This is a genomic window from Amycolatopsis melonis (assembly GCF_040064235.1).
GTDB classification, from domain to species: Bacteria; Actinomycetota; Actinomycetes; order Mycobacteriales; family Pseudonocardiaceae; genus Amycolatopsis; species Amycolatopsis melonis.
Genome location: NZ_JBDZYD010000004.1, coordinates 513,773 through 571,443, shown reverse-complemented (window position 1 = coordinate 571,443; position 57,671 = coordinate 513,773). Strand labels below are relative to the sequence as shown.

Genomic DNA, 57,671 nt, shown 5'->3' with positions numbered 1-57,671 from the left:
ATTCGGCGTACAGCTCGTCGTAGGCGGCGACGTGCGCGGGCACCGGCCGGTACACCGCGCGTTCGACCGAGCCCATCGCCGCGGCGGCCACGCGGACGTCCGGGTAGGCCCCGGCGGCGACGGCCGCGTGGATGGCCGAGCCGAGCGCCGGGCCCTGTGCCGAGCCGATCACCGACAGCGGCAGGTTGGTGACGTCGGCGTAGATCTGCATGAGCAGCGAGTTCTTCATCAGCCCGCCGGCGATGATCAGCTCGGTGACCGGGACGCCGGCGGCGTTGAAGGTCTCGATGATCTTCCGCGTGCCGAACGCGGTCGCCTCCAGCAGCGCGCGGTAGATGTCCTGGGGACGCGTGGCGAGGGTCTGCCCGACGATGACGCCGGACAGCTCGTGGTCGACCAGAACCGACCGGTTGCCGCTGTGCCAGTCGAGGGCGACCAGGCCGTGCTCGCCGATCTCCTGCTGGGCGGCCAGCCGGGTCAGGTGCTCGTGCCCCTCGTAGGAACCCGGGACGTTGTGCTCGACGAACCAGCCGAAGATGTCGCCGACCCCGCTCTGGCCCGCCTCGTAGCCCCACAGGCCGGGCACGATCCCGCCTTCGACGACCCCGCACATGCCGGGGACCTCGTGCAGCTCGGCGCCGTTCATCACGTGGCACGTCGAGGTGCCCATGATCGCCACCATCTGCCCGGGCTCGACGGCCTGGGCGGCGGGCGCGGTGACGTGCGCGTCGACGTTGCCGACCGCGACCGCGATGCCTTCGGGCAGCCCGGTCCAGGCCGCGGCCTGCGCCGAGAGCGACCCGGCCCGCGAACCCAACTGGCCCAGCGGGTGCTCCAGCTTGTCGGCGACGAACGACTCGAAGCCGGGCGCCAGCTCGCGCAGGAAGTCGCGGCTGGGGTACTGGCCGTCCTGCAGGATGCCCTTGTAGCCGGCGGTGCAGGCGTTGCGGACGTAGGTCCCGGTGAGCTGCCAGACGATCCAGTCCGCCGCCTCGACCCAGTGCCGCATCGCGGCGTACACCTCGGGTGCCTCTTCGAGCAGCTGGAGTCCCTTGGCGAACTCCCACTCCGAGGAGATCAGGCCGCCGTAGCGCGGCAGCCACTTCTCGCCACGCCGGCGGGCCAGCTCGTTGATGCGGTCGGCCTGCGGCTGCGCCGAGTGGTGCTTCCACAGCTTCACGTACGCGTGCGGGTTGCCTTCGAACTCCGGCAGCTCGCACAGCGGCGTGCCGTCCGCGGTCGTCGGCACCATCGTGCACGCGGTGAAGTCGGTGGCGATGCCGATGACGTCGACCGCGTCGACGCCGGCGTCCCGCAGCGCCGCCGGTACGGCGTTGCGGAGCACTCCGACGTAGTCCGCGGGCACCTGCAGTGCCCAGTCCGGCGGCAGCGCGCGGCCGGTGGCCGGCAGCGTGTCGTCGAGCACCCCGTGCGGATACTCGAAGACGGCGGAACCCAGTTCCGCTCCGTCACGGACCCGCACGACCACCGCGCGGCCCGACAGCGTGCCGTAGTCGACGCCGACGGTGAGTGGTTCTCCCACGGTGTCCTCCCTCCTGAATTGGTGACCGGGGCGCGGCGCGGGCGGCGGTCGCGCGCCGCGCCCCGGGGTTCTAGCGGCCGGTGAGCACCAGGACGGTCACCGAGTTGGCGGGCAGCGTCAGCTTCGACGTCGCGGCCAGCCCGGTGATCTCCCTGGTCTGCGGCACGATGGCGGTCGGCGTGGCGAGGCTGTTGCGTGCCGCCGGGTCGCCGGTGAGCGTGGTGAGCGTGCCGGTGCCGTCCACCGCGGTGACGCCGGTGAGCGCCAGCCGTGCGGTCTGCACCTGCGAAGTCGGGTTGACGAGCTTGACCGTGAACGTCTTCCTTCCGTTCTTGGTGGTCACGTTGACCACCTGGCGCAGCGGGCTGCCCTGGTTGAGGCGGCTGGTCACGATCTGCTTGCCGAGCGTGCTGGAGAACATCTGCTGCACCCAGTACGACGGCGAGCCGTAGCTGCTGCCGGCGTCGAGGCCGATCAGGTTGACCGGCCAGTTGGACTGGTTCTCGTGCACCAGCACCGGCGCGTACATCGAGCCGATGACGATGTCGCTGTTGCGTTCCAGCCCGGTGAGGAACGCGGCCTCGCCGATGGCGGCGGCCAGGGTACCGGTGGGCCTGCCGTCCTGGGCACCGTATTCACCGACGAGGATCTCCGGGCCGGAGCGGTCGGCGGTGTCGTAGCGGGTGGAGTTGTCGGTGAACCACTGCGGCGACTGGTAGTAGTGGTCGTCCGCGGCGTCCGGCCGCATGCCCGGCGTGTTCGACGCCGCCCCGCCCTGCAGGCCGCCGGTCGTCGCGACGACGGTCAGCTGCGGGTACTTCGCCTTGATGGCGTTGTACATGTCCGTGTAGCGCCAGGCGTAGCTGCCCGAGTTGTCGAACCAGTCCTCGTTGCCGACCTCGACGTAGTGCAGGTCGAACGGCGCGGGGTGGCCGTCGGCGATCCGCTTGGCGCCCCACGTCGTCGAGGCGTCGCCGATGGCGTACTCGATCTCGTCGAGGGCTTCCTGGACGTACTGCGGGTAGTCCGCCTGGTCGACGTGCTGGCCGTTGAGGGTGTAGCCGGCGAACAGCGCGAGCAGCGGCTGGGCCCCGATGTCCTCGGCGAGCTTGAGGTAGTCGAGGATGCCGAAGCCGTCGGTGGACCAGTAGCCCCACGCGGTGTTCTGGTGGCCGGGCCGCTGCTCCAGCGGGCCGATGGTGTTCTTCCACGCGAACCGGGTGTCGAGGGTGTTGCCCTCCAGGTAGTTGCCGCCCGGGACGCGGAACAGGCCGAGCTTCATCGCCGCGAGCTTCTGCCCGAGGTCGGCGCGGACGCCGTTGGGCCGGTTCTTGAAGGTCGGCGGGAAGAGCGAGATCTGCTGGAACCAGGCGTCGCCGCTCAGCGCCGTGCGGCCCTTGTTGACCAGCGAGACGACGATCCGGTTGTCCGTGGAGCTCGTGATGGTCGACGGCGTGGTGAAGCTGAACGTCTGCTGCGCCCAGGCGGGCCCGACCGGCTGGACGTCCTTGCTCGCCAGCACGGTGCCGTCCGGCTTCTCCAGGCTGACGCGGATGCCGCCGGTCCAGGTGCCCTTGGCGAAGAAGCTGCCGGTGTACTTGGTGGACGGCTTCGCGGCGACGCCGTAGTAGCCGACGTTGGCCGCGGCGATCCGGCCGGCGGCCGGGACGGTGTCCGCGTGCAGCTTCAGCGAGCGGTCGAGCGCGGTGTTCAGCGGCGTCGCGGTGTCGATCGCGTACGTACCGGTGGCACCCGGCGAGGCGAGCAGCGACCAGTACGGCACCGGGGTGTCGCCCGCGCCGCTGCCGCGCTGGTAGGCCTCCTTGAAGGTCCGGTTGCGGACCAGCTCGGCGTAGAGGCCGCCCTCGACGGAGTGGCTGATGTCTTCGAGGATCGAGCCGTAGGTGGTCGGCCGGGTGTTGGCGCGCACGACGTTGGCGTCGACGGCGAGCTGGTTGGCCCCGGCGAGGGTGCCGATCTGGGCCGCGCTGAGCGGGAAGCGGCGCAGCTCGACCTCGTCGACGGCGCCGGTGAAGCCGGAGCCGACGGTGAACGGCGCCGCCGCGGTGCCCGAGGCCGGGCAGGCGGAGACGTCCAGCGTCGTACCGGTCGGCGTGCCGCAGGTGCTGGTGACCGCGGACGCGTCGCCGTCGGCGTAGACGGTCAGGCGCTGCGAAGCGCGGTCGAGGACCAGGGCGGCGTGGTGCCAGTTGCCGTCGGCGAGGCCGCCGCCGTTGGTGGTCACCTGGATGGTGCCGACGCGGGCGGTGAGCTTGCCGCCGGTCACGCCGAGGGCGTAGCCGTCGCCGTGGCCGGCCAGGGTGCCGGATCCGGTGGTGCGGAACCACGCGGTGAGCGACAGCGAGCCGGTGCCGGTGTCGAACGCGGGCGCGGTGCCCATGTCCACAGTGGACTTGCCGTCGAATTCGACGGCCTTGCCCGCCGCACCCGCGGTCCAGGTGGCGCCCTTCAGCGTGCCGTCCGCGGCGTTCGCCGAAGCGTCACGGGCGATCGTGCCCGCGCCCTCGTCGAAGTGCCACGAACCGCTCGCGGCCAGTGCCGCGACGGCGGAGGCGGTCAGCGGCGTCGGGTACGCGCGGACGTCGTCGACGCCCCCGGCGAACCAGTCGGCGGGGCTGCCCGCCCACTTGCCGCGCCCGATCTCCAGGTGCCCGCTCGCGGTCCACGGCGAGGTGAACGGGACGCTCTGCTGCAGGGTTCCGTTGACGTACAGGGAAAGCGTGCCGGCGGCGCGGTTGTAGACGCCGACGAGGTGCTGCCACTGGTCGGCCTGCGCGGGCAGCGTCGAGACCGCCGAGGACGACGCGGTGTCGCCGTCGCCCGCGCGGCGCGTGAAGGCGAAGCGGCCGTCGGCGGCACGCTGGAGGTAGAAGCCGCTGATCGTCGAGCCGTCGATGCTCACCGCGGTGCGGAAGCCGGTGGCCGCGGACGGCTTGACCCACGCCGAGACCGAGAAGCTCTGCGCGGTGTCGACGACCGGGGCCGGAACGTCGACCGCGGCGTCGGTGCCGTTCAGGGCGACGCCGTGCGGGCCCACGACGCCGTCACCCCAGGCCGCGCCGCCGGTGAGGGTGCCGGTGCGGGTGTCGAGGGAGTCGTCGGCCGTGGTGGTGCCGGTGCCTTCGTCGAGGCGCCAGTGGCCGGCGATGGCCAGGCGGGCGGCGTCGGCACCGGTCAGCGCGCCGGAGTAGGCGCGGACGTCGTCGATCGAGCCGTCGACGAAGTCCACCGGGTTGCCGCCGTACTTGCCGCGGCCGATCACCAGGTGGCCGGTGCCCGCCCACGCCGTGGGCGCGGCGACGGTGGCCTGGCGGGTGCCGTCGACGTACAACGACAGCGTCGACGCCGTCGCGTCGTACACGCCGGTCAGCTGGTACCACTGGCCGGCGACGGGGTCGAAGTTCGCGCCCGCGACGACGCCGTCGGTCGAGGCGTCGCCGCCCAGCCGGGTGAAGGCGAACCGGCGGGAGTCGTCGCGGAACTGCAGGAAGAAGTTGCTGACCTGGGTGCCGTCGACGCTCACGAACGTCTGGTAGCCCGAGGTCCTGTCCAGCTTGACCCAGCTGCTGACGGAGAAGCTCTTGGTGGTGTCCAGCACCGGCGCGCCGGCGTCGGCGAATCCGCCCGCGCCGTCGGTGGTCAGTGCGCCGCCGCGGATGCCGGGGCCCCAGCCCGCACCGCCGTTCAGCGTCGCCGGGTGGCTGCCTGCGGTGTCGGCGGCGGTCGTCCCGCTGCCGTCGTCGAACGCCCAGTGGCCCGCGAGCGCCGGGTCGGCGTCGGCGGCCGAGGCGGCGGTCACGGGCAGGGCGGACAACAACGTCACGGCCGCGAGCACGGCCAGTGGGCGCCGGAATCTGTGGGGCATGGCTCTCCTTCGAGCGTTAGCGCTCACAAAACTGGGGAGCGAAGGCGCCACTTTCACGTGAAAGTGGCGCCTTCGCGCTAGCGGGGTCGGCGGGTTACGAGGCGTTGCAGGACGATGAAGACGAACAGGAGTGCCCCGGTGATGATCGAGGTCCACCAGGAGTTGAGGGTGCCGTCGAAGGTGATCAGCGTCTGGATGATGCCCAGCACCATGATCCCGAGCACGGTGCCCAGCACGTAGCCGGACCCGCCGGTGAGGATGGTGCCGCCGATGACCACCGCGGCGATCGCGGTCAGTTCCAGGCCGACGCCGTTGAGCGGGTCGCCGGAGGACTTGTACAGCACCAGCAGCAGGCCGCCGAGCGCCGAGCAGAAGCCGCTGATCGTGTACACGAGGATCTTCGTGCGGCCGGTCTTGAGGCCCATCAGCATCGCGGACTGGGCGTTGCCGCCGATCGAGTACACCGTGCGGCCGAACCGCGTGAACGCCAGGACGTAGACCGCGGCGGCGACCACGACCAGCGCGATGACCACGCTGATCGAGATGTGCAGCTCGGGCCCGAGCGGGATCTGCGTCTGGGCGAGGGTGGCGATCGTCGGGTTGTCGATCGAGTAGGCCTCGGTGGTGATCGTGTAGCAGAGGCCGCGGGCGAAGAACATCCCGATCAGCGTCGCGATGAACGGCTGGATCTCGAAGAAGTGGATCAGCGCGCCCATCCCGGCGCCCAGCACCGCGCCGACCACCAGCACCACGGCGATCGCCGCGTACGCCGGCCAGCCGTGCTTCTGCATCAGGTCGCCGGAGATCACGGTGGACAGCGCGACCACCGACCCGACCGACAGGTCGATGCCGCCGGTGAGGATCACGAACGTCATGCCGACCGCGACCACGAGCAGGAAGGCGTTGTTGATGAACAGGTCGAGGATGACCTGCCCGGACCCGAAGGCCTCGTACTGGACCGCGCCGAACACGTACGCGGCGATCAGCAGCGCCATCGTCGCGAGGATCGGCACGTGCCGCTGCTGCGGCCGGTAGCCCTTGACGCGGGCGAGGGTGGTCATGCGGTGACCTCGACCTTCTCCGGAGCGGGGGTGGGCGCCGGGGTGACCGGGCGGGCGCCGCGGCGGCGGAACCGGCGGCGGAAGGCAGGCGACAGCAGCAGGCACACCACCAGCACGACGATGGCCTTGAACAGCATGATCGACTCCGGCGGGATGCCCAGCGCGTTGACGGTGGTGGTGAGCGTCTGGATGAGCAGCGCGCCGATCACCGAGCCGCCGAGGGAGAACCGGCCGCCGGTCAGCTGGGTGCCCCCGACGACGACCGCGAGGATCGCGTCGAGCTCGATGAACAGGCCGGCGTGGTTGGCGTCGGCGCTGTGCACGTTCGCGCTGATCATCAGCCCGGCGATGCCCGCGCACAGCGCGCAGAAGACGTAGACGAGCCAGGTCAGCCGCGCCGAGCGGAGCCCGGCCAGCCTGCTGGCCTCGGGGTTGCCGCCCACGGCCTCGACGAGCAGGCCGAGCGCGGAGCGGCGGACCAGCACGGAAGCGAGCACGAACACCGCCAGCGCGATCAGGATGGCGCTGGGCACCGTGAACAGGAACCCGCTGCCGATCCACTCGAACGAGTGGGAGTTGACGGTGATGATCTGCCCGCCGCTGATCAGCTGCGCGATGCCGCGGCCGGCGACCATGAGGATCAGGGTGGCGATGATCGGCTGGATGCCCAGTGCCGCGACGAGCCAGCCGTTCCACACCCCGAGCAGCAGCGAGAGGCCGAGCGCCAGGCCGAACGCGACCAGCGTGGTGCCTGCGCCGTCGGGGTTGTCGCTGATCCACAGGCAGGCGAGCGACCCGCTGATCGCCACGACCGCGCCGACCGACAGGTCGATGCCGCGGGTGGCGATCACCAGCGTCATGCCGATCGCGATGAGGATCAGCGGGGCGCCGTTCTTGAGGATGTCGACGAGGTTGCCGTAGAAGTGCCCGTCGCGCAGCTCGATCTTGAAGAACGACGGGCTGGTGATCAGGTCGCCCAGCAACAGCACCAGCAGGGCCACGACGGGCCAGAAGAGCCGCTGTTTCGTCAAGGCTTTCACGCCTGCACCCCCTCGGCCATCGTGGCCATGATGTCGTCGGCGGTGAGCGCCTGGTTGTCCCGCTGCGCCACCACCTTCCGGTCGCGCAGCACCACGACGCGGTGGCTCAGCCGCAGGACCTCCTCCAGTTCGGCGGAGATGTACACGACGGCCATGCCCTCGCCTGAGAGCTGGGTGACCAGCCGCTGGATCTCCGTCTTGGCGCCGATGTCGATGCCGCGGGTCGGCTCGTCGAGGATCAGCAGCCGCGGCTCGGTGATCAGCCACCGGGCCAGCAGCACCTTCTGCTGGTTGCCGCCGGACAGGTTGCCCACCAGCGCTTCGGGGTTGGCGGGCCGGATGTCGAGTGCCTTGATGTACTTCTCGGCGATCTCGTCCTGGCGGCGGCGCGACAGCGGCCGTGCCCAGCCGCGGGCGGCCTGCAGCGCCAGCACGATGTTCTCGCGCACGGTCAGTTCCTCGACCAGGCCTTCGGCCTTGCGGTTCTCCGACAGGAACGCGATCTTGTGGTCCAGCCCGGCCCGCGGCGTGCGCAGCGAAGTGGTCTCGCCGTCGACCTTCACCGTGCCGCTGTCGGCGTGGTCGGCGCCGAAGAGCAGGCGGGCGAGTTCGGTGCGCCCGGAACCGAGCAGCCCGGCCAGGCCGACGACTTCGCCGGCGTGGATGTCGAGGCTGAACGGCGCGACGCCGCCCTTGCGGCCGAGGTCTTCGGCGCTCAGCAGCACGGGTGCGCCGGCGACCTCGGCACGCGACGGCCCGGAGTCCTCCAGGTCCTCCAGGACCTCGAGCTCCTTGCCGATCATCTTGGTGACCAGCTCGACCGGGGTGATCTCCGCGGTGCGGTACTCCCCGATCAGCTTTCCGTTGCGCAGCACGGTCATCCGGTCGGCGATGGCGAAGACCTGGTCGATGAAGTGGGAGACGAACAGGATCGCCATCCCGGCCTCGCGCAGCGACCGGACGACCTTCAGCAGCTGCTCGACCTCGCCGGCGTCCAAACTGGACGTCGGCTCGTCGAGGACGAGGACCCGCGCGTCGACGTCGAGCGCGCGGGCGATCGCGACCAGCTGCTGCACCGCGATGGAGCAGCTGGTCAGCTCGGCCGAGACGTCCACGTGGACGTCCAGCCGGGCCAGCAGTTCTTCGGCCCGCCGCCGCATCGGGCCCCACTGGATGCGGCCGAAGCGGCGGGGTTCCCGCCCGAGGCAGACGTTCTCCGCCACGGACAGGTTCGGGCACAGGTTGACTTCCTGGTAGACCGTGCTGATGCCGGCCTGCTGGGCCTCGCCGGGCCCGCTGAAGGCGACCTGCTCGCCGTTCAGCTCGATCGTGCCCGCGTCCACCCCGTACACGCCGGTCAGCACCTTGATGAGGGTGGACTTCCCGGCGCCGTTCTCGCCCATCAGGGCGTGGACTTCGCCGGGGAACATCCGGAAGCCGACCCCGTCGAGGGCGAGGACGCCGGGGAACTCCTTGCGGATACCGCTCATCCGCACCATGGGCTGCGGTTCAGGCATTGTGCTGTGCTCCGGGGTGGGTCGCGGGGGTGGGGGGGGGGGGGGGGGGGGGTGTTCGGGGGGGGGGGGGGGCACACCCCCCCCCCCCGGGCGGCCCCGGGGGGTGTGGCTGGCTTAGTTTTGAGCGACGGGTGCCCCCCCCCCACGACCCGCAAGGCGAGGCTCAGTACTGGCGGGACGGCAGGGCGGCCTTGGCCGACGCCTGGTCGAACTCGGTCTCCTGGGTTTCGATGCGGGCGGGCACCTGCTCGCCGGCGGCAACCTTCTTGACCAGGTCCATCAGCTGCGGGCCGAGCAGCGGGTTGCACTCGACGACGTGGTTGATCTTGCCGTCGGCCAGCGCCTGCAGCGCGTCCTTGACCCCGTCGACCGAGACGATCTTGATGTCCTTGCCCGGGACCTTGCCCGCGGCCTCGATCGCCTCGATGGCACCGAGGGCCATGTCGTCGTTGTGCGCGTAGAGCACGTCGATCTTCGGCTGGGAGTGCAGGAAGGCCTCCATGACCTCCTTGCCCTTGGCGCGGGTGAACTCACCGGTCTGCGACGCGACGATCTTGTACTTCGGGTCCGCCGCGATGACGTCGGCGAAGCCCTTCTTGCGGTCGTTGGCCGGCGCCGAGCCCGTGGTGCCCTGCAGCTCGACGATGTTCACCTGGCCGGTGGCGGAGGCGAACTCCTTGGTCAGCCACTCCCCCGCCTTCTTGCCCTCGGCGACGAAGTCCGAGCCGAGGAAGGTCTTGTAGAGCGACTTGTCCGGCGAGTCGATCGCGCGGTCGGTCAGGATGACCGGGATGTTGGCGGTCTTGGCTTCCTTGAGCACGGTGTCCCAGCCGGACTCGACGACCGGCGAGAAGGCGATGACCTTGACCTTCTGCTGGATGTACGAGCGGATCGCGGAGATCTGGTTCTCCTGCTTCTGCTGGGCGTCGGAGAACTTCAGCTCGATCCCGGCGGCCTTGGCCGACTCCTGGATCGACTTGGTGTTCGCCGTCCGCCAGCCACTCTCGGCGCCCACCTGGGCGAACCCGAGCGTGATCGCCCCGCCGGACGAGCCGGACGAACCGCCACTCCCGCAGGCGGTGAGCAGCACGAGTCCGGCCGCCGCGGCCGCCGCGGCGGCCCATCGCTTCTTCAGCACGTTCACTCCTCGATCGACGGTGATCTGTGGGAAAACTCTTGTGGGGAATTCGGGGATCTGTCAAAAAATGCGTGTTAGCGCTAACAAATGCAGGATTGCCGAAGGTCCGCGCTACCGCGGGCCGGTACTCTCCCGCACGATCAGTTCGGGGACGACCAGGGCGCGCGCGTGCCGGTCGCCTCCGTCCATCCGTCCGGCCAGCAGGCCGAACGTGCGCCGCCCGACTTCGATGAAGTCCTGGCGCACCGTGGTCAGCGGCGGCGTGAAGTACGCCGCCTCGGGGACGTCGTCGAAGCCCGCCACGCGCACGTCGCGCGGCACCGAGATGCCGGCCTCGGCGAACGCGCGGAGCAGGCCGAGCGCCATCTGGTCGTTGCCCGCGAAGACGGCGTCCAGGTCGCGTTCCTTGGCGAGGGATCGCCCCGCCTCGTAACCCGACCGCGAGCTCCAGTCGCCGCGGATCACCTTCGGGACGGCGACACCGTGGCGTTCCAGGGTTTCCCGCCACCCGAGCTCGCGCTCGCGGGCCTCCAGCCAGTCCTCGGGCCCGGCGACGTGCCAGACGGTCCGGTGGCCCAGCGCCAGGAGGTGCTCGGTGGCGCGGCGGGCGCCGTCGCGCTGGTCGACGGAGATGACCGGCACCGGCGCGGTGTCCCCGCCGCCGACGGCCACGACCGGGAAGTCCGCGGGCGCGGCCTCCAGTGCGCGGCCCGCGCTGACGTGCGGGGCGATGACGATGATGCCCTCGACCGCCTGGCGGCGCAGGTTCTCCACCGCGTCGGCGATCGACGACCGGCCCGGACGGCTCACGCTGGAGATCGTGATCGCGTACCCGGCTTCCCGTGCGGCGTTCTCGATGCCGTAGAGCGTGCTGGCCGGACCGTACAGATTGGACTCGAGCGCGACGACGCCGAGCGTGCCGGTCCGCCCGGTGACCAGGGCGCGGGCCGCGGAGTTGGGCCGGTAGCCCAGCTCCTCGATCGCGGCGAGCACCCGGGCACGGGTCTCGGGGCGCACCGGGCCGGTCCCGTTGATCACCCGGGACACGGTCATGTGGGACACGCCCGCCACGCCGGCGACGTCGGTCAGGCTCGGCTGCCGCGCACCCGCGGCGGTCACCCGCACGGGTCCGCCGGAGCGGGGTCGTTCGGCCACCGGCGTCCCCTTCCGTCCGCTCCGACATGGTCTGCATCACCGGTTCCGGTGAAGGCGGGAGTCAGTGTTAGCGATAACACCCGCGGGGTCAACCCCGGCTTGCGTAACGGTCTAATCACGTGACCCGGCGGAGTCCGTTCGCCACGTTCGACGCCCCGACCTGCGGGGAGCTTCGTTTGTGATTCACCGGCTGTGTCCGCACCCCGGTGTTCAAGTGCATGTTCGCGCTCGTCAGAGGGCCACCGTGGCGGCCACCGGCAGGTGATCGCTGCCGGTGGCGGGCAGCGTCCACGAGGCGACCGGCCGGACCCCGGAAACGAAGATCTGGTCGATCCGCGCGAGCGGCAGCGAGGCGGGCCAGCTGAAGCCGAACCCGTCCCCGGCGACGTCCTGCGCGGCCTGCAGCCGGGCGGTGATCGGCCCTAGCGCGCGGTCGTCGGCAGTGCCGTTGAAGTCCCCGGCAAGCACGGTCCGCGGCGCGGGACTGGCCCGCAGAGCGTCGGCGAGCAGTCCGATGGAGTCGTCCCGGCCACCGGCGGTGAACCCGGCGTCGAGCCGCACGCGCACGGAAGGCAGGTGCGCGACGAAGACGGCGACGGGTCCCTTCGGAGTGTCCACAGTGGTCTGCATGGCCCGGGTCCACGGCATGATCTCGACGGGCCGGGTGTCCCGCAGCGGGAAGACGCTCCAGACGCCGACGGTGCCCTGGACCTCGTGGTGCGGATACGCGGCGGCCAGCGCGTCCTCGTATTTCGGGACCTCGGACTTCTTGAGTTCCTCCAGCGCGATCACCTGCGCCCCCGACGCGGCCAGCGCGCGAGCGGTGCCCGCGGGGTCGGGATTCTCGTCGTTGACGTTGTGCGAGACGAGCGTGAAGTCCCCGCCGGTTGCCCGCTTGTCGAACAGCCGCCCGCCGAAGTCGGCACCCCAGACGAGGGCGGGCAGCAGCACGGCGACGAGCGCGAGCGCGGAGCGCCGCACCAGCGCCGCGACGAGCAGGAGGACGACCAGCAGGCCGGTCCAGGGCAGGAAGGTTTCCAGCAGGCTCCCGGCGTTCCCGGCCCAGTTCGGCACCAGCGGGTGAGCCAGCATCAGCACAGCGGTGAGCACGGCAAGCACGGCAACAACCCGCCCCCGCACCCAACGCCCCCGCCGCGCCGACCCTCCAGACACGCGAGTCGACCCTCCAGACACACGAGTCGACCCTCCAAGCACGCGAGTCGACCCTCCAGACACGCGAGTCGACCCCCCAGACACGCGAGCCGACCCTCCAAGCACGCCAGCCGACCCTTCCGGCACGCGAGTCGACCCTCCAAACACGCGAGTCGACTCCCCAGACACGCGAGTCGACCCCCCAGACACGCGAGCCGACCCTCCAAGCACGCCAGCCGACCCTTCCGGCACGCGAGTCGACCCTCCAAACACGCGAGTCGACTCCCCAGACACGCGAGTCGACCCCCCAGACACGCGAGTCGACCCTCCAGGCACGCCAGCCGACCCTCCAGGCACGCGACCCCCGGCCCCACTCCGGCGATCCGCGACCCCCGGGACCGCGAGTGGCTCGGTGGCCGCGCTGCCGTCGGCGGGGCCGGGGCCGGTCGTCGCCGTCATCGGGTGGCCGCCGGCAGCTCGCGCTGGATTGCCGCGATCAGCTTCTCGCTGTTCTCCAGGGCCGCCCGCAGGCCCTGGCCCGGTGTCCCGCCCGGGCTCTGGTGCAGGACCACCCCCAGGATCAGCGCGCCGCCGCGGGACTCCGCCGCCCACATCAGGGCGCCGCCCGCTGCCGTCGACGAGCCCGTCTTCAGTCCGATCACGCCGTTGCGGCCCAGCAGCGTGTTCGTGTTCACCACCGCTCCCGGGACGCCGTCGATGCGCAGGCTCGCCTTCGCCACGATCGCGCGGATCACCGGGTTCTTCATCGCTTCGCGGGCCAACCGCAGCTGGTCGACGGCGGTGCTGGTCGTCGAGTCCTCGACGCCGCTCGCGCCGGTGTAGGTCGTGTCCGTCATGCCGAGCGCCGCCGCCTCGCGGTTCATCTTCGCGACGAACGCCTCCTGGCTGCCCGCGTCCCAGCGGGCGAGCAGGCGCGCGACGTTGTTGCCCGACGGCACCAGCATCAGCGCCAGCAGGTCCCGCTCACTGAGACTGCGGCCCGCGCGGACCGGCGCGGTCGACTCGTCCGGCGACGTCGACTCGGCCTCGGCCTGCTCGTCGACGGTGATCTGCGGGCCCGCGTCGTCCGGGCCCAGCGGGTGGTCCTTCAGCACCACGTAGGCGGTCATCACCTTCGTGACGCTGGCGATCGGCACCGGCCGCCGGTCCCCGTGGCTGCCGAGCGACCCGAGCCCCTGGACCTCGGCGCTCGCCTGACCCTGCGCGGGCCACGGCAGCGACAGGTCGACGTCCGGCCGCGCGGCGATCGCCCGGCCGGCGACCTCGGGCGGGAAGACGACCCAGCAGGTGACGGCGAGCCCCACCGCCACCGCGGCGGCGAGCCCGCCGGCGAGCGGGGAAACGCGGGTACGGGCCATGGATCTCCTCCGGGTGACGGGGTGCGCTTCGGCAGCGCACCCCGGTCACTCTGTCCGGAGAAGATCGCCGGCCCGTCGGAGTTGTTCGACAGCTGTGCTCCAGAAATGTCCCGATTCTGTACCAGCGGCTCACGAACGCTGGATGCAGTCGAGGCCCAGGCCCACGCCGGTGAGGACGTACTGGCAGATGTGCGACGCATGGGCCGCGTCGGTCTCGGTGCAGGCCAGCGGCACGCCGAGCAGGTCGACCGAGCAGTAGGCGTAGAACTGCGTCGGGTTGCCCGGGACCGGGTCGGCCGACGCCGGAGCGGCCGTGGCCACCACCGCGGAAACCGTGAGCGCCGTGGCCGCCGCCAGGGAAGCGATTCGGGTCTTCATCGTGCTCTCCTTCCGCACAACCTCCCCGCGTGTCGGGGTTCGTGCTGGAGAAGATTCCCCGTCCTTTCCCGCCATACCTGCACGTCACCGGAAAGTGTCACGTTGACGCCCGTCCCGGAGATGGCCTATAAAGAAATTTCCCGGTGTACGCCGCGCACCTCCGCTGTCCTGGTTTCCGGAGGTTTTCGGTGTCCCTGATCCACCGCGCGGCCCTGTTCGGCGCCGCCGTTCTCACGACCGCGTTCACGGTCACGCCGTCCGCCGACGTCGTCGACGTCTCCACCGCCGACCAGCTGCGCACCGCGCTGGCCAATGCCGTTCCCGGCCGGACGATCCGCCTCGCGCCCGGCACCTACCACGGCTCGTTCGTCACGACGAAAGCCGGCACGGCGACGCAGCCGATCACCCTGTCGGGCCCGTCGACGGCGATCCTGGTCAACGACGGCCCGTCAGGCGACGCACCGGACTGCCCCGAACCGACGCCGGGCTGGGACCCCGGCTACGGCCTGTGGCTGTCACGCGCGCCGTACTGGACGCTCAGCGGGTTCACGGTGCAGGAGTCCAAGAAGGGCATCGTGGCGGACGCCTCGCCCCACACGACGATCGACGGCGTGACGGTCCACCACATCGACGAGGAGGCGGTCCACCTCCGCCGTTCGTCGGCCGACAGCGTGCTGAAGAACTCGTCGATCAGCTACACGGGCCTGGTCCAGCCGGGCTACGGCGAAGGCGTCTACCTCGGTTCGGCGAACTCGAACTGGCCCTGCCACGGAAACACCGGCGGCGTCGACCGCGGCGACCGCATCCAGGTGCTGGCCAACCACATCGGCCCGTTCGTCGCGGCGGAGGCCATCGACGTCAAGGAGGGCACCACGGGCGGCGTGATCCGCGGCAACACGTTCGACGGCCGCGGCATCACAGGCCAGAACTCGGCGGACTCCTGGATCGACGTGAAGGGAACCGGCTACACGATCGAGGGCAACACGGGAACGTTCACCCCACCGGGCACGTTCGCCAACGGCTACGAGACACACAATCCGAGCACGAGCCCAGCGCTGCCGAACGGCTGCGGAAACGTTTGGCGGGACAACCGATCGGACCTGGGCGGGGTGGGCACTTACGCGATCAAGATCAGTTCGGTGTCGAAGTGCTCGGGCAATCCGAATGTGGTCTATTCCTCGAACACGGTCACGAACGCCACCGCGGGGTTGACGAACATCCCGGTGACGCCCTGAGGCGTCAGGCCAGGTCGTCCCAGGTCCACGGTTCGGCGGGGGTCCCGTCCGGCTCCCGGCCGAACCGGAACCGGGTGGCGTGATCGGCCAGTTCGAGGAACTGCTCGAACTTCCCGGCCGCGGGCAGCTGGTCCACCGGGATGACGTCGTCCGGTTCGTCGTCAGGCACGTCGGGAATCTTCGACGGGTCCCATTCCTCGTCGGAAAGGTAGGTGGCCTTCAGCCGCGCCTCGATCGCGTCTGCGTGCTCACCGGCCCCCACTTCGCGGAGGGCTGCGGTCAGTCTCGTCAGCGTGTCCGGATGATCGAGCGACAAGTTCGCCGCGATGCGGTCGGCGAGCACGGCCACCTGCTCTTGGGCGCCCAGCTCATGGAGCTGTTCGAGCAGAAAATCGGCACTCGCGTACCGGCCTACGGTCACGTGCCGCGCCGGATCACGGGCCAGCAGCGCCTCCACCTGGACGAATTCATCCACTTTGGACATCCGGTCGAGGATCATCGCTACACCGTGGGAGCTTCGAAGCGGAATTTCTCCCGCTGCTCGTGCAGCCAGAGTTGCGGTTTGCTCGCTCGCCCCGACCGACCACAGCGTACGCATCAACTCGGCGATGTCGTAGGGATCTTCCACCGCAACGTGGCCCGCTGGGTCGCGCGAGAGAAGGGCGGCAATCTGCTCTTCGGCTCCGACGTCCCGCAACGCCTGCACCGCAACTGCCACCTCGGCCGGATCGGTAATGTCGACGTGCGAGGCAGGTCGACGGCTCAGCACAGCGGCCAGCTCGTCGGCCGCGCCCGCTTCGAGCAGCGTGGGCATGAGTTTGAACTGCTCTGCCCCAGGGCGCCCGGCAGCCACGCGCCGGGCCAGTTCGCGTACTTGGCCGGTCTGCCCCAGCCGCTGCAATCTCAGCAACAAACTTCGAATGCCATAGGCGTTGCCGGCCACTGAAACCAACGCCGACGGCTTCCTGCCGAGCAACGTGCCTTCCTGACTCGCCAGCCCCAACCTGCCCAGCTCTTCCAGCAGCGTGCCGACCTCCCAGGGATTATCCAGCGAGGTCTCCGCGGCGGCACGAGACGCCAGCACTTCAACCTGTCTGTTCGCACCCAATCGGTGCCAGTCTGCCAGGAGGTTGGCCACGCCGGCAGGACTGCCCACTTGGACGGTCACTTCAGGACGACGGTCGAGCAGCACCCTCGCTTGGTCGGCGGCGCCGATGTCGTCGAGAGCCCGGAAGACGTACGCAAGGCCGCCGGGGTCTTCCAGAGGGAACTCCTTCGCGATGCGGGTGGCCAGTTCCAGAACCTGCCGGCGGGCGCCGAGCGAGTCGAGCTGCTGGAGCAAGTGCGGGCCGCCGAACGAATTCTTCACCGAGATCTTCGAGGCAGGATTGCGGGACAGCAGAACCCGCATCTCGTCGTGGGCACGGACGGCGCCGAAGACGTCGAGCAGCGCCCCGAAGCCGACCACGTCGGACAATGGCATCTCGGTCGCCGCGCGCCTAGCCAACGTGGCAACCTGGTCGCGAGCACCCAGGGCCAGGAACTGTGACAGCAGCAAACTGACTCTGCTCACGAGCGACACTGAGACTGTCGAGGCCGGATCACGGGCCAGCAACACGGCAACTTGATCGCCCCTGCCCACTGCAGTGAGTGCTTGCAGGAGGTTGTCGGTGTCCGAAGGGTCTTCGAGGGGGGCGCCGGACGCAGCGCGCGCAGCAAGGACGTCGACCTCGTCATCTGCGCCCAACCTGTGGAGCACCTCCAGCAACTTGGGCACGCCAGTCGGCCAGTCCAAGCCGACTTGAGCAGCGGGGCTCCGCCTCAGCAGCAGGGAAACAGCCTCGTCACACCCTGCCTTGTCGAGGTTCTCCAGCAGCTCGCGGACGAGGTAGGCAGACAAGAGCGATGATTCCGCGGCAGCGCGTGTGGCCAGCGTCGCTACCTGGTCGTCCGCGCCAACAGCATGAAGCAGGGCGATCAAGCCTCCGATACGGTCGTGATAACCGTCGAAGTCGACATGCGATGCAGGACCTCGCGCCAGCAACGTCGCAATCTGGTCATGAGCGCCGACGGCGCGAAGCGCATCCAGGAACGACCAGACATCTCCAGCTCGCTCCAGCGAAACAGTCGCCGCTGGGTTCCGAGCCAGGAACATGGGAACCTCGGCACGACGGACTTCGTAAAGCTTACTCAGAAAACCACCGAGTCCGGCCGCCTTGGTGATGGCAATACCGGCTGCAGCGCGCGTGGCGATCGCCTGGAGACAAGCTTGCGCATCGATCGAAGAGAGCTTCCCCATCAGGTTAGTCAAATCGTACGGGGAATCGAGAGAAGCATGGGCCACGGCCCACTCAGCGGCCCGCAGATCACCTGGATGCAGCCTGTGCATCTGCTCGACGAGCTGAGCCCCGGCAAAGGCATTGCCGAGACCAGCCGCTTTCTTGTTCAGCTCAACGGCATCGCGATACAACCCGCGCTTCCACGCCGACAAGGCCAGCGACGCCAGGCTTCCCGGGGCCGCAGACGACACCGCCGCGGCCCAGAACCCCACCGGGGGTATCCGATCCACCCGCTGTACCCGGCTGTACTGGTCCAGATAATCCGCCAGCCGATACAGCGGTTCACCGAGCTGCGGCTTCCTCCGCCGCCCGCGCCGGGCCGCGCGCTCCGGAATAGGCGTCACCGACCCCAGCGCCCCTTTGCACGGCGCCGAAATATACGCGAACGCCTCTTCCCGCCAGTTCCCCTCCAAAGCGTTGTACTGAGCGTCGGTCAGATAAGCGTCCATGGCGTTCTCGAGCAACTCCCGCGGAAGCGCGTTGCGGTGCCCCATCCGCACCGCGTCCATCGCCACGTGAATGAACGCCTTCGCCACCGGGCTCGCCCCGTAGTACTGCTCCAGCAGCGCCGGGCCGCCCGCGAGGCACTGGGTGATCTGGCCGTCGCCGGCGTGCTCGGCCGCCCACTTCAGGCGTGAGTCGGTTGACTCCTTCAGGCCGGCCAGCTCCGCCGGGGCGAACGCCTCGGGTACCTCGATGGCCGTGCCGTCCAGGACGAGCCGGACCTGTGCTCCCGGCCTCTGCGTCAGCTCCGACAGGTAGCGGGGCCAGAGCGTCCCCAATACCAGCACCGGGGCCCGGCTCGCGTCGTCGAGCAGCTTCCGGACCTTCGCCGCGACACTCTCCCCGTGCTCGCCCGCGAGGTACTCCTGTGCCTCGTTCAGCCAGACCACCGTCCGCGGCCCGACCAGGTCGAGTGCGTCCAGTGCCGCCTCCGGGCGCGTCGGGTCGTACGGGTGCAACAGGCGCCAGCCGCCCGCCGCGCGGAGGGGCTCCAGTGCCTCCCAGCACGCCCGCGTCTTGCCCGCCGAGGACCCCGCGACGAGCACCGCCATCGCGCTTTCGCCGTCCAGGGCGCGGGCCACGACCTCGGCGAGCCGGTCGTCGTGGGGACGCCGGACGTAGCGCGGCAGGGTCGGGAGCCCTGGCGTGTCGTCGAGGGTGATCGGGCGGTGGACTTCGAGCGCGAACGGGTCGACGACCTCCTCCAGCGGCTTCCCGACCGGGACCGCCTGCCACGCCGCCAGCCACAGCTCGCGGGCCCGTGCCGCCGCCGTGGCGACGTCGTCGGCGGCTGCCCTGGCCAGCACCGTCACGACCGCCACGACGTCGGCCTGGGACGGCGGCAGCTTCGGCTCGCCGATGACGCGGCCGACCGTCGTGCGGTCCGGCGCCCCGGCCAGGCTCTCGTCGGCCTCGATCCACGCGGCCATCGTGTCCAGGGTGGGCTTGCCGGCGCGCAGGTACAGCTCGTAGACGAAGTGCTTCAGCGCCCGCAGCGGGCCGGGCGGCACCGTGGGCCTGCCGATCGACCTCGACCGCCGTCTCGGATCGCTCACGTCACCACCCCTCGCCGACATTGTCACCCGGCCGTCCAGCCGTCCCCGGGCCGTCACCCGAACGGCGGCTCAGGAGCAGCTTCAGCACTTTGTACGCGTCGGCGCGACGCCCGGGGTCGCGCACGAACAGCGCGGTGAAACACGCGCTGCCGAGCAGGATCATGGACAGCACGGCCCAACAGGCGATGATCCAGGTGAACACGAGACCTCCTCAGGCGGTCGGACGGTGACCTGGCCAGCGTCAGGCCGACGGTGAGATCCCCGACGGGTTGCGACGGCCATCCGGGCCGGCCACGCCGGATCCGCGCACGCGTGCGACGAGTTGCGACGAACGGGGGCGACCCACATCACGCCGGGAACCCGGAACACTGCGGGCGCCACCGCGTTGTACAGACTGTCGGTACGGTGGTGCCCCCGGGCCTCACCCCTTGCCTTCACGGAATACCGGTCGCGCTGGAGCCGTGTCGTGCCTCTCGCCGCGAGGCGGCCCCCGTACCGGCTTTCACACTCCCGCTCTCCCCCGCAGGTTCCCCCGTGCCTTCGGGTGGGAGCGGGGCCTACGGCACGATCGAGTCGACGTAGCCGCCGTCCACGCGGACGGCCGCGCCGGTGGTCGCCGAGGCGAACGGGGAACTCAGGTACACCACCAGGTTCGCGATCTCCTCCGGCTCGATCAGCCGCTGCAGCAACGACTGCGGGCGGTGGCGCCGCATGAACTCGCGCTGGGCCTCGTCCCACGGCAAATCCGGGCCCACCAGCTCGCGGACGAAGTCCTCGACCCCGCCCGTGTGCGTCGGCCCCGCGAGCACCGCGTTGACCGTCACCCCGGTGCCGGCCGCGTGCTTGGCGAATCCCCGCGACACGCCGAGCAACGCCGTCTTCGACACTCCATAGTGGATCATCTCGGCCGGGATCACGATGGCGGAATCGCTGGCGATGTACTGGATCCGGCCCCAGCCGCGGTCGGTCATGCCCGGCAGGTACGCGCGGGTGAGCCGCACCGCGGCCAGCACGTTGACCTCGAAGTACCGGCGCCAGTCCGCGTCGGTGATGTCCAGGGGTTCCCGGGCGCCGAAGATGCCCAGGTTGTTGATCAGGATGTCGGCGTCCGGGACCTCTTCGACCACCGCGGCCGCGCCCGCCTCCTCCGAGACGTCGCCCGGCGCCGGCAGGAAGTCCGCGTCCGGCAGCCCTTCCCGCAGCCGCGCGATCGCCTTGTGAACCCCGGTTTCGCTGCGGCCATTGACCGCCACCCGCGCGCCCGCCGCCGCGAGCCCCGCGGCGATCGCCGCGCCGATGCCCTGGGTGGATCCGGTGACCAGTGCCGTCCTGCCGCTCAGGTCGACCCGCATCGTGAAAGCCCTCTCTCGCGTCGCCGGCTCCCTCCGGCCGATTCAAGCACAGCTCGACGGCGGCCACCGGCTGGAAATCCGGTTGCCCGCCGGCCGCCCGGCCGCCACGATCGCCGCATGACCACGCACTCCACGCTCCTGCCGACCGCCGCCGCGACCCCCGCGCCGGTCCGGCAGCAGCCGTGCCGCCCGCGGAGGTCGACGCCTTCCATGCCGTGACCGGCGCGCTCGCCGCCGGTCTCGTGGCAGCCGCGGAAACCGACACCTTCCACGCCATGACCGGCGCACTGCTCACCGGCCCGGCAACAGCCGCGGCCGACACCATCCATGCACTGCTCACCGGTCTCGTGGCCGGCTACGGCATCGCGATCCCGGTCGGCGCCGTCGCGACGTACCTGGTCGCGCTCACCGCCCGCACGTCCCTCAAAACCGGCCTCGCCGCCGCCTTCGGGGTCGCCACAGCCGACGGCCTCTACGCCCTGGCTGCCGTGCTCGGCGGGGCAGCCATCGCGGACGTCGTCACGCCGGTCGCCGGGCCGTTGCGGCTGGTCTCGGCCGCGGTCCTGGTCGTGCTGGCCGTCCGCGGTGCCGTCCAGGCCCTGCGTTCCCGCCGCGCCACCACCGCCCGGCCCGTGACGCCGCTGCCGCCCGGCCGCGCCTACCTCAGCCTGCTCGGCATCACGCTCGTCAACCCCGCCACGGTCGTCTACTTCACCGCGCTGGTCGTCGGCGACCGGCCCGCCGGCAACCAGGCCGTGTTCGTGCTGGCCGCGTTCGCCGCCTCGGCCAGCTGGCAGGCGCTGCTGGCCGGCGGCGGCGCCCTGCTCGGGCGGCTGCTGACCGGGCCGCGGGGCCGGCTGGTCACCGCGCTCGTGTCGAGCGCGGTGACCAGCGCGCTGGCCGTCCGCCTCGTCCTGGCCTAACCGCAGGTCAGGGTCGGCAGCGCCCAGTCGGCGTGGTCCTGTCCGTTGCCGTCGCCGCCGTCGGTCACGATCAGGTCCAGGACCTGGGCTCCGGTGACGTCGACGTCGATCGGCACCGCCGCCTGCCCGCCGCGGACCACCGGGGTCGTGACGCGGGTGGTGCCGTCGGCCGCGACGCTGAAGGCCACGCTGCCGCCGGTGCCCGTTTCGCCGTCGACGCCCACCGACGCCGTCAGCCGCGTGCAGGTCCCCGCCAGATAGACCTGGACGTCGCTTGCCGCGTGGACTCCGAGGCCCTTCGCGTACGCCACGCCGCCGATGGTCATCGGCTTGCCGTCGCCCGCGCTCGCCTCGCCGTTGCTCGTGTCGCGCTCGACCGGGCCCCAGCCGTTGGTCGCGGTCAGGAACGGCAGCGTGCTCACCGCCACCTGCCCGGACGGCGGCGCCGGGGGCACCGCGCCGACGATCCGTTCCCCGGTCACCGACCCCGCGCGGCCCAGCTGCCGGTACGCCACCGCCACCTTCAGCGCTGCCGTGTCCACTGTGGAGGGTGGGGTCACGGTCCACGAGAACGTCGCGGACTTCCCGCCGTCGATGCGGGCGGCCGACGGCGGCGACGCGGCACCCACCGTCCACCCGGCCGGGGCCGTCAGCACCGGCTTGACGTCGAACGCGGGCGGCGCGCCCGCCGGGACCTGCACGGTCGCCGTCGCGGTGAACTGCTGCCCGGCCGCCGCCGTGTCCGGCGCGGTCAGCGTCACCCCCGCCGTCGGGGACGGCGGCATCGCGTACCGCACGGGGTCGTAGCCGGGCGAGACGTTCTGCCGGACGGTCAGCGGCGACCGGTAGCTGCCGTAGTTCGTCCACGCGATGCTGCCGAGACCGCCGGTGCTGCCGTCGAGGTTCCACACCGCGACGGCGATCGTGTTGCGGCCGTTGGGGTTCAGGATCCCGTTCGGGACCGGGAAGCTGTGCTGCGGCCCGAGGTAGTTGACGTACTGGCCGAGCTGCCAGCCGTTGACGAAGATCAGCGCGCGGTACTGCCGCGCCGGGTCGTCGGTGATCGTCAGCCCGAGCGAGGTGTCCTGGCCGCGCGGCAGATCCAGGTCCGCGGTGGTCCGGTACCACGAGACGCCGGGGGTGGTGTCCTTCGACGGCAGCGTCGCCGTCGTCCAGCGCCCGTCCGGGAAGCCGGGCAGCGACCAGCCCGCGCGCTCGCCGTACAGGCCACCGGTGTTGAGCGGGCCGCGGACCGGGTCGAGACCGGTCTCGCCGCCGCGGACACCCTGCAGCCGCCAGGTGACCGACGTCAGCGGCGCCCCGGTCAGCCGGGCGGCGGTCAGCCCCCGCGCGGCCTTGTTGCCGTTGGCGGCGCCGTAGTCCTCCTCGTGGCCCATGTTCACCGTCAGCACGGAAATCTCGTTGTCTCCCTGCCGCAACGCGCCCGCGGGGAAGGGGAACGTGTGCTGCGGATCCTTCGAGCTGCCGAGGAAGACGCCGTTGAGCCACGCCGAGAACGCGCCGGCCGGGCCGCCGCTCTGGCTCGCCAGCGTGATGCCGGTCTGCTTGCCGTCGCCGGTGAAGTGCCCGCGGTACCAGGTGTTGCCGGTGTGGAAACCGTAGTCGTCGGCGAAGAGCACGGGCTTCGTGCCGAGCGCGGTCGAGCTGTTGGTGGTTTCCTTGTCCGCCACCGGCCACGCCGAGTCGTCGAAGCCCGGCTGGCTCTCCGGCGACTCCTGCTGGTGCTTCCAGCCGGTCAGCGCGGGCAGCGTCACCGGCTTCGCCGCCGGTGCCGTGCCGGTGAGGCTCCCGCTCGGCGTCGGCTGCACCGGCACGGGCAAACCGTTCCACAGCACGGAGTTCGCCGTGCCGAAGACCTCGAACGCGCCGTCGGTGCCCGTGTCGCCGGTCAGCGCGAGGATGCCGTACTGCGTGCTCGCGGTGCGCACGAGGTGGGTGCCGCGGACCAGCACCGGGCCGGCCGCGGTGTCGTGGCGCCAGAACGTCGCCGCGGTCGCCTTGTCCGCGAGCAGCAGGAGCAGCGGCCGCGCGCCGGGGGCGGTGACGAGCACCCGCGTCAGGCCGTCGTGGGTGTAGTTCAGCCGCAGGTCGCCGCGGGCGGCGTCCCAAGTGGACGTCGCGGCGCCGCCGAGGACCTGGACGGACGGCTGCTGCCCGAACCGCAGGACGGTCTCCCCCGGGCCGCCGTGGTCGCCGTAGAGCACCGCGACGTCCCGGTTCCCGATGGCCGCGGTCGTCATGATCTCCGACGTCGAGTACTGCATCCGGGTCGCGCCGAGGTCGTAGCCGGCGACGAGGATCTTGGACTGGCGCCCGTTCAGCGTGATGCCGGTGCCGGGCTGCTGCGGCACGGCCGGGTAGTAGTCGCCGCCGCCGGACAGCAGGTCGACCGCGTCGACCACGACGAACGGCCCGGTGGCCTTGGCGTTCTTCTGCCCGGTGACGACGATCTTCAGCGTGTGCGCCCCGGCGGGCAGGTCGCGCACGGCGTAGCCGGTGACCTGGTTCTGCTTGCCCGCCGCGTAGAGGTCTACCGTGTCCACTTTGGACCCGTCGAGGTAGACGTCGGCGATGCCGTGGCTCGGGTCCTTCGAGGTCACCCACCGGATTCCGGTGCCGGTGAAGGGAATGCTCACGCTGTCGCCGGTCACCTGCGAGAACGACTCGGTGTGCTGGTAGTCGCCGCCGGTGTAGTTCACCTCCGGCCCGACGTGGCTCCAGGTGCCGGTGTAGCCGACCTCGGCGGCGCGGTCGTCGTAGGTGTACCCGGCGTGCGCGGCGAGGTCGAGCGCGATGCTGGTGGTGTCGACGGCGGTCGACGTCGAGTCACTGTGCCGCAGGGTGTGGAACTGCGTGCGGGTGTCGGGGTTGATCCGCGCGGTGTCGGTCAGCGCCGGATCGGTGAGCGGCGCCCCGGCGAGCCCGTCGGTCTTGGTCAGCGGGGCGACGGACTGGGTGAAGTACCCGATCAGCTTGTCCTCGTTGTACTTCGGGTCGAACTGCCGGGCTTCGGTGATCGCCGCGCCGTAGTCGTAGGAGGTGTAGTTCTGCGGGATCGCGCTCCAGCCCCAGGACGTGCCACCGTGCAGCATGTAGAAGCTCTGGCCGGTCGCGCCGACCGCGATGTTCTGCTTGTAGAAGACGTTCGCGAACTGGTCGTTGATCAGCTGCGCGCACTTCTCGTAGCCCGGGCCGCCCCACGGGTCGAACGCGCCGCCCTGGAACTCGGCGGTGATCAGCGGCTTGCCGGGGACGTGGTCGTAGCTGATGTCCGGGACGCCGTTCCACTTGGCGGGGTTCGAGCAGTCGAAGCCCTGCGGGTAGGAGTCGGCGGCGTCGACGTCGAGCGCGGCGTCGCCGGAGTTGAAGGTGCCGTTGTTGTTGCCGACCAGCGGGACGGTGATGCCGTCGGCGCGGGCCTTGTCCTCCAGGTGCTGCATGTACGCGCGGCCGTCGGCCTTGCCGTTGTAGTACTCGTTTTCCACCTGGTAGGCCAGGACGCTGCCGGTGCCGTTGGTCAGCTGGTGCCGCGCGATGATCCGGTCGATCTGCGTCTGCCACTCGTCGGAGTACTTCAGGTAGACCGGGTCGGCGCTGCGGGTGTGCCCGGGCGTGGTGGACAGCCAGGTCGGGAAGCCACCGCCGTCGACCTCGGCGTTGATGTACGGCCCGGGCCGCGCGATGACGTACAGCCCGGCCTGCTGCGCCATGTCGAGTAGCAGGTCCAGGTCGCGGACGCCGGTGAAGTCGTACACGCCCTGCCGCGGCGAGTGGTAGCCCCAGTCGAAGTAGAGCGACGTCGCGTTGAAGCCCGCCGCCTTCATCTTCTGGAAGATGTCGAGCCACAGGCTGGGGCTGGGCAGCCGGTAGGAGTGGAACTCGCCGGACCACAGGTAGGTCCGGTTCCCGTCGACGAGGAAGGAGTAGCCGTCGTAGGTGACGGTGTGCCCGGTCTTGGCAGGGGCCGCCTCGGCCCGCGGGCCGGAGACTCCGGCCAGGGCGAAGACGAGGGCCAGCAGGGCGGACGACAGAGCGCGGATGCGACGGCGCATACGGGCCTCCTGAGCGGCGGGGACCACAATCGAACATGAACCCTTGCCGACCACACAGAAGTCGTCAAGATACAACACCGGGATGGATCAGCGCCAAGGTCTTGTTAGCGTTAACACCCTTGCCGGAAAAGGACTTTTGGGATGTCCGCCCGGCGCGTGGGATCAGCGCGAACCGGTGCTCTCCCGCACCACCAGCTCCGCGGGCACCAGGTGCCGCGCCCCCGCGTCGCCGCCCGCCATCCGCTCCTCGAGCAGGCCGAACGTCCGCCGCCCGACCTCGATGAAGTCCTGGCGCACCGTCGTCAGCGGCGGGGTGAAGTACGCCGCCTCGGGGACGTCGTCGAAGCCCGCCACGTGGACGTCCTCCGGGACCCGGATGCCCGCCTCGGTGAACGCCCGCAGCAGGCCCAGCGCCATCTGGTCGTTGGCGGAGAAGACCGCCTTGAGCCCGCGCTTGCCCACCAGCGCCCGGCCCGCTTCGTAGCCCGACCGCGGGCTCCAGTCGCCGCGCACCACCGCCGGCACCCGCAGGCCCCGGGCCTCCAGGGTTTCCCGCCAGCCGCGTTCGCGGTCGCGGGCCTCCAGCCAGTCCTCCGGCCCGGCGACGTGCCAGACCGTCCGGTGCCCCTGCGCGAGCAGGTGCTCGGTGGCCAGGCGGGCGCCGTCGTACTGGTCGACCGAGATCACCGGCACCGGCGCCGACTCGCCGCCGCCGACGGCCACCAGCGGGATGTCCGGGGGCGCCGCGTCGAGGGCCCGCCCGGCCGTCACGTGCGGGGCGATCACGACGATCCCCTCGACGGCCTGGCGCCGCAGGCTCTCCACCGCGTCGCCGATCGACGTCCGCCCCGGCCGGGTCACGCTGCAGATCGCAATGCCGTAGCCGGCCTCCCGCGCCGCGTTCTCGATGCCGTACAGCGTGCTCGCCGGCCCGTAGAGGTTCGACTCCAGCGCGACCACGCCGAGCGTGCCGGACCGGCCGGTGACCAGCGCCCGCGCGGCGGTGTTCGGCCGGTACCCGAGCTTCTGCACGGCGGCGAGGACCCGTTCGCGGGTCTCCGGCCGCACCGGGCCGCTCTCGTTGACCACCCGCGACACCGTCATGTGCGACACCCCGGCCATGCCGGCGACGTCGGCCAAGCTGGGCTGCCGCGGCGGCGGCGCCACCGTCCGCGTCTGTTCGCCCGCCTTCGCCCGGTCCACCACCCTGGCCCCCTCCGGTTCGTACCGTGTCACCACCCCCGTGACGGTACCGCCGAACCGGCACACCCTGGACGTCCCGCGCCGGGTCACGACGATCCGAGCGGAACGGAGAGCGCTTTCACGACCGCCGCGACCCGCTCGGCCGCCGTGGCCCGGCCCAGTTCGGCGGGTTGCGCGGTGAGGACGACCACGATGTACCGGTCGTCGGCCAGCACTCCGGCGGCGTGCAAGTTTCGCGCCGGGGTGCAGCACGAAGCCCCTTCCATGACCGACTCGGGGCGGGCCCCTTCGGCCAGGAGGGAGCGGTAGCCGCGGGCCAGGTCGGCGGCGGTGACCACGGTGTCCTCCCAGCGCCGGGGGTCGGCGGGCGGGTGGGTCCCCGTCAGGCCGAGCCGCGCGGCCCAGCCGGTGACGATCGCGGGCCCACCCAGCCGCACCCACCACCGGCCGGTGACGGCGTCGTCGCCCGCCAGCAGCTCCGCGACCTCGTCCGACGGCACTCCCCGCTTCCGCGCTTCCAGCGCGATGAGCAGCTTGACCAGCGACGCGGCGGGATAGGCGGCGTCCGGACGGTACGAGACGACGTCCCGGCGGGTGCGCCGGTCGTGGACGAGCACACTGAGCCGCCCCGGCACCAGGGCGGCCAGCTCGGCGTCGCCGGGCACCGACGGCGGGGCCGAAGTCGCGGTCGTGGCCACGACCGTCGACACCGGAGGTGTGGCGGTGGACACAGTGGACTCCGGCGGCCGGACCGCCGCGGCAACGGTGAGGGTCGCCGTCACGGCCGCCGCGCACGTCACGGCCACCAGCATCGCGTTTCGCCTGTGCATACCTCCTGTTGCCTGGAGGCGGCAAAGGTGTTCGGTTCAGGCCGGGCCGAGGCGCACGCAGCAGAAGCCGGGGTGCGGGTCCAGCCGCGCGCACAGCCGCTGCTCCCCCACGCCGTCGAGCATCCCCTCGACCAGGCCGAGGTTCATCTCGCAGACCAGCCGCGTGTGCGTGCGGGCCAGCTGCTGGAACGGGCAGTTGCCCAGCAGGACCTCGCCGTCCGCGGCGCGCGGCTCGAACCCGTGTTCCTCCAGCGCGGCGACGATGTCCGGGGCGCCCGCGGCCAGTTCGGCGCCGTGCTCGCGGGCCCGGCGGCCGAGGATCTCGCGGGGTGAGCCGCCGGTCTCGTCGGCTTCCTCCACCGCCGTGGCCAGCAGCTCGCCTGCCAGCTCGTACTGGCGCTCCGGCAGCGAGACGCTGACCTGGCGGTCCGACCGGCGGTACAGCTTCGCCGGGCGGCCCGCCCCGGGCCCGGTGCGGCCGGTGCGGCGTTCGTGGCCGACCGTCAGCAGCCGTTCGCCCACCAGCCGGTCGAGGTGGAAGGCGACCGTCGCGCGGGGCACGCCGAGTGCCGCGGCGGCCTCGTCGCGGGTCACCGGCTCGGGGCTGCGGACGACGTACTCGTACAACCGGCGCCGGGTCGGCTCGTCCAGCGCCGCGACCGCGGCCAGCGCACCGGCCTGGGTTTCGTGCATCACGGCATTCTAAAACAAACAGCTGTTGACGAAAACCCCTGCCGACTTCTAAAGTCAGCCCGACTTTGTTTTAGAAGGAGGCAGAGCCCGTGACCGTCGAACCCGTACCGCTGCGGCACCTCGGTGTCGTCCACGATCGCGACGACATCGACCTGCACGCGGCGGAGAGCGCGGTGGCCGACCTGCTGCGCGCGCTGGGCAAGGACCCGTCGTCGGAGCACCTGGGCGACACGCCGCGGCGCGTGGCGCACGCGTACGCGGAAATGCTGCGGCCGCGCGACTTCCAGCTGACGACGTTCCCCAACGACGAGGGCTACGACGAGCTCGTGCTGGCCAAGAGCATCCCGGTGCAGTCGCTGTGCGAGCACCACCTGCTGCCCTTCCGCGGCGTCGCGCACGTGGGCTACCTCCCCGGCGAGCGCATCCTCGGCCTGTCGAAGCTCGCCCGCGTCGTCGAGATGTTCGCGCGCGACCTGCAGGTGCAGGAGCGGCTGACCAAGCAGGTCGCCGACTGGCTGCAGGAGCGCCTGGCCCCGAAGGGCGTCGGCGTCGTGATCGAAGCCGAGCACCTGTGCATGTCGCTGCGCGGGGTGCGGGCGGCAGGCGCGCTCACCGTCACGTCGTCGCTGCACGGCCTGCTGCGTGAGGAACCCAAGACGCGCCAGGAGTTCTTCGCACTGACCGGGGTGGTCGCATGACCGGGACGTACGTCGTCGTCGGCGCCGGGCTGGCCGGTGCCAAGGCCGTGGAAATGCTGCGGGCGGAAGGCTTCACCGGGCGGGTGGTCCTGATCGGCGCCGAGCCGGACCTGCCGTACGAGCGGCCGCCGCTGTCGAAGGGCTACCTGCTCGGGCAGGACGACCGGGCGTCGGTGTTCGTCCACGACGAGAAGTGGTACGCCGAGCAGGACATCGAGGTGCGGACCGGGCAGCGTGTCACGGCGCTGGACCGGGCCGCCCACGAAGTCGAGCTGGACGGCGGGGAGCGCCTCGGCTACACGAAACTGCTGCTGGCGACGGGATCCTCCCCGCGGCGGCTGCGGGTGCCGGGCAACGACCTCGACGGCGTCCACTACCTACGCCGGCTGTCCCACGCCGACCGGCTGCGCGAGGCGCTGGCCGCCGGCGGCCGCGTCGTCGTGGCGGGCGCGGGCTGGATCGGCCTGGAAACCGCGGCGGCGGCCCGGCATTACGGCTGCGAGGTGACGGTCGTCGAGCCGAGTCCGTCCCCGCTGCACGCGGCGCTCGGGCCGGAGGTGGGCGAGTACTTCGCGAAGCTGCACCGCGGCCACGGCGTGGACCTGCGGCTCGGCGTCGGCGTGACGGGTTTCGCCGGCGACAAGGAAGTGACGGCGGTGCGGACGGACGCGGGCGAGATCCCGGCCGACGTGGTGATCGTCGGCATCGGCGCCCGCCCCGAGACGCAGCTGGCGGCCGACGCGGGCCTGGCGGTCGACGACGGCATCTGCGTCGACGCGGGCCTGCGCACCGAAGACCCGGACATCTTCGCGGTGGGCGACGTCGCGAGCGTGTGGCACGAGCGCTACGAGCGCCGCATCCGCGTGGAGCACTGGGCGGCGGCGACGAACGGCGGCCCGGCGGCGGCGCGGGCGATGCTGGGGCAGGAGGTCGTCCACGACGAGCTGCCGTACTTCTTCTCCGACCAGTACGACGCGGGCATGGAGTTCACGGGCTGGTTCCCGCCGGGCGGCTACGACCGCGTGGTGACCCGCGGCGAGCCGGACGCGTTCCACGCGTTCTGGCTGAGCGGCGGCCGGGTGGTGGCGGGCCTGCACGTCAACCGCTGGGACGAGGGCCTCGACGCGGTCCGGCAGCTGATCCTCAGTGGACAGACCGTGGACCCGGACCGGCTCGCCGACCCGTCCCGCCCTCTGGACGCAACGGCCTGAGCCCCGGCTTCCGGCCTGTCCCGAGCGCCCCGATGTGGCGTTGAGTGCGCTAGTGAACACAGCGGCGCGAAGCGCCTCCGTTGAGGGCGGTGGTGGGGGCATGGGAGGAGCACCCAAGGCCGCATTGGGGCGTTTCGGCCGCGGCGCGCTCCAGCGACTCCCAGCCCACCCGGCAGATGCCCCGGCTCGGCCCGGTGACCGTGCCCGCCGCCGGTCCGCGGTCGTGAGTGGTAATTCGCGTTAGAACCCTAATTACCACTCACGACAAGCCGCGGCAGACCACCCAGCGCGTCAGTCCTCGCGCCGGTGTCGTCCGCGGCGGACTCCGGCCAGGGCGCGGGTGCGGGTCGCCAGGTCTCCGCGGCGGGCGCGGCGGGCGTAGTCCAGCAACGCCTCCGCCTGGTCGGCCGGGAGCCAGCCGCGGTCGGCCGCCGCTTCCAGTCTCAGCAGGTGGGTTACCAGCTCGCGGGAGTCCGCGTCGTGCTCGCCTGCCCTCTCCGCGAACCTGCGGGCCGCTTCCGCCTCGCCGTCGCACCATGCCGTCATGGCCAGGAGCGTGGCCGTCGCGGTCAGGATGTCGCCGCGGTGGATGCCTCCCTCGGCCGCCAGGTGCTCCGCCAGCTGGAAGCTGCGCGTGCCCTCTCCGCCCGGGCCTTCCCGACGCACCGACTGCGCCAGTTCCCGGATCTGCCGCGTGACGTAGTCCTCCGCCATGTCGTCCCCCTCTGCCGTGCCGCCGTCACCCGACAGGTGTACTCCATGGGCGTCCGGATACGTCCAACGACCCATGCGTTTCGTCCGATCGGTCCCGGATTCAGCCCGATCGGCCGGGCCCGGCGCGCCGCTGGGACATGTACACCGCCGCCGACGTGCGCCGCTCCACCCCGAGTTTGTGCAGCACCGAGGACACGTAGTTCTTCACCGTCTTCTCCGCGAGGAACAGCCGCTCGGCGATCTGGCGGTTGGTCAGCCCCTCCGCGACCAGGTCCAGTACCCGCCGCTCCTGCGGGCTCAGCTGCTCGTACCGCGGGTCCGGTGCCGCGACGTCCTCGCCGCGCAGCTTGTTCATCACCGACGCCGTGAGCGTGACGTCCAGCAGCGAGCCGCCGCGGGCCACCGTGCGGACCGCCTCGACCAGCGACCGGCCGGACACCTGCTTGAGCATGTAGCCGGCCGCGCCCGCCATGATCGCGCCGAACAGCGCGTCGTCGTCCGAATAGGACGTCAGCATCAGGCACGCGGGCGGCGGTTCCACAGTGGACCGGATGTCGCGGCAGACCTCGACGCCCTGCCCGTCGGGCAGCCGCACGTCGAGGATCGCCACGTCCGGGCGGGCCTGCGGAATCCGGACCAGCGCCTCGGCCGCCGTCGCCGCCTCGCCGACCACTTCGATGTCCGGCTCGGGCTCGAAGACCGTCTTCAGGCCGGTCCGGACCAGCTCGTGGTCGTCCAGCAGGAACACCGAGATCGTCATCGCCTGCCCCCCTGCTCGCCGGTCCGCACCGGCAGCTCCGCCGTCCATTCCAGCCGCGAGCCGCCCCCGCCGCCGTCCGCCAGCACGCAGTGCCCGCCCCACCGTGCCGCCCGCGCGGTCAGGTTGGCGAGCCCGCTGATCCGGCCCGCCTCCCGCGGCGGGCCTGCCCCGTCGTCGCGCACCACCAGCGTCAGCCGCCGGCCCAACCCGTCGACGGTGACCTCGACCGACGACGACTTCGCCGACGCGTGGCGCGCGACGTTCGTCAGCGCTTCCCGCAGCGACGCGATCAGGTCCGAGCGGACGGCGTCCGGCACGGCGGCGTCGAGCGGCCCGTCGAACCCGACGCGGGGCTCGAAGCCGAGCGCCTCGCGCGCGTCCACGGCCACCCGCAGCAGCTCCGCGCGGAGGCTGCCCTGTGCCTGTGCGGGCGCCTGCAGCGAGAAGATGCTGTTGCGGATTTCGCGGATCGTGCCGTCGAGGTCCTGGGCGAACCCGGCCACGCGCGCGGCGACCACCGGGTCGGCGATGAGCCTGCTGACGCCCTCCAGCCCGAGCCCGGTCGCGAACAGCCGCTGGATCACCAGGTCGTGCAGGTCGCGGGCGATCCGGTCGCGGTCTTCGAACACCGCCAGCTGCTGGCGCGCCTCCTGCGCGCGGGAGAACTCGACGGCCAGCGCCGCGTGCCCGGCGAAGGTCTCGGCCAGCTGGACGTCGGATTCGGTGAACGGCGACTTGTCGCGGAACTTCGCGACCACCAGCACCCCGAGGGTCTCCTCGCCGACGATCAGCGGCACCGAGATCGCCGAGTCGAGGTCCTTGATCATCGCCGGCATCGAGCCGGCGCGGTCACGCTGCTGCTTCTGCACGTGCGCGCCGTAGTCGCGCACCACGACCGGGCGGCGGGTGGTGAACGCCATCCCGGTGGCCGTGCCCTCGGCGGGCACGGTCAGCCCGGTCAGGCGGTCGGCGTCCTCCCCCGGCGGCTCGACGACCTCGAACACCAGCCGGCCGGGCCCGTCGGGCCGGGCGATCGCCCCCGCGGTCCCGCCGGCGACGACGCGGGCGCGTTCGGCGACCAGCCGCAGCGTGTCCCGCAGGTCCTGGGCGCCCAGCAGCGCGCCGGTGACGTCGTAGGACGCCTCCAGCCAGCGCTCACGGCGGCGCATCTGGTCGACGAGCAGGGCCTTTTCCACGGCCATCCCGGTCGCCGCGGCGAGCGCGCCCAGCACTTCCCGCCGCCGGCGGCCGAACTCCCCGTCGTCCCCGGGCTCGACTTCGAGCGTGCCGAACGTGCGGGTTCCCGCGCGGACCGGCAGCTCCAGCACGGCCGCGCCGGGACGGCCCCGGCCGTGCTCGGCGACACCGCCTTCGGGCACCTCCAGCCGGGCGCGCCGGGCGCCGAGCAGCTCGCAGGTCGCCGTGACGGCACGCTCCAGCAGGGCAGGAAGTTCCAGCTCGCGTGCGATGCCGCCCACCGCCGCGAGGATCGCCGGCATGCTGATTTCGTCCGCCACTTCCCGTCGACCCCGCTGGCTCCGCCGAGTTCCCGGGCCTGCCCCGGGCCGTCAAGGGTCCCACACGGCACTGCCCGTGTCGGCCCAATCCGGTTCGTCCATCCGGTGGGTCGATGCGCGCAGCCAGTTCGTTACTGCGTGTGGCAGGCGATCCGGTGGCCGGTGATGGTCTCGGCGGGAATGCGCAGGAACCGCAGCCCCGCACGGGCCGGGCACGAGCAGGCGATCTCGGCGACGTCGACGGCGGCGGACTCGGTGGCTCGCCCGAGCAGGCTGACGTACCAGCCGCCGCCGAGGCCGGCTTCGAACTCGTCGGCCTCGAACGCGACGACGGCGTCGTGCGCGCCCGCGTACAGGGCGCTCTCGGACGGCACGGCGAACACCACGGCGTCGCCGACGACGGCGAAGCGCACCGGGCGCACGGCGGGCATGGCGCGGTGCGTGAAGATCACCCGGCCGAGTGTCGCCGTCCGCAGCAGGGCAAGGCACTGCGGCCGGTCCAGCTGCAGCTCGAAGCCCACGTCGTCCACCATCGCGCCCCTGTGTCTCTTCCGTGAATTCCCCCGGACGATCAGGGTGATCGGCGGGGCGCGGGGCCCGATAGGGCCGTTCGGCCCGGCCCCGGCCGCGCGGCCCGGGCAGGCACACGGCGGACCGGCGCACCAGGGCCGGAAGACCCCGGTTGTCATGGCCGCCCGGCACGTGTGGTGGCCACGCGGCGTGACCTAACGTCGTGACAGTCCGTGAGCTGTTCGCGAAAAGGGGTGAGGCCGACATGCCGCCGCCGCACTCCACCGCAGGCAAAACCGCCGCGTCGTTCACCCTCGACCCGGCGCTCGTCCGGTCCGCGGTGCAGGGCGACCGCGCGGCGGTCGCCGAGGTGCTGCACACGCTGCGGCCGGTGGTGTTCCGCTACTGCCTCGGGCGGCTGCGCACCTGGCAGGACGGTTCGTCCGACGCGGAGGACTGCGCGCAGGAGGTGCTGCTGGCCATCGTCCGCGCCCTGCCCGGCTACCACCTCGAAGCGGACGGGTTCGTGGCGTTCGTCTTCGGCATCGCCGCCCACAAGGTGTCCGACTTCCACCGCCGCCGCGCCCGCGACCGCACGAGCCCGATGGCGGAGCTGCCCGCCGAGCGCTCGTCCGGCACCGACCCGACCGGCGAGGAGGCGGAGCGCTCGGCCGCGCTGGGCCGGTCGGCGGGCCTGCTCGACCGGCTCCCGCCGCGCCAGCGCGAAATCCTGGTCCTGCGGATCGTCCTCGGCCTGTCGGCGGAGGAGACGGCGACGGCGGTCGGCCTCGGCAGCGCGGGCGCGGTCCGCGTCGCCCAGCACCGGGCACTGGCCACCCTGCGGCGCTCCCTGGAGGCGCAGCCGAACTCGCTACGGTAGTTCCTCGTTGACCTTCTCCAGGCGGCGGCCGGTGGTGCGCGGGCCGAGCAGGGCGACGTCGAGCGCGACCACCACCAGCGCGCCCGCCACCACCAGGAACAGGGCCGTCGGGCCGTGGGCGTTCAGCAGCGGCACCAGCACGAACGGCATCGCGCCGCTGGCCAGGCGCGACAGCGAATACGTGCCGCTCGCCGCCGTCGAGCGCAGCGCCGTCGGGAAGATCTCCGCCTGGTAGATGTGGAACGCGTTGGAGAACAGGTTGCTCGTCGCCGTGTAGAGGAAGCCGAACACCAGGATCAGCGTCATCGAGCCCGCCAGGCCGAACGCGATGCCGAACGCCGCCATCGCCAGCACCGAGCCGATCACCAGGTGCTTGCGCTCGACCCGTTCCACGATCGGCAGCGACAGCGCCGAGCCGACCGGGTAGCCGAGGTAGGTCAGCGCGGCGAACAGCAGCGACTGCGAAACCGCGTACCCCTTGGCCGCCAGCACCAGCGGCACGAGCGTGCCGAAGCCGTAGTAGCCGAGGGTCTGCAGGAGGTGGAAGACCACCATCATCGACGTCCGCCGGCGCAGTGCGGGGGTGAACAGGTCGCGCACCGGCGCCACCGCCCGCCGCCGGGTCGTCCCGCGGGGCGGCGCGGACGCCGTGACGGTGCTCCCGCGTGCCTCGGCCTCCATCCCGGCCACCAGGTACGCGGCCTCGTCCGTGCGGCCGACGGACTCCAGCCACCGCGGCGACTCCGGCAGGCCGCGCCGCAGCAGGAACACCGCGGCCCCGCCGAGTGCGCCGAGCACGAACAGCCAGCGCCAGCCCGGGATGCCGAGGATCTCGTGCCCGGTCAGCCCGCGGGCGAGGAAGCCGACCACCGGGAACCCGAAGAAGGCCAGCGTGTACGCCCACGCGATGAAGCGGCCGCGCCGGCGGGCGGGCAGCAGGTCGGTGAGGTAGGTGTCGGCCAGCGGCGGTTCCGCACCCAGGCCGATACCGGCGAAGAACCGCGTCACCAGCAGCATCACCGCGCTGCCGCTGAACGCGCCGAGCAGCGAGAAGAACGAGTAGAGCCCGAGGTTGAGCAGGAACGCGCCGCGGCGGCCGAACCGGTCGGCGAGCCGGCCCAGCAGCAGCGCGCCGACGAACATGCCGACGAACGTCGAGGCCAGCAGCGGCGGCAGCGCGGCCTTGCTCAGCTTGAACTCCTCGACCAGCACCGAGCTGAGCACGCCGGTGAGGAAGACCTCGTAGAAGTCGAAGAACAGGCCCAGCCCGACGGCGACGGTGGCCCGGCGGTGCGTGCGGGTGACGGGCAGCCGGTCGAGCCGGCCCGCGATCGTGCCGGTATCCGGCGCGGTGGCGTCGGGGACGTTCGCCATCCACGGTCTCCTTCGGCTTTGCGCATGCGGTCGGCCGATTTCAGGGTCGCGAACAATCCGCCTTTCGGCAAGCGGGCATTCCTCCCGCCGCACTCTGCTATACGGATGGCGGTTCGGATCGGTTCAAAGTTTTTTTCGCGGGGTCACCGCCGAAAAGAACTTCTTGCCCGGTGTGAAACAGCCGTGTAGCTTCCATAACGGAACGATAACCAGCCGGTTGACGGCGCGGCCGCGGGCAGGCGGCCGCGCACCCACTGATGTCGGGTCAGTGGACCAGCCCGCGAAATCGGTTCCGTGCCGACGCATTTCCTGACGGGAACGACCCTGCGCTCGTTCCCGCAGGCCCGACACCCGGAGGATTCCGCATGTCCCGCACCCAAGGACGGCACCGCCTTTCCCGCAGAACGAAGATCGCGACCGGCGGGCTCGCGCTCGCCATCGCGGTCGGCGGCATCGTCGTCGCGACCACCACCGGCAACACCGGCGAGGCCAGCGCCGACGAGGCCGACCCGGCGTTCTACATCGACATCCTGAAGGTCAAGCCGAACCAGTTCGACCCGCGGCCGGTCTCCGGCGCGGCGACGGGCACGTTCACCGTCGACTGCGGCCGCAACGAGAACGGCCACTTCAACCCGGACAACTTCATCGCCCAGCCCGGCGTCCGCAACGGCGCCCAGCACCTGCACGACTACGTCGGCAACCTCTCGGCCAACGCCGACTCGAACAACAAGAGCCTGCTGCGGTCGGGCACCACCTGCCGCAACGGGGACAAGTCCGCCTACTTCTGGCCGGTCGTGCGCATCGACACCGGCGAGAAGGAGAAGAACGAGCGGGCCAAGCTCCCGGACGGCGACCGCGCCCAGGCCGACCAGGAGGGCCGGAGCGTCCAGGTGGCCTGCCCGGACGTCGCCAGCAAGCTGCCGGACATCCCCGACCAGGCGATGGCCGAGGTGAACGCCAACCTCGACCAGCTCGACACCCAGGCCGACGAGGCCAACAAGCGCATCGCCGCAACGCAGGGCCAGGGCGGCCCGAACTTCGTCCAGAACGCGATCCTCGGCCCGCTCAAGGACAGGCGCGCGGCGATCATCGACCGGATCGCCATCGCGATCGGCCGGTTCGCGCCGAAGCCGCAGGGCCTCGGCGGCCTCGCGCCGTGCGCGACGAAGCCGGGCAAGGACACCGGCGCCCCCACGCCCCCGCCGAGCAGCACCGCCGGCGGCGCACTGCCCGGCCAGGACGAGAACAACGAGCTGCCCGGCAACGACGGCGCGATCCAGCGGCCGCAGCGGGTCCAGATCACCTTCCGCGGCAGCCCGGTCGGCAAGGTCGTCGCGATGCCGCGGTTCCTGCGCGTGCTCTACGGCGACGCGAAGGTCTCGACCAACGGGCCCGCCAACGCCCGCGCGAGCTGGACGTGCACCGGCTTCGAGAACCGCGTCACCGAGAAGTACCCGATCTGTCCCGAAGGCAGCAAGGTCAAGCGCATCCACACGTTCCCGAGCTGCTGGGACGGGAAGAACACCGACAGCGCCAACCACCGCACGCACATCGTGTACCCGGACCGGTTCGGCCGCTGCGCGGCCGGCTTCAAGGCGGTGCCGCAGCTGCAGATCTCGCTGACGTACGACATCCCGCACGACGTCCAGGTGAAGAAGCAGTACAAAGTGGACGCTTTCCCGCAGGAGAAGCACAACCCGTTCTCCGACCACGACGACTTCGCCAACGTGATGTCGCAGCGGATCATGAACGGGCTGGTCAACTGCGTCAACCGCGGAAAGAACTGCCGAGCGTGACGTCTCCGGCCGGCGGCGCGGGTGCGCCGCCGGCCGGGTGCGGCAGGATGGCCCCATGGTGACCGGCGACGAGGTCCGCACCTTCGCGGCGACCCTCCCCCGCGCGTACGAGGCGATCGTGCGCGACCGGGTCAAGTTCCGCATCGGCCGGATCGTGTTCCTGGCACTGTCCCGCGACGAAACCCTGATGGGATTCGCGTTCCCTCGCGAGCAGCGCGAGGCGCTGGTGGCGGGCGAGCCGTCGAAGTTCCTGCTGCCGGAGCCGTCGGACCTGCGCTTCAACTGGGTCCGCTGCCGCCTGGCGGCGATCGAAGCCGACGAGATGCGCGAGCTGGTGGTGGAGGCGTGGCGGATGTGCGTGCCGAAGAAGGTGTGGACCGCCTACCTGGAGACACACTGAAGGTCTTCGGTCACCACGACGAGCCCGGCCACCACGGCGAACGCGGCCGTGGACGCCATCAGCAGCCAGGCTCGGCAGACCGCCGTCGTCGGCCCGCCACCCTGAGGAGGCCAAGGCCCTCGGGCACCCGCTGCGGCTGCGGGATCATGCGGTTGTGCCTGGTCGAGGAGCTGACGAACGCGAGGCGAAAGGTCTTGAATGCCCCATTCAGGACCTCCCACGACAGGAATGACTCATTCAGGACACCACGGACACGCGGACGGGCCCCTGTCCGAGGGAGGTGGACAGGGGCCCGGTCACGTCAATTACCTCAGTGGTTCACCTTGAACCACGGCTGCGCCCAGCCGAGGTAGGTCTGGCCCCAGGTGCTCTTGATCTCCGAGATCGTCGTCTCGGTGTAGGAGCCGCGGCCGTGGATGTCGTTCGACAGGAACTTGCCGCCGCCGATGGAGATCATCGTGTGGCCCGAACCGCCGTTGCTGAAGTACGCCAGGCCGCCCGCCGGGACCTGGTAGTCGCCCGGGTGCTTGAACGAGCCCGGGATCTGCGTCCAGTGGATGTAGGCCGTCTCCGAACCGCTCGCGCTGAACCCGTAGTTCTGGGCGTTGATGCGGTCGCAGTAGCGGTAGTAGCTCTCGATGTCGCTGGTGTGCACCCGGGTCTTCGCGTACGCGACGGCCTCCGCGCAGGTCTTCGGGTCGCCGGTGCCCGAGGTCGAGCAGGTCAGCGTCGAGCCGGAGCAGTCGGGCGCGACCCGGCCGTCGGAGCCGGTGTAGACGTAGGCGTCGCTGATGTAGCCGTCGCCGACCTTGTCCCAGATGTCGGTCGTGCCGTACTTGCCGTCCACGGTGGACCCGTTGGTCTGGCAGCTGATGGTCACCGCGGTGCCGTCGGCGATGCTGCCGACCGAGCTGGCGCTGGTGCTCGGGCTCGACCGCACGGTCAGCGCCGCACCCGAGTCGGTGTGCACGGTTCCGGTGGCCGCCATCGCCGGGCTCGCGCCGGCGACCGCGATCGCCGCGGCGACCCCGGCCACTCCGGCCACCCGCTTCACGATCCCCAAGTTCATTTCGTCCGTCCTCCAGTTTCGGTGGTGCCGACAGAATGGACGGGACGAGTACAAGCCGCGTACAAATTCGAGAAGAATTCCTGGAGATGCGGCAAACCGGACGAAACCCGCCTGACCAGGGGGTTTCGTCCGGTTTCACGCCAGGTATTCGGCCGCCGCGCGCAGGCTGACCCAGGAGCCGCCGAACGTGTCGATCCGCGGGCCGCCCTCGTCGGCCGGACCCGGCACGCCGGTCTCCACACGGATGTAGTCCACAGTGGACAACGCCGTGAGCAGCGCGCGCACCCCCGGATGACGATGTGCCTCGCGGGTGACCACGACGACGCTGCGGAACCCTTGTGCCGCTTCGAGAACCGCCTCGGCGTCCCCGGGGACCGCGGTCATCGTGCGGGTGCCCGGCACCAGCGCGGTCAGGTGCGCGCCGAGGCCCCACGGCATCGGCCCGGCCGCGATGGTCGGCTCCGTCTGGACGTCCACCACGAGCGGCGGGCCGTCCAGCCGCGGCTCGCCCCGGACACGCAGGGCCTGGCGCGCGGCCTCGAGCCCGAGCTTCCGGTCGACCGGGCCGGGGATCGCCGGCGCCGGGTCGGTGCCCAGCGCCGCCGTCCGCGCCGCCGCGTCCGCCAGCCGCTCCAGCGGCAGCTCCCCCGCCTCGACCGCGGCCACGATGGCCGCGACGCAGGCGTCCAGGTGCCCGGGTTCGAACGCCGCTCCGCCGAGGCACAGCGCGTCCGCGCCCGCGGCCAGTGCCCGCACGGCCGAGCGCCCGAGGCCGTCGTGGCGCCCGTACGCGCCGGACACCGCGCCCATCTCCAGCGCGTCGGTGATCACCGTGCCGGTGAACCCGAGTTCCCCGCGCAGGACGTCGGTGAGCGCGGTGCGGTTGAGCGTGGCCGGCTCGTCGCCCCACGCCGGGACGACCAGGTGGCCCGACATCACCGAGCGGACCCCGGCCGCGATCGCCGCGGCGAACGGGACCAGCTCGATCGCCCGCAGCTCTGCCAGTGATCGCGGCAGCACCGGCAGGGCCACGTGCGAGTCCTCGGTGGCCGCGCCGTGGCCCGGGAAGTGCTTCGCGCACGCCGCGACGCCGTACTTCTGCAGGCCGGTCACGTACGCCGCCACGTGCGGCGACGCCTGCGCCGGGTCCGAACCGAACGCGCGGACGCCGATGATCGGGTCCTCGGCCGCCAGGGTCAGGTCCGCGCACGGCGCCAGGTTCACCGTGACGCCGCACGCCGCCAGCCGCTCGCCGAGCGCGGCGGCGACCGCGGTGGTCAGCTCCGGGTCACCGGCCGCGCCGAGGGCGAGCGGGCCGGGCACGAACGACCCGGTGTTCACGTCGAGGCGGGTGACGTCGCCGCCCTCCTCGTCGATCCCGACGACGACGCCGTCGCGCTCGCCCCGCAGCTGCGCGGTCAGCGCGGCGACCTGCTCGTCGTCGACGACGTTGCGGCCGAACAGCACCACCCCGCCCAGTCCCTCGGCGACGCGGCGGCGCAGCCAGCCCGGCGCGGTCGTCCCGGCGAACCCGGGCAGCAGGACGGCTTCGGCGAGCTTCTCCGGAGAGGACACCGGCTACCCCTTCACCGCGCCGGCGGCGACACCGGCCACGAGCTTGCGTTGCACGAGCAGGAAGAAGACCAGCGCCGGGACCGCGTAGATGACCGACGCGGCCATGACGCCACCCCAGTCGGTGGCGAACGCCGTGCGGAACGACGCCAGCCACACCGGCAGCGTCTCCCGTTCCTTGGTGTGGATGAACACCAGGGCGAACAGGTACTCGTTCCACGCGGTGATGAAGCTGAACACCGACGTGGTGACCAGTCCGGGCGCGAGCAGCGGCAGCGTCACCCGGCGGAAGGCGCCGGTCCGGCTGCAGCCGTCGATCATCGCGGCCTCCTCCAGCTCGTACGGGATCCCGTTGACGAAGCCGTAGAGCATCCAGATGGTGAACGGCAGCGTGGTCGCGAAGTAGATCAGCAGCAGCGACGGCAGCGTGTCGAGCAGCCCGGCGTCCCGCATCAGCAGGAACAGCGGGATGAACAGCGCCGACGTCGGCGCCAGCTGGGCCACCATGACCAGCAGCAGGAAGCCCTTGCGGCCGGTGAACCGCAGCCGCGCCAGCGGGATCGCCGCCAGCGCCCCGGCGACCAGGGAGCAGAGCACCGCGCCGACGGTGACGATGAGGCTGTTGAGCAGGTAGACCGGGAAGTTGTCCCGCGACAGCGCCGTGGCGAAGTTGCCGAACGAGAACGATGTCGGGATGAGGTCGTACTTCGGGGACAGGATCTCGCCGGGGGTCCGCAGCGACGTGACGAACATCCAGTACGTCGGGAAGACGATCGCCAGCGCGGCGAGCAGGCCGAGTACCGACAGCGCGATCCGCTGCGACAGCGGTTTCCTCACTTCAGTCCCCCTTCCGGGGTCCGCACGAGCAGCTGGATGTACCGGCCCGTGATCAGCGCGAGCAGGATCAGCATCAGCGTCGCGATGGCGCCCGCCGCGCCGAAGTGGTTGCCCGCGATGCCCTTGAGGTAGAGCACGACGGCCAGCGTGGTGCTCTCGCCGTCGGGACCGCCTTCGCGGATCGCCCAGATCTGGGGGAAGGCGTTGAAGTCCCACAGCACCGACAGGAACGTCACCATCGTGGTGATCGGCGCGATGGCGGGCCAGGTGACCGCGCGGAACGTCTGCCACGGCCCGGCACCGTCCATCGCGGCTGCCTCGTACTGCTCCTGCGGGACGCCGATGAGGCCCGCGTACAGGGAGAACGTCACGAACGGCACGGCCTGCCACACGATGAGCAGCCCGATCACCGTCAGCGTGCTGGCCCCGCTGGAGAACCACGAGAAGCCGATGAACCCGGAGAAGCCGAGCCGGTCGAGGGTCTTGTTGAGGATGCCGTACTGCTCGTCGAAGATCCACTGGAACACCGTGGTCGTGGCGATCACCGGCGTCGCCCAGGCGAGCACGAGCGTCACCTGCAGGATCACCCGCACGACCGGGCCGAGGTGGCGCATCAGCACCGCCAGCAGCAGGCCGCCGAGGATGGTGGCGGCCACGATCGAGGCGGTGAACACCAGCGTCCGGACGGTGATCGCCCAGAACTCCGGGTCCCCCAGCGCGCTCGTGTAGTTGTCGAACCCGATCCAGACGGTCTTGCCGGTGACGAGCTGCGCGACGTCGAGCTTGCGGAAGCTGATCCCGATCACCTGCACCAGCGGCCAGGCGAGCAGGACGAGGATCGCGGCGACGCCGGGGAGGAGCAGCAGGTACGGGAGCACCCGGTCGCCGAACCGGCCCGGCCTGCGCTTCTCCGCCCGCGCGGCGCGCGGCGATGCCGGCGGGGTGGCCCCCGCCGGCATCGTCACATTCGCGGTCGCGGTCATCCGCCGATGAGCTTGTTCAGCGCTGCGTTGGCGTCGGCGGTCGCCTGGTCGAGCGTCTTCTTGCCGGTCAGGTACGCGGTCAGCATGTCCTTGATCGGGTTCTGGCCCGACTCGACGTCGCCCCACTTCGGGCTGGCCGGGACGGCCTTGCCGTTGGCCGAGGCCTTGGCCATCACGCTGCCGAGCGGGTCCTTGTCCAGACCGGTGAGGTCGGTCGACGTGCCGGGCACGACGCCGGCGGCGGCGAGCTGGCTCTGGTACTTCGGGCTGGCCAGCAGCTTGATGTACTCCTTGGCGGCGGCCACGTTCTTGCTGTTGGCCGGGATCGCCAGGTTGGAGCCGCCGAGGAAGACGGGCGCGCTCTGGCCCGCGGTCTTGCTCGGGATCGCGAAGGCACCGGTCTTGCCGGTCAGGCTCGCGTCGGTCTTCGCGGCGGTCGCCAGCTCCCACGGCAGGCCGATCATCATGGCCACCTTGCCGGCACCGTAGACGGTCGCCTGCTGCGGCTTGGCCTCGTCGGCGTCCTTCGGCGCCTTGGTGCCGGAGGTGTCGACGAGCTTCTTGTAGAACTCCAGGCCCGCCTTGGCCTCGGGAGTGTCCAGCGTGGCCTTGTAGTTCTTGCCGTCGGCCTTGGCGACGTCACCGCCGTTGTCCCAGATGAACGACAGCAGCGCGTACCAGTTCTGGCCCGGCATGTAGAGCGCCTGGAAGTCCGGGTCACTGCCGAACTTGGCCTTGAGCTTGCCGATCGCGTCGATCCACTCGTCGTTCGACGACGGCGTCTTGGCGATGCCCGCCTGCTCGAACATGTCCTTGCGGTAGATGACCTCGCGGTTGGCCGCGTAGAACGGGACGCCGTAGGTCTTGCCGTCGTAGGTGCCGGAGTCGGCGAGGCCCTTGAGCCACTGCGAGCCGTTGAAGCTGTCCTTGTCGCCGGACAGGTCGGTCAGGATGCCGTCCTGCGCGGCGAAGGCGGCGGTCTGGGTGTTGCCGATCTCGATGACGTCCGGCGGCGCGCCGCTGGCCAGCGCGGTGGTCAGCTTCTGCTGGATGCCGTCCCACTGCTGGACTTCGTACTTGACCTTGACCCCGGGGTGCGCGGCCTCGAACTCCTTGTTGAGCGCGTCGGTCAGCGTGGCCGGCGCGGACCCGGTCATCAGCCAGACCGTGACCGTCCCGCTGAGCGGGGCATTGCCCGCCGACGAGGCCGCGGTGTCCGAACCGCTGGAGCCCGCGCAGCCTGCGGTCGCGAGCGTGAGTGCGGCGGCGCCCGCCGCCAGCTTGAGCCAGCGTTTCACTCGATGCCGTCCTTTCCCTGCCCGGCCACCGCGGCCGGGCGCCCCAAATGGTGTAGACCAATGTTGGGGTTAGAGTGGTACGTACCACAGGCCCTGTCAAGGCGGTTGCCGGAACGTTGTAATCGGGTGCGGCGGGTAGCCACCCGGTCACGACGTCCCGGCGGAAGTCGTCCGGATAGGAGGCTGCCCCGAACGTTTTTCACCGGCGGCGGTGCAGGATTTGTGGGACGGCACAACGAAAACGCTGAAGGGCACCTTCCTTGCGTCACATGCAAGGAAGGTGCCCTTCAGCTCGCCGGGGTCCGCTCAGGCGAGCGTGCCCAGCGGGAGCCCGGCATTGCGGCGTGCCCGGTGCGCGGCCATCCGCACCGGCGCGTTGACCACGCCGAATCCGCGGTAGCCGCCGATGCGCTGCACCACCTCGAAGAACACCCGCGCGCCCGCCAGGGCGGTGGTGAAGTGCAGGAACTCCCCGTGCGAATCCCGGTCGTACAGCACGGAATTCGCCCGCAGCGCCGCCAGCCGGGACGGTGGCAGGTCCAGGCGGGCTTCGAGGTCGTCGTAGTAGTTGCCGGGGATGTCCAGCAGCGGCGCGCCGAGCGCGCGCATCGCCTCCGCCGCCGCGACCGCGTCCGTGCAGGCGAACGCGACGTGCTGCGGTTCGGGGACCGCGGGCGCCCATTCGCCGCGCCGCACCACCGTGCTGTCCAGCGTCAGCCGGACGTTCCCGGCCGCCACACCGCGAGTGCGCACCAGCCCGTACGGCGCCGCGAACTCCGTGACCGGCGACGGCGTCAGCCCGAACACCGCGCGGTAGAACGACGCGGCCGCCTCGAAGTGGTCGAAGGGCTGCGTGAGCGCCACGTGATCGATTCCGATGATGCCGGCGCCGTCCGCCGTTTCGCCGGTCGGCACGAAGTCGCCGCGCCAGTCGTCGTTGCCGCAGAGGAACACCTCGGTGCCGTCCGGGGCGGCGACGGCGGCGAGGTCGGCTTCCCGCGGGCCGCGGGTCCGCGGCAGCACCGGGGCGAGCAGGGCTTCGGCCCGCCGGGCCGCGCGGACGGGATCGGGGACCGCCAGCGCGACCGCGCCGACCGCGCCGTGGGCCGCACCGCTCTCGTTGACGACCACCCGGGCGTCGCCCTGCTCCCACAGCTCGACCGGCTTCGTGCGGTGGACGCCGGTGCGCGCGAACCCGAGCGTGGCCAGCACGCGCCCGGCGCCGGGATCGGTGACGACCTCGGCGAAGGCGTGCCCGGCAGGCGCCGGCGCGGGCGGCAGGTCCAGCAGGCCGAGGGATTCCTTCAGGGTCAGCAGCGAGCGCATCGCGTCGACGGCGGCCGGGCGCGGATCGGCCTGGCGGAACACGTCGTTGAAGACCTCCAGCGACAGCGGGCCGCGGTAACCGGCGGCGAGCACGTGCCCGGTGAAGGCCGTCAGGTCGAAGTCGCCCTGGCCGGGGAAGAGCCGGTGGTGACGGCTCCACGGCAGGACGTCCATCGGCAGCGCGGGTGCGTCGGCGAGCTGGAGGAAGAAGATCTTCTCGCCGGGGATCGCGCGGATCGGGGCCGGGTCGTGGCCCTTCGACAGGATGTGGAAACTGTCCAGGCAGAGGCCGAGCGCGGGATGCGCGGCGCGGCGCACGATCCGCCACGCGTGCTCGTAGCCGCTGACGTGCCGGCCCCAGGCCAGGGCTTCGTAGGCGACCTTCATGCCCCGCCCGGCCGCGACCTCGGCCAGTGCGTGCAGCTGCTCGGCCGCGAGGTCGTCGTCGTCGACGGCGTGCGGGGACACCGACGAGCAGACCAGCACGGTGTCCGCGCCGAGGGCGGCCATGACGTCGAGCTTGTGCCGCGCGCGGCGGAGGTTGGCCGCGTGCAGGTCCGGCGGGACGGCCTCGAAGTCGCGGAACGGCTGGTAGAGGTCGATCGACAGGCCGAGATCGGCGCAGCGGCGGCGGATTTCGGCCGGACTCGACGGCGAGACCAGCAGGTCGTTCTCGAACAGCTCGACACCGTCGAACCCGGCCGCGGCGGCCGCGGCGAGCTTGTCGTCGAGCGTGCCGGACAGGCAGACGGTGGCGATCGCGGTGCGCGGTTCAGGCGGCACGGGCGGCCTCGCCTTCGAGGACGTCGAAGTGGCGCAGCATCCGCGCCGGATCGGGCTCGACGCCGGTGAACAGCCGGAACGACTCGGCGGCCTGCAGCACGACCATGCCGCCGCCGTGCAGCACCCGGCAGCCGCGGGCGCGGGCGTCGGCGAGCAGCCGGGTTTCCAGCGGCCGGTAGACGATGTCGGCAACCCACAGCCGCGGGCGCAGCAGCCCGGCCGGGACCGGCGAGCCGGGGTGCGCGGCCATCCCGGTGGGCGTGGCGTTGACCAGGCCGTCGGCGTGGTCGAGCGCCGTCAGGTCACCGGTCCGCGCGCGGCCCGCCCCGAACTTCTTCCGCAGCGCCGCGACGAGGTGCTCGCTGCGGTGGGCGTCGACGTCGTGGACGGTGAGCCGCCCGGTGCCGAGCGACAGCAGCGCGTGCGCCACCGCCGCGCCCGCGCCCCCGGCGCCGAGCAGGACCACCTCGTCCCTGCGGACGTCCGGCAGGCCGCGGGTGAGGCTGCGGGCGAAGCCGGTGGCGTCGGTGTTGTGGCCGATCGCGCGGCCGTCGTCGAACACGACGGTGTTGACGGCGCCGAGCGCGGCGGCCTCGGGCGACAGCTCGTCGAGGTGGTCCAGGACCGCCTGCTTGGCCGGGTGGGTGACGTTGAGGCCGTCGAACCCGGCGAGTTTCGCCGCGGCCACCACGTCACCGACCGGGCGGCGCAGCACGTCGAGGTCCAGCAGGCGGTAGAGGTAGCGCAGCCCGAGCTCGTCCGCCTCGCGTTCGTGCAGGGCCGGGCTGGCGGACGGCCCGATCCCCGAGCCGACGAGTCCGATCAGGTAGCTGCTCACGCGGTCCCCTCCGAGTTAATGTACGAACTAGTGAGTTCACGGTAACGCGGCGAGCGCCCCGCCGGAAGGGCTGGGTAGAGTTGGGGCGTTCACCTGCAGCGGAGGGAGCCCGGTGGCCGCACCATCGCCGGAGGCCGAGCGCCAGCGCGACAAGGACCGCACGCGGGCCGACATCCTCGAGGTGGCCACGCGGGAGTTCGCGGACAAGGGCTACACCGGCGCCCGCGTCGACGAGATTGCCGCCCGCACCAGCACCACCAAGCGGATGATCTACTACTACTTCGGCGGCAAGGAACAGCTGTACATCGCCGTGCTGGAGCGGGCGTACTCCGCGATCCGCGCGCTGGAGCAGCAGGTCGACGTCGAGCACCTGGCCCCCGAGGACGCGCTCCGGCAGCTGGCGGCGCTGACCTTCGACCACCACGAGGCGAACCCGGACTTCATCCGCCTGGTCAGCATCGAGAACATCCACCGCGCCGAGCACCTCGCGCAGTCGGAGGTCCTGGCCGGGCTGGCCGACCCGGCACTCGGCGGGCTGACGCGCATCCTGGAGCGCGGCCGCGCGGCCGGCCGCTTCCGCGCCGACGCCGACCCGCTCGACGTCCACATGATCATCAGCTCGTTCTGCGTGTTCCGGCTGGCGAACCGGTACACGTTCCAGGCGATCTTCGGACGCGACATGCTGGACCCGGCCCGGCGCGAGCACTACCGGACGATGCTCGGCGAGCTGGTGATCGACTACCTGACCGCCCGCTGAGGGCGGCGAAAAGGATCTCTTGACACCCGGGCCCCGGTCTCGCAGTCTCTATTAACTAACTAGACCGTACATTGCCTCCCCCGCCTCTGAGCAACGAAGCACGGACGTCAGGAGCACCTCCCGTGACCGGATCGATGCCCCGCAAGGCCGCACTGGCCGCCTGGATCGGCAGCGCCCTCGAGTACTACGACTTCTTCATCTACGGCACCGCCGCCGCGCTGGTGTTCAACAAGGTCTTCTTCCCCGCCTCCTCCCCCGCCACCGGCACCCTGCTCTCGCTGGCGACGTTCGGCGTCGGCTACCTCGCCCGGCCGGTCGGCGCGTTCGTGCTCGGGCACGTCGGCGACCGGTTCGGCCGCAAGCGCGTGCTCGTCTTCACCCTGCTGCTCATGGGCGTCGCGACGTTCTGCGTCGGCTGCCTGCCGACGTACGCGGGCGTCGGCGTGCTCGCCCCGGTGCTGCTGGTGATTCTCCGTCTGCTGCAAGGACTTTCCGCGGCAGGCGAGCAGGCAGGCGCGAACTCGATGTCACTCGAACACGCCCCGGAGCATCGCCGCGCGTACTTCACCAGCTTCACCCTCAGCGGCACGCAGGCCGGCCAGATCCTGGCCACCGCGATCTTCCTGCCGGTCGCGGCGCTCCCCCAGGACCAGCTGCTGAGCTGGGGCTGGCGGGTGCCGTTCTGGTGCAGCGCGCTCGTCGTGGCCGTCGGCTTCGTGATCCGCCGCACCCTCGACGAGACGCCGGTGTTCGAACGCACCGACGTCGCGAAGCTGCCGGTGGCCGAGCTGTTCCGTCACCACTGGGCCGACGTCCTGCGCGTGGTGGCCGCCGCGACGATCGCCTCGGTGAGCACGATCTTCACCGTCTACGCGCTGAGCTACGCGGTCAACACGATCGGGCTGGCCCGCACACCGATGTTGTGGGTCGGCGTGCTCGCCAACATCGTGGCGCTGGCGGCGATCCCGCTGCTCGCCGCGCTCGCCGACCGGATCGGCCGCAAGCCCGTGTTCATCACCGGCTGCCTCGCGTGCGGGGTGCTGATCTTCCCGTACCTGTGGTCGATTTCGATCGGCTCGTACACGCTGCTGTTCGTGCTCGGCATCGCGCTGTTCGGCGTCGCGTATTCGGGCGTGAACGGCGTCTGGCCATCGCTGTACGGCGAGATGTTCGGCGCCCGGGTCCGCCTGTCGGGCATGGCAATCGGCACGCAGGTCGGCTTCGCGGTGGCCGGATTCGCCCCGAGCGTGGTGTCGGCCATCGGCTCGGCCCGCCAGGACTGGCTCGGCGTCGCAATCTTCACCGCGGCGGTGTGCGTGCTCGCCGCAGCGGCCGCGGCAACGGCCCGCGAGACCTACCGCGTCCCGACGGCGGACCTCGGCTTCCGGCCGGTGCCGTCACCGTCCACTGTGGTCCGGTCCACTGTGGAGATGTAGTGAGGTGCCCGACGGGCTGGGTGCCTTCACCCGCTCCAGCAGCAGCTGCGCGACGTCGCGGACGTCGACGTTCTCCGCCTTCTGCTCGCTCTGGCGCTGGACCAGCCCGTCGGTGAGCATCACTCGGCAGAACGGGCAGCCCGTCACGATCGTCTCCGCGTCGGTCGCTATCGCCTCGTCGACACGCTCCAGGTTGATGCGCTTGCCGATCTGCTCCTCCATCCACATCCGGGCGCCGCCCGCGCCGCAGCAGAGGGCGCGGTCCGCGTGGCGGGGCATCTCCGTCAGCCGGGCTCCCGCCGCGCCGACCAGGTCGCGGGGCGGGGTGTAGATCTTGTTGTGGCGGCCCAGGTAGCACGGGTCGTGGTAGGTGACGCGCGGGCCGTCGTCGACGCCCTTCACCGGGGTCAGCTGCCCGCCGCGGACCAGGCGGTTGAGCAGCTGCGTGTGGTGGACCACCTCGTAGTGCCCGTACAGCTGCGGGTATTCGCGGCTGAGCGTGTTGAGGCAGTGCGGGCACGTCGTGACGATCTTGCGCAGCCGCGGCTCGCGGCCCTCGAACACCGCGTTGAGTGTCTCGGCCGTCTGCTGGGCCATCATCTGGAAGAGGAACTCGTTGCCCGCGCGGCGCGCCGGGTCGCCCGTGCACGACTCCTCGTTGCCGAGCACGACGTAGTTCACGCCGGCGATGTGCAGCAGCTCGGCCGTCGCGCGGACGGTCTTGCGCGCCTGGTCGTCGAACGCGCCCGCGCAGCCGACCCAGAACACGTACTCGACGTCTTCGCCGAGCTGCCCGTCGAACACCGGGACCTCGAAGCCGAGGTCCTTGGTCCAGGCCAGCCGCTCGGAGTTGTTCTGGCCCCAGGGATTGCCCTTGGTCTCCAGGTTCTTGAACAGCCCGCCCAGCTCGGTCGGGAACGCCGACTCGATCATCACCTGGTAGCGGCGCATGTCGACGATGTGGTCGACGTGCTCGATGTCGACCGGGCACTGCTCGACGCACGCGCCGCACGTGGTGCACGACCACAGCACGTCCGGATCGATGACGCCGCCGTCGTCCTCCGGGCCGACCAGCGGGCGCGCGCCCTCGTGCTCGGTGCCGGCGAGGATGTACGGCGCCTCCTCGAAGAGGTTGTCGCGCAGGTTCATGATGACGAGCTTGGGCGACAACGGTTTCCCGGTGTTCCAGGCCGGGCACTGCGACTGGCAGCGGCCGCACTCGGTGCACGTGGCGAAGTCGAGCATGCCCTTCCACGTGAAGTCGCCGATCTTGCCGCGGCCGAACGTGTCGTCCTCGCCCGGGTCCTCGAAGTCGATCGGGACGCCGCCGGACTCCATCGGCAGCAGCGGGCCGAGCGCGTCCGGCAGCCGCTTCGCCGAGACGTTGATCGGCGCGACGAAGATGTGCAGGTGCTTGGAGTAGAGCACGATCGACAGGAACACCAGCATGACGCCGATGTGCAGCAGCAGGCCGACGGTCTCCAGCACCTCGGTCGCCGAGTGGCCGAGCGGTTCGAGAAGGTTCCCGACGCCGAGGGAGACGTACGCGCCCGAGTCGTAGGGGAAGTTGCCGGACGCCGCCGAGGAGCCGCGGAACAGGAACATCGTCCACACGACGTTGAAGATCATGGCCAGGATCAGCCACGCGCCGCCGGTGTGCGAGCCGTAGAACCGGGACGCGCGGTCCTTGCGCTCGGGTGCCTGGCGGATCCGGATGACCGTGAACACCCCGAGCGAGACGGCCACGGCGACGGCGATGAAGTCCTGCAGGAAGCCGAGCACCGCCCAGTGCCCGATCCACGGGATCGCGAACTTCTCGTCGAACAGGGCCCCGTACGCCTCCAGGTACACCGAAGCGAGGATCACGAAGCCCCAGAACGTGAAGAAGTGCGCGAGGCCGGGCACCGACCACTTCAGCAGCTTGCGCTGGCCGAACACCTCGCGCACCTGCGCCAGGAGGCGCGCGCCCAGTTCGTTCGACCGCTTGGTGTCCGGCTGGCCCGCCTTGATCAGCCGGTACAGGAAGGCCACGCGCCGCCCGGCGACGGCCAGGCCGACGACGGTCATGAGCAGACCGAGGATGAGACGAACGAGCACGTGTCCTCCGCGTCGTGAGGGAAGGACCGGCTCAGTGCGAGCCGGTGTAGTACCGGCACGCCTGGCACGCGTACCGCATCTTCGCGATCCGCCAGTGCTTCCGGTACAGGTCGAGGTCGGGCGACCGGCGGACGCCGAGACGCTGGTAGCGCCCGGGCCGCCGGCCGGTGTCGTACTGCTCGGTCGCGCGGCCGAGGTGGGCGCGCCGCAGCACGCACCCCCACGTCCGGCAGCGGCCGAGCGCGCCGCGGCAGAACCGGTGCAGCAGCACGAGATCCCCGCGCACTTCTTCGACAACGCCGTATCCGGGGTGGTTCCCCGGCCCGGCGAGCCGCACCGGCAGCCCGCAGTACGCGCACTTGAGCGTGCAGGGAAGGCAGCCGGTCAGGTGCCGGATCCGCAGTTCACGCCGGTCTTCGGAGCCGGGTCCTCGCACGCGCGACGCCATGGGGCCTCCTGGAGCGACTGTGATCGGCACCACTGCCTGCTACTGGAGGGTAATGACGAGATCACTTCCTGCGACAGGACCGAACGGCGCACTTCGATTACGCCATTCGGCCGGGAAAACCGACCAAGGTCGCCCTAACTGCCCGCAATCCGGACACCCAAGTCCGCTCAGCGTCCACTTTCCGCGAGCACCCAAGCGGGGCGGCCCGGGTCAGCAGGCGGGGAGGTCGCCGGGGAGGGCGGGGAAAGCCGGGCCCGAGAGCAGGTCCCCTCCCCTTTCACGCCACCAGGCTGCCTCCGCCGGGGTCGTGACTCCGGTGACCGAGACCGCGGCGCCGGCCAGGTGGGCCGTCTCGATCAGGGTGCGGAGCGTCCGCTCCACCAGCGGGTGCTCGCGGCGCTCCGCCAGGTGCGGGGCCAGGCGGACCGCGGCGGCCGGGACCTCCGTCAGGCAGGTGACGTCGGCCAGGTCGTGGATCTCCGCCCGGACTCCGATTTCCGCCAGCACCTTGAGGTTGTCGGCCGCGTCGCCGGACGGGGCGAGCAGTGACGGCGCCGGGAAGCCGGGACGCAGGCGGTCCGGCGGCAGGCCCGTGTCGGCCAGGACCGCACGGATCTCGCCGACCAGCTCCGGGTCCGCCGCCTGCTGCGGGGTCAGCTCGACCGTGAGCGGGAGCGCGATCCCGGACGCCGCCAGCCGTTCGGCCGCCGTGCGCAGGAGCCACGTGCCCAGTGGCAGGGCCAGCCCGGTTTCCGCGGCCAGGCGCACGCAGGTGTCGTGCGGCAGCACGCCCTCGATCGCGTGGTTCCAGCGCAGCCGGGCCTCGACGCCCGCGACCGCGCCGCCGCCGTCCAGCGCGCGGTAGCCGACCTCGATCTCGCCGTTCTCCCAGGCACCCGCCAGCGACGCGGCCAGGCCGAAGTCGTGCCGGTCGCGGCGGTCCAGCTGGCGGTCGAACAGGGCCCACTGGCCGCCCGAGCGCTGTACCCGGCGCACCGTCAGGTCCGACGCGCGCAGCAGCTCGGCGGGCGTGATGTCCCGCGGTGGCCGGTGGACGACGCCGATGCCGGCCGACACGCCGACCCCGTGCCGCCCGTCGACGTACTCCGCCTCGGCCAGCTCGCGGGTGATCCGGCGGACCAGCGGGACCACGCCCGGGGTGTCCGCGGTGTTCTGCACCAGCACGCCGAATTCGTCGGCGCCGAGGCGCGCGATGAGCGCCTTCTCGTCCTCGAACACCGTCTTGAGCTTCGCGGCGACCGCGCGCAGCACCCGGTCGCCGAGGTCCTGGCCGAGCCCGCCGTTGATCCGCGAGAACCCGTCGAGGTCGACGTGGAAGAGCGTGACGCCGTGCGCCGGGTCGGCCTCACGCAGGAGGTTTTCCAGGCGGGTGCTGAAGAACTGACGGTTCGGCAGGCCGGTGAGCACGTCGTGCAGGGCCTGGTGGCTCAGCCGCCGCTGCAGCAGCGACACCTCGGTGTCGTCGTCGACCAGGGTGAGCAGCTGCCGCGGCTTGCCGACCGCATCGCGGATCACCGACGCGGCGAAGGTGGCCCACATCGGCTCGCCGTCCTTGCCGACCAGCCGCCGCCCGGCCCGCAGCCGGTGCAGCCTGCCCGCGACCAGCTCGCGGTAGCTCTCCCGCAGCTGCTCGACGTCCTCGGGGTGGACCAGGTCGAACAGGCTCATCGACGCAATCTCGGCCGGCGTGCGGTTGAGTGTCTTGGCCAGCGCCGCGTTGGCCCGCAGCACCCGCCCGTCCAGCTCGGTGAGCGCGACGCCGCTGGCCGAGCCGGCGAACACCTCCTCGAACTGCGCGCGGGTGATCACCTGCTTCTGCCGCGTCTCCTGCTCGACCTTCAGCAGCGCGCGGCTGAGCCCTTCCTGCCGCTTCTGGATGTCTTCGCGCAGCATCTCGGCGTACCCGGCGCTGAGCGCGCCGAGCACCAGCACGATCCGCTCGGCGACGCCGTCGACCGCGCGCAGCTCCGGCTCGCGCAGCAGGGCCTTGCCGAGCACCTCCAGGCTGCGGCGCAGGCTGTCCGTGCCGACGCAGCGCAGCTCGACGAGCCGCCCGCCCGCCGCCGCGGCCGCGCCGAGGTCGGGCGGGTCGCTCGCGACCGCCGCGAACAGCGTGCGGACCAGCGCCGCCAGCTCGCGCTCGATCTCCTCCGGCGTGTGCGGCAGGTACGCCGTGGTGCTGACCAGGTAACCCCACTTGCGCGCGAGCGTGCCGAGCCGCCGCGCCGCACGATCGGCGGACGGTCTCTTCCGCGAGGATTCGTCACGGGGATGGGGAGCAGTCACCTCGGCCCTGTCCTGGGTTCTGGCACCGACCGCCGGACGGGGGTGCCGACATATCTTGGCTCGAAACGGCGTTCAAAGCACGAAACAGGACTCAGCCAATCGAGTGATAACCCTGCGGAGCGGCCCCGACGCGCTCCCGCAGCCACGACCGGGTGGCGTCCCGGTAATCTCCGGCATTTTCGTGCAACGCGACGGAATGACCGGCACCCGGAAGGACGTACGTCGTCAGTTTCGACGGATCGGCGTAGTACGGCGCCTCCTGCGCGTGCAGCGCCCCGGCGTCCGAGCAGTCCCGCAAGGCGAGCGGGCCGCAGAAAAGAACGTCCTTTTCCCCGACCACCTGCAAAACCGGGACGGTGATTCCCTTCGTCGCGGGCAGCACGATCCCGAACACCGCGACCGTGCCCATCCCGGGCACCGAAACCTGGTCTTTGGTCGCCTCGTCGGCGGCGATCACGGCCGGGTCGGCGTCGCCCTCGGCGTAGAACAGCCCGGCCCGCGCCCCCGGTTTCGTCGTGAAGTACAGCGGGTCGCTGCCCAGCGTCGACAGCTGATTGTCCAGCAGCACCGGCTGCAGCCCCAGCGCCGCGCCGACCACCAGCACGGGCAGGGCGGGCAGGTGGGTGATGCCGGTGAGGATCACGCCGTCGACGTCGTGGTAGGTCGACGCCTCCACCGCGACGACGCCGGAGCCGACCGAGTGCCCGGCGATGACGACCTTGCCGAACGCCACCCCGCCGGCGTGCCCGGCCCGCAGGTGCCCGACCACCTCGTGCATGGCCTCCGCCTCGGCCCACACCGACAGCGGCAGGCTCAGCGGGTGGCTGCTGCGGCCGGCGCCGAGCTGGTCCACGGCGAACGTCGCGTACCCGTGCCCGGCCATGTCCCGCTGGTAGGAGTACCGCTGCGGCTCGTACGGCAGGTCCCAGTACGCGCTGTTGTACGTCCCGCCGTGCACGAGGAGCTGGACGGTGTCCGGCGCCTGCCCGGCGGGCAGGCACAACCGGCCGTGCACGGTCGCGGGCGCACCCGGCACCAGCGGCGGCAGGCCCGGGCCGGTGACCGGCAGATCCGTGTCGGTGCAGGAGATCGCGGCCGCCTCGGCGGGCATCGCGGCGGTCAGCGAGGCGAGCAGGACACCACAGGCGAACAACGCCGAAGTCACTTTGACCGGCAGTCTCAAGGCCGCTATCCCTCCAGACGGGACCGGGTGTTCGGACCCGAGAACACTACACCCGGTAGTGGATCGGGTACCGTCAGGTCCGCGGCACCACGGTCATCGGCAGCCGGTTCGGCTGCATGGTCGCCTTGAGCTGTGCGCGGACCTTCGTGCCGGGCACCGGGACCAGCCGCCAGCGGGCACCGACGGTCGCGGCGACGATGCCGATCTCCGTCGGCGCGAACACGTGTCCCGGGCACAGCCGGGCGCCGGCACCGAACGGGATGTACGCGCCCTTCGGCAGCTCCGCGGTCCGCCCCGGCGCCCAGCGGTCCGGGTCGAACCGGTCCGGATCGGGGAACCAGCGCGGATCCCGGTGCAGGGTGTGCTGGCTGACGGCGACCTCGCTGCCCGCCGGGAGCCGGACCCCGCCGAGTTCGACGTCCTCGCGGGCACGCCGCATGAGGATCAGCGGCGGGGTGCGCCGGACGATCTCGTTGACGATCTGCTGCGTGTAAACGAGATCCGGCAGGTCCTCGAACCGCGCGGCCCGGCCGCCGAGGACGGCGTCGACCTCGGCGTGGAACCGCCGTTCGACCTCGGGATGCTGCCCCAGCTCGTGGAAGAACCAGGCCAGCGCGACGGCCGTGGTCTCGGCGCCGGTGGTGAGGATGGTGATGACCTCGTCGTGCACCTGGCGGTCGGACATGCCCTCGCCGGTGTCCTCGTCGCGGGCCAGCAGCAGCATCGAGAGCAGGTCCCCGTGGTCGGCGCCCTGCTCGCGGGCGGCGACCACGGTTTCGGTGATGACCTCGCGCAGGCGCGCGGCGGCGGCGTCGAACTTCCGGTTCGGCGGGATCGGCAGGCGTTCGACGAACTTCGGCGAGAACGCCCGGACCAGCACGTACTTGAGCATGACCGGGATCGAGTGCTGGATTTCGGACAGCACGTCGTCGCCGAGCGCGGTCGAGAACAGCGTCTGCCCGGCGATGGTGAGCACCAGCTCCTGCATGCACCGGTCGAACTGGACGACTTCGCCGGGCTGCCACGAACTCGCCAGCTCGTCCGCGAGCTTCGTCATGGTCTGCTCGGCGTAACCGGCGATGCGGTTACGGCCGAACGCGGGCAGCACCAGGCGACGCTGACGGCGGTTCAGCTCGCCGTTCGACGTGGCCAGCCCGTCGCCGAAGAGCGGGCGCATCTTGTCGAAGACCAGGCCCTTGTCGAACTTTCCGGCATCGGTGGCCAGCACCTGCCAGGCCAGCTCGGGCGTGGTGACGACGTGCACCGGCAGCGGCCCCAGCCGGAGTTCGACGACTTCTCCGTACGCGGGCAGGGAAGTGAAGAGTTTCAGCGGATCGCGCAGCAGCGGCACGGTGTGCCCGAGCACGGGCCAGCGGCCGGGGACGTTCGTCATCGCCTCGTCTCCTCGTGACCGGCACACCCTAGCCGGGTGAACCGCCCGCGCAGCCGAGGTCCACACGAACGGAGGAGGGGCTAAGCTGCGCCTTCTTCGAAGTCCGCGAGGGTGGGAGGTCCCGTGACCGGAGAGCTGAGCTGGGTGCCGCCGGAGATCGACACGACGGTGCCGAATCCCGCGCGGGTGTACGACTTCTGGCTCGACGGCGACCACAACTTCGCCGCCGACCGCGCGCTCGGGGAGCAGATCCTCAAGATCATGCCCGGCGTGCGCGACGCGGCCCGGCTCAACCGCGCGTTCCTGCGCCGCGCGGCCCGCTACATGGCCGGCCAGGGCATCCGGCAGTTCCTCGACATCGGCTCCGGCATCCCGACCGTGGGCAACCTGCACGAGATCGTCCAGCAGGCCGACCCGGCGTGCCGGGTGGTGTACGTCGACCGCGAGCCGGTCGCGGTGGCACACAGCGAACTGCTGTTGCAGGACAACGACAACTGCGCCGTGCTGCAGGCGGACCTGCGCGACGCCGCCGAGATCTTCGCAGGCGCCGGGAAACTGCTCGACCTGGACCAGCCGATCGGCGTGTTCATGTTGCTGCTGCTGCACTTCGTGCCGGACTCGTGGGAGCCGGCAGGCATCCTCGCCCGCTACCGCGACCGGCTGGCCCCGGGCAGTTTCCTGGCCATCACGCACGTCGCCGCGGACTCGGAGTCCACCCGGCTCGACGAGGCGGTCGAGGTCTACAAGAGCAACCAGAACCAGCAGAACCAGCCGTTCCCCCGCACCCACGACGAGGTAGTGGCCTTCTTCGACGGCTTCGAGCTGGTCGACCCCGGCGTGGTCGGCTGCGCGATGTGGAAGCCCGAAGGCGCCGGCGACATGTCCGACGACCCGGCGATCAACACGCTGCCGTACGCCGGGGTCGGCCGCAAACCGTGAGTTCGTGGTCTGCCGCGGCTTGGGGGGGGGGGGGTTGCCAGGGTGTGAGCCCGGTGAGCCCCGCCCCCCCCCCCCCCGGGGGGGGGCCC

44 protein-coding genes (1 of these 44 cut by a window edge) are annotated in these 57,671 nt (G+C 71.4%); 10 read left to right on the top strand and 34 right to left on the bottom strand.

Translation table 11 applies throughout. The features are described from left to right. The 10 genes from araB to ABJI51_RS13500 form a co-directional block, all read right to left on the bottom strand. On the bottom strand, nucleotides 1-1,543 hold the 5' portion of the coding sequence (araB, locus tag ABJI51_RS13545) for a ribulokinase (protein WP_348950678.1). It extends 98 nt beyond the left edge of the window; 1,543 of the gene's 1,641 nt are visible here — the first part of the coding sequence; its start codon is at nucleotides 1,541-1,543; its stop codon lies off the left edge, out of view. Nucleotides 1,544-1,613: 70 nt separating this feature from the next. Further along, nucleotides 1,614-5,429, bottom strand: coding sequence for a LamG-like jellyroll fold domain-containing protein (locus tag ABJI51_RS13540; protein WP_348950676.1), 3,816 nt, complete (start codon nucleotides 5,427-5,429; stop codon nucleotides 1,614-1,616). A gap of 77 nt (nucleotides 5,430-5,506) precedes the next feature. Further along, nucleotides 5,507-6,490 carry a galactofuranose ABC transporter, permease protein YjfF gene (gene yjfF, locus ABJI51_RS13535; protein WP_348950674.1) on the bottom strand — a complete coding sequence of 328 codons (984 nt, stop codon included), beginning with the start codon at nucleotides 6,488-6,490 and terminating at the stop codon, nucleotides 5,507-5,509. After that, the gene (locus ABJI51_RS13530; protein ID WP_431605608.1) at nucleotides 6,487-7,521 is read right to left on the bottom strand and encodes an ABC transporter permease; all 1,035 of its coding nucleotides are present in this window, start codon (nucleotides 7,519-7,521) and stop codon (nucleotides 6,487-6,489) included. The genes yjfF and ABJI51_RS13530 overlap by 4 nt, the downstream gene beginning before the upstream one ends. A gap of 5 nt (nucleotides 7,522-7,526) precedes the next feature. Continuing rightward, a complete protein-coding gene (locus ABJI51_RS13525) occupies nucleotides 7,527-9,029 on the bottom strand; it encodes a sugar ABC transporter ATP-binding protein (RefSeq protein WP_348950861.1) in 1,503 nt (500 codons plus the stop codon). 181 nt (nucleotides 9,030-9,210) lie between these two features. Further along, on the bottom strand, nucleotides 9,211-10,191 hold the full coding sequence (locus ABJI51_RS13520; protein ID WP_348950670.1) for an ABC transporter substrate-binding protein: 981 nt from the start codon (nucleotides 10,189-10,191) through the stop codon (nucleotides 9,211-9,213). 105 nt (nucleotides 10,192-10,296) lie between these two features. After that, nucleotides 10,297-11,340 carry a LacI family DNA-binding transcriptional regulator gene (locus ABJI51_RS13515; protein ID WP_348950668.1) on the bottom strand — a complete coding sequence of 348 codons (1,044 nt, stop codon included), beginning with the start codon at nucleotides 11,338-11,340 and terminating at the stop codon, nucleotides 10,297-10,299. A 231-nt stretch (nucleotides 11,341-11,571) separates the two neighbouring features. Then, nucleotides 11,572-12,513, bottom strand: coding sequence for an endonuclease/exonuclease/phosphatase family protein (locus ABJI51_RS13510; RefSeq protein WP_431605604.1), 942 nt, complete (start codon nucleotides 12,511-12,513; stop codon nucleotides 11,572-11,574). A gap of 434 nt (nucleotides 12,514-12,947) precedes the next feature. After that, nucleotides 12,948-13,871: a D-alanyl-D-alanine carboxypeptidase family protein gene (locus ABJI51_RS13505; protein ID WP_348950664.1), complete on the bottom strand. Its 924-nt coding sequence runs from the start codon at nucleotides 13,869-13,871 to the stop codon at nucleotides 12,948-12,950. 129 nt (nucleotides 13,872-14,000) lie between these two features. Continuing rightward, a complete protein-coding gene (locus tag ABJI51_RS13500; protein WP_348950662.1) occupies nucleotides 14,001-14,249 on the bottom strand; it encodes a hypothetical protein in 249 nt (82 codons plus the stop codon). A gap of 188 nt (nucleotides 14,250-14,437) precedes the next feature. Between ABJI51_RS13500 and ABJI51_RS13495 the strand changes: the two genes are divergently transcribed. Further along, nucleotides 14,438-15,484: a right-handed parallel beta-helix repeat-containing protein gene (locus ABJI51_RS13495; RefSeq protein WP_348950660.1), complete on the top strand. Its 1,047-nt coding sequence runs from the start codon at nucleotides 14,438-14,440 to the stop codon at nucleotides 15,482-15,484. Between the two features lie 4 nt (nucleotides 15,485-15,488). On the opposite strand, the gene ABJI51_RS13490 is transcribed toward ABJI51_RS13495, so the two are convergent. The 3 genes from ABJI51_RS13490 to ABJI51_RS13480 form a co-directional block, all read right to left on the bottom strand. Next, nucleotides 15,489-19,382 (bottom strand): hypothetical protein, encoded by a 3,894-nt coding sequence (locus ABJI51_RS13490; RefSeq protein WP_348950658.1) that lies wholly within the window; start codon nucleotides 19,380-19,382, stop codon nucleotides 15,489-15,491. Between the two features lies 1 nt (nucleotide 19,383). After that, the gene (locus ABJI51_RS13485) at nucleotides 19,384-19,584 is read right to left on the bottom strand and encodes a hypothetical protein (RefSeq protein ID WP_348950657.1); all 201 of its coding nucleotides are present in this window, start codon (nucleotides 19,582-19,584) and stop codon (nucleotides 19,384-19,386) included. 355 nt (nucleotides 19,585-19,939) lie between these two features. Next, nucleotides 19,940-20,734, bottom strand: a complete 795-nt coding sequence (locus ABJI51_RS13480; protein ID WP_348950655.1) for an SDR family NAD(P)-dependent oxidoreductase — start codon at nucleotides 20,732-20,734, stop codon at nucleotides 19,940-19,942. 275 nt (nucleotides 20,735-21,009) lie between these two features. Here ABJI51_RS13480 and ABJI51_RS13475 point away from each other — a divergent pair, with 275 nt between their 5' ends. Continuing rightward, a complete protein-coding gene (locus tag ABJI51_RS13475; RefSeq protein WP_348950859.1) occupies nucleotides 21,010-21,657 on the top strand; it encodes a LysE family transporter in 648 nt (215 codons plus the stop codon). Here ABJI51_RS13475 and ABJI51_RS13470 read toward each other — a convergent pair. From ABJI51_RS13470 to ABJI51_RS13455, 4 genes are all read right to left on the bottom strand, one after another. Continuing rightward, on the bottom strand, nucleotides 21,654-25,730 hold the full coding sequence (locus tag ABJI51_RS13470; RefSeq protein WP_348950653.1) for a beta-galactosidase: 4,077 nt from the start codon (nucleotides 25,728-25,730) through the stop codon (nucleotides 21,654-21,656). The two genes, ABJI51_RS13475 and ABJI51_RS13470, sit on opposite strands and share 4 nt — an antisense overlap. A gap of 162 nt (nucleotides 25,731-25,892) precedes the next feature. Continuing rightward, a complete protein-coding gene (locus ABJI51_RS13465; protein WP_348950858.1) occupies nucleotides 25,893-26,936 on the bottom strand; it encodes a LacI family DNA-binding transcriptional regulator in 1,044 nt (347 codons plus the stop codon). 83 nt (nucleotides 26,937-27,019) lie between these two features. After that, entirely contained in the window at nucleotides 27,020-27,763 is a 744-nt protein-coding gene (locus ABJI51_RS13460) for a serine hydrolase (RefSeq protein WP_348950652.1), read from the bottom strand. A gap of 36 nt (nucleotides 27,764-27,799) precedes the next feature. Further along, on the bottom strand, nucleotides 27,800-28,456 hold the full coding sequence (locus ABJI51_RS13455) for a helix-turn-helix transcriptional regulator (RefSeq protein ID WP_348950650.1): 657 nt from the start codon (nucleotides 28,454-28,456) through the stop codon (nucleotides 27,800-27,802). An 89-nt stretch (nucleotides 28,457-28,545) separates the two neighbouring features. Between ABJI51_RS13455 and folE the strand changes: the two genes are divergently transcribed. Together folE and ABJI51_RS13445 are read left to right on the top strand one after the other, a co-directional pair. Next, complete coding sequence (folE, locus tag ABJI51_RS13450; protein WP_348950648.1) at nucleotides 28,546-29,154, top strand: GTP cyclohydrolase I FolE; 609 nt, start codon at nucleotides 28,546-28,548, stop codon at nucleotides 29,152-29,154. After that, nucleotides 29,151-30,365: an NAD(P)/FAD-dependent oxidoreductase gene (locus tag ABJI51_RS13445; protein ID WP_348950647.1), complete on the top strand. Its 1,215-nt coding sequence runs from the start codon at nucleotides 29,151-29,153 to the stop codon at nucleotides 30,363-30,365. The genes folE and ABJI51_RS13445 overlap by 4 nt, the downstream gene beginning before the upstream one ends. Nucleotides 30,366-30,656: 291 nt before the next feature. On the opposite strand, the gene ABJI51_RS13440 is transcribed toward ABJI51_RS13445, so the two are convergent. The 4 genes from ABJI51_RS13440 to ABJI51_RS13425 all read right to left on the bottom strand — a co-directional run bounded on the left by ABJI51_RS13440 (nucleotide 30,657) and on the right by ABJI51_RS13425 (nucleotide 33,889). Further along, nucleotides 30,657-31,079: a hypothetical protein gene (locus tag ABJI51_RS13440; RefSeq protein ID WP_348950645.1), complete on the bottom strand. Its 423-nt coding sequence runs from the start codon at nucleotides 31,077-31,079 to the stop codon at nucleotides 30,657-30,659. Between the two features lie 100 nt (nucleotides 31,080-31,179). After that, nucleotides 31,180-31,839, bottom strand: a complete 660-nt coding sequence (locus ABJI51_RS13435; RefSeq protein WP_348950643.1) for a response regulator — start codon at nucleotides 31,837-31,839, stop codon at nucleotides 31,180-31,182. Continuing rightward, nucleotides 31,836-33,338, bottom strand: coding sequence for a GAF domain-containing sensor histidine kinase (locus ABJI51_RS13430; RefSeq protein ID WP_348950856.1), 1,503 nt, complete (start codon nucleotides 33,336-33,338; stop codon nucleotides 31,836-31,838). The genes ABJI51_RS13435 and ABJI51_RS13430 overlap by 4 nt, the downstream gene beginning before the upstream one ends. A gap of 149 nt (nucleotides 33,339-33,487) precedes the next feature. Continuing rightward, complete coding sequence (locus ABJI51_RS13425; RefSeq protein WP_348950641.1) at nucleotides 33,488-33,889, bottom strand: pyridoxamine 5'-phosphate oxidase family protein; 402 nt, start codon at nucleotides 33,887-33,889, stop codon at nucleotides 33,488-33,490. A gap of 242 nt (nucleotides 33,890-34,131) precedes the next feature. On the opposite strand from ABJI51_RS13425, the gene ABJI51_RS13420 reads away from it, so the two are divergent. Beyond that, nucleotides 34,132-34,746: a sigma-70 family RNA polymerase sigma factor gene (locus ABJI51_RS13420; protein ID WP_348950854.1), complete on the top strand. Its 615-nt coding sequence runs from the start codon at nucleotides 34,132-34,134 to the stop codon at nucleotides 34,744-34,746. Here ABJI51_RS13420 and ABJI51_RS13415 read toward each other — a convergent pair. Next, entirely contained in the window at nucleotides 34,738-36,120 is a 1,383-nt protein-coding gene (locus ABJI51_RS13415; protein WP_348950639.1) for an MFS transporter, read from the bottom strand. The genes ABJI51_RS13420 and ABJI51_RS13415 overlap by 9 nt on opposite strands. A 365-nt stretch (nucleotides 36,121-36,485) precedes the next feature. Between ABJI51_RS13415 and ABJI51_RS13410 the strand changes: the two genes are divergently transcribed. Continuing rightward, a complete protein-coding gene (locus ABJI51_RS13410) occupies nucleotides 36,486-37,916 on the top strand; it encodes a DUF1996 domain-containing protein (RefSeq protein ID WP_348950637.1) in 1,431 nt (476 codons plus the stop codon). Between the two features lie 55 nt (nucleotides 37,917-37,971). After that, nucleotides 37,972-38,316, top strand: coding sequence for an MmcQ/YjbR family DNA-binding protein (locus ABJI51_RS13405; RefSeq protein ID WP_348950636.1), 345 nt, complete (start codon nucleotides 37,972-37,974; stop codon nucleotides 38,314-38,316). A gap of 310 nt (nucleotides 38,317-38,626) precedes the next feature. On the opposite strand, the gene ABJI51_RS13400 is transcribed toward ABJI51_RS13405, so the two are convergent. The 7 genes from ABJI51_RS13400 to ABJI51_RS13370 all read right to left on the bottom strand — a co-directional run bounded on the left by ABJI51_RS13400 (nucleotide 38,627) and on the right by ABJI51_RS13370 (nucleotide 47,022). Next, on the bottom strand, nucleotides 38,627-39,385 hold the full coding sequence (locus ABJI51_RS13400; protein ID WP_348950634.1) for an SH3 domain-containing protein: 759 nt from the start codon (nucleotides 39,383-39,385) through the stop codon (nucleotides 38,627-38,629). A gap of 135 nt (nucleotides 39,386-39,520) precedes the next feature. Continuing rightward, nucleotides 39,521-40,960, bottom strand: a complete 1,440-nt coding sequence (locus ABJI51_RS13395; RefSeq protein ID WP_348950632.1) for a glycoside hydrolase family 3 protein — start codon at nucleotides 40,958-40,960, stop codon at nucleotides 39,521-39,523. Between the two features lie 3 nt (nucleotides 40,961-40,963). Continuing rightward, entirely contained in the window at nucleotides 40,964-41,794 is an 831-nt protein-coding gene (locus tag ABJI51_RS13390; RefSeq protein WP_348950630.1) for a carbohydrate ABC transporter permease, read from the bottom strand. Then, nucleotides 41,791-42,777, bottom strand: a complete 987-nt coding sequence (locus tag ABJI51_RS13385; RefSeq protein WP_348950628.1) for a carbohydrate ABC transporter permease — start codon at nucleotides 42,775-42,777, stop codon at nucleotides 41,791-41,793. The genes ABJI51_RS13390 and ABJI51_RS13385 overlap by 4 nt, the downstream gene beginning before the upstream one ends. Beyond that, nucleotides 42,774-44,075, bottom strand: coding sequence for a sugar ABC transporter substrate-binding protein (locus ABJI51_RS13380; RefSeq protein WP_348950626.1), 1,302 nt, complete (start codon nucleotides 44,073-44,075; stop codon nucleotides 42,774-42,776). The genes ABJI51_RS13385 and ABJI51_RS13380 overlap by 4 nt, the downstream gene beginning before the upstream one ends. Before the next feature lie 306 nt (nucleotides 44,076-44,381). Next, nucleotides 44,382-46,184: a sugar phosphate isomerase/epimerase and 4-hydroxyphenylpyruvate domain-containing protein gene (locus ABJI51_RS13375; protein ID WP_348950624.1), complete on the bottom strand. Its 1,803-nt coding sequence runs from the start codon at nucleotides 46,182-46,184 to the stop codon at nucleotides 44,382-44,384. Continuing rightward, nucleotides 46,174-47,022 carry a shikimate dehydrogenase gene (locus ABJI51_RS13370; protein WP_348950622.1) on the bottom strand — a complete coding sequence of 283 codons (849 nt, stop codon included), beginning with the start codon at nucleotides 47,020-47,022 and terminating at the stop codon, nucleotides 46,174-46,176. The genes ABJI51_RS13375 and ABJI51_RS13370 overlap by 11 nt, the downstream gene beginning before the upstream one ends. Nucleotides 47,023-47,134: 112 nt before the next feature. Between ABJI51_RS13370 and ABJI51_RS13365 the strand changes: the two genes are divergently transcribed. After that, a complete protein-coding gene (locus tag ABJI51_RS13365) occupies nucleotides 47,135-47,779 on the top strand; it encodes a TetR/AcrR family transcriptional regulator (RefSeq protein WP_348950620.1) in 645 nt (214 codons plus the stop codon). Nucleotides 47,780-47,901: 122 nt separating this feature from the next. Further along, nucleotides 47,902-49,215: an MFS transporter gene (locus ABJI51_RS13360; RefSeq protein WP_348950618.1), complete on the top strand. Its 1,314-nt coding sequence runs from the start codon at nucleotides 47,902-47,904 to the stop codon at nucleotides 49,213-49,215. On the opposite strand, the gene ABJI51_RS13355 is transcribed toward ABJI51_RS13360, so the two are convergent. The 5 genes from ABJI51_RS13355 to ABJI51_RS13335 form a co-directional block, all read right to left on the bottom strand. Further along, complete coding sequence (locus ABJI51_RS13355) at nucleotides 49,177-51,312, bottom strand: (Fe-S)-binding protein (protein ID WP_348950616.1); 2,136 nt, start codon at nucleotides 51,310-51,312, stop codon at nucleotides 49,177-49,179. The two genes, ABJI51_RS13360 and ABJI51_RS13355, sit on opposite strands and share 39 nt — an antisense overlap. Nucleotides 51,313-51,343: 31 nt before the next feature. Beyond that, nucleotides 51,344-51,760 (bottom strand): hypothetical protein, encoded by a 417-nt coding sequence (locus tag ABJI51_RS13350; protein WP_348950614.1) that lies wholly within the window; start codon nucleotides 51,758-51,760, stop codon nucleotides 51,344-51,346. 210 nt (nucleotides 51,761-51,970) lie between these two features. Continuing rightward, nucleotides 51,971-54,067: a diguanylate cyclase domain-containing protein gene (locus ABJI51_RS13345; RefSeq protein ID WP_348950613.1), complete on the bottom strand. Its 2,097-nt coding sequence runs from the start codon at nucleotides 54,065-54,067 to the stop codon at nucleotides 51,971-51,973. 91 nt (nucleotides 54,068-54,158) lie between these two features. After that, nucleotides 54,159-55,250, bottom strand: coding sequence for an alpha/beta hydrolase (locus tag ABJI51_RS13340; RefSeq protein WP_348950611.1), 1,092 nt, complete (start codon nucleotides 55,248-55,250; stop codon nucleotides 54,159-54,161). 73 nt (nucleotides 55,251-55,323) lie between these two features. Beyond that, nucleotides 55,324-56,643, bottom strand: a complete 1,320-nt coding sequence (locus ABJI51_RS13335) for a cytochrome P450 (protein ID WP_348950609.1) — start codon at nucleotides 56,641-56,643, stop codon at nucleotides 55,324-55,326. A 123-nt stretch (nucleotides 56,644-56,766) separates the two neighbouring features. Here ABJI51_RS13335 and ABJI51_RS13330 point away from each other — a divergent pair, with 123 nt between their 5' ends. Next, a complete protein-coding gene (locus ABJI51_RS13330) occupies nucleotides 56,767-57,582 on the top strand; it encodes an SAM-dependent methyltransferase (protein WP_348950608.1) in 816 nt (271 codons plus the stop codon). Nucleotides 57,583-57,671: the final 89 nt, after the last annotated feature.

What these genes read in the sequence shown, in the direction of transcription:
- ABJI51_RS13540 (WP_348950676.1), bottom strand. Translation starts at nt 5,429, where the DNA reads ATGCCCCACAGATTCCGGCGCCCACTGGCCGTGCTCGCGGCCGTGACG.
- yjfF (WP_348950674.1), bottom strand. Translation starts at nt 6,490, where the DNA reads ATGACCACCCTCGCCCGCGTCAAGGGCTACCGGCCGCAGCAGCGGCAC.
- ABJI51_RS13525 (WP_348950861.1), bottom strand. Translation starts at nt 9,029, where the DNA reads ATGGTGCGGATGAGCGGTATCCGCAAGGAGTTCCCCGGCGTCCTCGCC.
- ABJI51_RS13505 (WP_348950664.1), bottom strand. Translation starts at nt 13,871, where the DNA reads ATGGCCCGTACCCGCGTTTCCCCGCTCGCCGGCGGGCTCGCCGCCGCG.
- ABJI51_RS13500 (WP_348950662.1), bottom strand. Translation starts at nt 14,249, where the DNA reads ATGAAGACCCGAATCGCTTCCCTGGCGGCGGCCACGGCGCTCACGGTT.
- ABJI51_RS13480 (WP_348950655.1), bottom strand. Translation starts at nt 20,734, where the DNA reads ATGCGGGTCGACCTGAGCGGCAGGACGGCACTGGTCACCGGATCCACC.
- ABJI51_RS13475 (WP_348950859.1), top strand. Translation starts at nt 21,010, where the DNA reads ATGACCGGCGCACTGCTCACCGGCCCGGCAACAGCCGCGGCCGACACC.
- ABJI51_RS13470 (WP_348950653.1), bottom strand. Translation starts at nt 25,730, where the DNA reads ATGCGCCGTCGCATCCGCGCTCTGTCGTCCGCCCTGCTGGCCCTCGTC.
- ABJI51_RS13460 (WP_348950652.1), bottom strand. Translation starts at nt 27,763, where the DNA reads ATGCACAGGCGAAACGCGATGCTGGTGGCCGTGACGTGCGCGGCGGCC.
- ABJI51_RS13455 (WP_348950650.1), bottom strand. Translation starts at nt 28,456, where the DNA reads ATGCACGAAACCCAGGCCGGTGCGCTGGCCGCGGTCGCGGCGCTGGAC.
- ABJI51_RS13445 (WP_348950647.1), top strand. Translation starts at nt 29,151, where the DNA reads ATGACCGGGACGTACGTCGTCGTCGGCGCCGGGCTGGCCGGTGCCAAG.
- ABJI51_RS13440 (WP_348950645.1), bottom strand. Translation starts at nt 31,079, where the DNA reads ATGGCGGAGGACTACGTCACGCGGCAGATCCGGGAACTGGCGCAGTCG.
- ABJI51_RS13435 (WP_348950643.1), bottom strand. Translation starts at nt 31,839, where the DNA reads ATGACGATCTCGGTGTTCCTGCTGGACGACCACGAGCTGGTCCGGACC.
- ABJI51_RS13430 (WP_348950856.1), bottom strand. Translation starts at nt 33,338, where the DNA reads ATGCCGGCGATCCTCGCGGCGGTGGGCGGCATCGCACGCGAGCTGGAA.
- ABJI51_RS13425 (WP_348950641.1), bottom strand. Translation starts at nt 33,889, where the DNA reads ATGGTGGACGACGTGGGCTTCGAGCTGCAGCTGGACCGGCCGCAGTGC.
- ABJI51_RS13420 (WP_348950854.1), top strand. Translation starts at nt 34,132, where the DNA reads ATGCCGCCGCCGCACTCCACCGCAGGCAAAACCGCCGCGTCGTTCACC.
- ABJI51_RS13415 (WP_348950639.1), bottom strand. Translation starts at nt 36,120, where the DNA reads ATGGCGAACGTCCCCGACGCCACCGCGCCGGATACCGGCACGATCGCG.
- ABJI51_RS13410 (WP_348950637.1), top strand. Translation starts at nt 36,486, where the DNA reads ATGTCCCGCACCCAAGGACGGCACCGCCTTTCCCGCAGAACGAAGATC.
- ABJI51_RS13405 (WP_348950636.1), top strand. Translation starts at nt 37,972, where the DNA reads ATGGTGACCGGCGACGAGGTCCGCACCTTCGCGGCGACCCTCCCCCGC.
- ABJI51_RS13400 (WP_348950634.1), bottom strand. Translation starts at nt 39,385, where the DNA reads ATGAACTTGGGGATCGTGAAGCGGGTGGCCGGAGTGGCCGGGGTCGCC.
- ABJI51_RS13385 (WP_348950628.1), bottom strand. Translation starts at nt 42,777, where the DNA reads ATGACCGCGACCGCGAATGTGACGATGCCGGCGGGGGCCACCCCGCCG.
- ABJI51_RS13350 (WP_348950614.1), bottom strand. Translation starts at nt 51,760, where the DNA reads ATGGCGTCGCGCGTGCGAGGACCCGGCTCCGAAGACCGGCGTGAACTG.
- ABJI51_RS13335 (WP_348950609.1), bottom strand. Translation starts at nt 56,643, where the DNA reads ATGACGAACGTCCCCGGCCGCTGGCCCGTGCTCGGGCACACCGTGCCG.